The sequence below is a fragment of the Streptomyces sp. SD15 genome (assembly GCF_054462255.1).
Genome location: NZ_JBTLMO010000008.1, coordinates 113,396 through 170,484 on the forward strand (window position 1 = coordinate 113,396; position 57,089 = coordinate 170,484).

51 protein-coding genes and 2 pseudogenes (2 of these 53 running past the window's edge) are annotated in these 57,089 nt (G+C 70.4%); 37 read left to right on the forward strand and 16 right to left on the reverse strand.

What is annotated here, in order from left to right; genetic code table 11:
* The 4 genes from glgA to ACX28W_RS10740 form a co-directional block, all read left to right on the forward strand.
* Window positions 1-292, forward strand: the end of a protein-coding gene (gene glgA, locus ACX28W_RS10725; RefSeq protein WP_458998739.1) for a glycogen synthase. The gene continues 860 nt to the left of window position 1, outside the view; only the last 292 of its 1,152 coding nucleotides appear in the window; its start codon lies off the left edge, out of view; it ends in the stop codon at window positions 290-292.
* 80 nt (window positions 293-372) lie between these two features.
* Window positions 373-1,590, forward strand: a complete 1,218-nt coding sequence (gene glgC, locus ACX28W_RS10730) for a glucose-1-phosphate adenylyltransferase (protein ID WP_458998649.1) — start codon at window positions 373-375, stop codon at window positions 1,588-1,590.
* Between the two features lie 250 nt (window positions 1,591-1,840).
* The gene (locus tag ACX28W_RS10735; RefSeq protein WP_458998650.1) at window positions 1,841-3,172 is read left to right on the forward strand and encodes a wax ester/triacylglycerol synthase family O-acyltransferase; all 1,332 of its coding nucleotides are present in this window, start codon (window positions 1,841-1,843) and stop codon (window positions 3,170-3,172) included.
* A 115-nt stretch (window positions 3,173-3,287) separates the two neighbouring features.
* Window positions 3,288-4,763 carry an SDR family NAD(P)-dependent oxidoreductase gene (locus ACX28W_RS10740; protein ID WP_458998651.1) on the forward strand — a complete coding sequence of 492 codons (1,476 nt, stop codon included), beginning with the start codon at window positions 3,288-3,290 and terminating at the stop codon, window positions 4,761-4,763.
* A 420-nt stretch (window positions 4,764-5,183) separates the two neighbouring features.
* Here the strand turns inward: ACX28W_RS10740 and ACX28W_RS10745 are convergent, their stop codons facing one another.
* Window positions 5,184-5,639, reverse strand: a complete 456-nt coding sequence (locus ACX28W_RS10745; RefSeq protein WP_458998652.1) for a hypothetical protein — start codon at window positions 5,637-5,639, stop codon at window positions 5,184-5,186.
* 551 nt (window positions 5,640-6,190) lie between these two features.
* On the opposite strand from ACX28W_RS10745, the gene ACX28W_RS10750 reads away from it, so the two are divergent.
* Together ACX28W_RS10750 and ACX28W_RS10755 are read left to right on the forward strand one after the other, a co-directional pair.
* Window positions 6,191-6,364, forward strand: coding sequence for a hypothetical protein (locus ACX28W_RS10750; protein ID WP_458998653.1), 174 nt, complete (start codon window positions 6,191-6,193; stop codon window positions 6,362-6,364).
* Between the two features lie 59 nt (window positions 6,365-6,423).
* Window positions 6,424-6,906 (forward strand): GNAT family N-acetyltransferase, encoded by a 483-nt coding sequence (locus tag ACX28W_RS10755; RefSeq protein WP_458998654.1) that lies wholly within the window; start codon window positions 6,424-6,426, stop codon window positions 6,904-6,906.
* 1 nt (window position 6,907) lies between these two features.
* Here ACX28W_RS10755 and ACX28W_RS10760 read toward each other — a convergent pair whose 3' ends face one another.
* Both ACX28W_RS10760 and ACX28W_RS10765 read right to left on the reverse strand, forming a co-directional pair.
* Complete coding sequence (locus ACX28W_RS10760; RefSeq protein WP_458998655.1) at window positions 6,908-8,251, reverse strand: amidase; 1,344 nt, start codon at window positions 8,249-8,251, stop codon at window positions 6,908-6,910.
* Window positions 8,252-8,364: 113 nt separating this feature from the next.
* Complete coding sequence (locus ACX28W_RS10765) at window positions 8,365-9,372, reverse strand: LacI family DNA-binding transcriptional regulator (RefSeq protein WP_458998740.1); 1,008 nt, start codon at window positions 9,370-9,372, stop codon at window positions 8,365-8,367.
* Between the two features lie 257 nt (window positions 9,373-9,629).
* Here ACX28W_RS10765 and ACX28W_RS10770 point away from each other — a divergent pair, with 257 nt between their 5' ends.
* Genes ACX28W_RS10770 through ACX28W_RS10795 form a run of 6 tightly spaced genes read left to right on the forward strand, consistent with a single transcriptional unit; the run spans window position 9,630 to window position 19,081 of the window.
* Window positions 9,630-10,919 (forward strand): ABC transporter substrate-binding protein, encoded by a 1,290-nt coding sequence (locus ACX28W_RS10770; RefSeq protein WP_458998656.1) that lies wholly within the window; start codon window positions 9,630-9,632, stop codon window positions 10,917-10,919.
* 8 nt (window positions 10,920-10,927) lie between these two features.
* Entirely contained in the window at window positions 10,928-11,821 is an 894-nt protein-coding gene (locus ACX28W_RS10775; RefSeq protein WP_458998657.1) for a carbohydrate ABC transporter permease, read from the forward strand.
* Entirely contained in the window at window positions 11,818-12,735 is a 918-nt protein-coding gene (locus ACX28W_RS10780) for a carbohydrate ABC transporter permease (protein WP_458998658.1), read from the forward strand. Before ACX28W_RS10775 ends, ACX28W_RS10780 begins: the two co-directional genes overlap by 4 nt.
* Before the next feature lie 30 nt (window positions 12,736-12,765).
* Complete coding sequence (locus ACX28W_RS10785) at window positions 12,766-13,998, forward strand: glycoside hydrolase 5 family protein (protein ID WP_458998659.1); 1,233 nt, start codon at window positions 12,766-12,768, stop codon at window positions 13,996-13,998.
* 29 nt (window positions 13,999-14,027) lie between these two features.
* Window positions 14,028-16,034: an endo-beta-N-acetylglucosaminidase gene (locus tag ACX28W_RS10790; protein WP_458998660.1), complete on the forward strand. Its 2,007-nt coding sequence runs from the start codon at window positions 14,028-14,030 to the stop codon at window positions 16,032-16,034.
* Window positions 16,035-16,063: 29 nt separating this feature from the next.
* Window positions 16,064-19,081, forward strand: coding sequence for an alpha-mannosidase (locus ACX28W_RS10795; protein ID WP_458998661.1), 3,018 nt, complete (start codon window positions 16,064-16,066; stop codon window positions 19,079-19,081).
* A gap of 106 nt (window positions 19,082-19,187) precedes the next feature.
* Here ACX28W_RS10795 and ACX28W_RS10800 read toward each other — a convergent pair whose 3' ends face one another.
* Entirely contained in the window at window positions 19,188-19,925 is a 738-nt protein-coding gene (locus ACX28W_RS10800) for a FadR/GntR family transcriptional regulator (protein WP_458998662.1), read from the reverse strand.
* Window positions 19,926-20,118: 193 nt separating this feature from the next.
* Here ACX28W_RS10800 and ACX28W_RS10805 point away from each other — a divergent pair, with 193 nt between their 5' ends.
* The 8 genes from ACX28W_RS10805 (at window position 20,119) to ACX28W_RS10840 (ending at window position 28,046) form a co-directional block, all read left to right on the forward strand.
* Window positions 20,119-21,189 (forward strand): sugar ABC transporter substrate-binding protein, encoded by a 1,071-nt coding sequence (locus ACX28W_RS10805; protein ID WP_458998663.1) that lies wholly within the window; start codon window positions 20,119-20,121, stop codon window positions 21,187-21,189.
* Window positions 21,186-22,679: a sugar ABC transporter ATP-binding protein gene (locus tag ACX28W_RS10810; RefSeq protein WP_458998664.1), complete on the forward strand. Its 1,494-nt coding sequence runs from the start codon at window positions 21,186-21,188 to the stop codon at window positions 22,677-22,679. The genes ACX28W_RS10805 and ACX28W_RS10810 overlap by 4 nt, the downstream gene beginning before the upstream one ends.
* On the forward strand, window positions 22,672-23,706 hold the full coding sequence (locus ACX28W_RS10815) for an ABC transporter permease (protein WP_458998665.1): 1,035 nt from the start codon (window positions 22,672-22,674) through the stop codon (window positions 23,704-23,706). Before ACX28W_RS10810 ends, ACX28W_RS10815 begins: the two co-directional genes overlap by 8 nt.
* Window positions 23,707-23,793: 87 nt before the next feature.
* Window positions 23,794-25,164, forward strand: a complete 1,371-nt coding sequence (locus ACX28W_RS10820) for an L-fuconate dehydratase (RefSeq protein ID WP_458998666.1) — start codon at window positions 23,794-23,796, stop codon at window positions 25,162-25,164.
* On the forward strand, window positions 25,161-25,919 hold the full coding sequence (locus tag ACX28W_RS10825; protein ID WP_458998667.1) for an SDR family NAD(P)-dependent oxidoreductase: 759 nt from the start codon (window positions 25,161-25,163) through the stop codon (window positions 25,917-25,919). The genes ACX28W_RS10820 and ACX28W_RS10825 overlap by 4 nt, the downstream gene beginning before the upstream one ends.
* Window positions 25,916-26,902, forward strand: a complete 987-nt coding sequence (locus tag ACX28W_RS10830) for an aldo/keto reductase (protein WP_458998668.1) — start codon at window positions 25,916-25,918, stop codon at window positions 26,900-26,902. Before ACX28W_RS10825 ends, ACX28W_RS10830 begins: the two co-directional genes overlap by 4 nt.
* Entirely contained in the window at window positions 26,899-27,213 is a 315-nt protein-coding gene (locus tag ACX28W_RS10835) for an L-rhamnose mutarotase (RefSeq protein WP_458998669.1), read from the forward strand. Before ACX28W_RS10830 ends, ACX28W_RS10835 begins: the two co-directional genes overlap by 4 nt.
* Window positions 27,198-28,046: an amidohydrolase family protein gene (locus tag ACX28W_RS10840; protein ID WP_458998670.1), complete on the forward strand. Its 849-nt coding sequence runs from the start codon at window positions 27,198-27,200 to the stop codon at window positions 28,044-28,046. Before ACX28W_RS10835 ends, ACX28W_RS10840 begins: the two co-directional genes overlap by 16 nt.
* 339 nt (window positions 28,047-28,385) lie before the next feature.
* Here the strand turns inward: ACX28W_RS10840 and ACX28W_RS10845 are convergent, their stop codons facing one another.
* Window positions 28,386-29,174, reverse strand: a complete 789-nt coding sequence (locus ACX28W_RS10845) for a hypothetical protein (RefSeq protein ID WP_458998671.1) — start codon at window positions 29,172-29,174, stop codon at window positions 28,386-28,388.
* 335 nt (window positions 29,175-29,509) lie between these two features.
* Window positions 29,510-30,931: a lipase maturation factor family protein gene (locus ACX28W_RS10850; RefSeq protein ID WP_458998672.1), complete on the reverse strand. Its 1,422-nt coding sequence runs from the start codon at window positions 30,929-30,931 to the stop codon at window positions 29,510-29,512.
* A gap of 283 nt (window positions 30,932-31,214) precedes the next feature.
* Here ACX28W_RS10850 and ACX28W_RS10855 point away from each other — a divergent pair, with 283 nt between their 5' ends.
* From ACX28W_RS10855 to ACX28W_RS10865, 3 genes are all read left to right on the forward strand, one after another.
* Window positions 31,215-31,400: a DUF6777 domain-containing protein gene (locus tag ACX28W_RS10855; protein WP_458998673.1), complete on the forward strand. Its 186-nt coding sequence runs from the start codon at window positions 31,215-31,217 to the stop codon at window positions 31,398-31,400.
* A gap of 343 nt (window positions 31,401-31,743) precedes the next feature.
* The gene (locus ACX28W_RS10860; protein WP_458998674.1) at window positions 31,744-33,822 is read left to right on the forward strand and encodes a SpoIIE family protein phosphatase; all 2,079 of its coding nucleotides are present in this window, start codon (window positions 31,744-31,746) and stop codon (window positions 33,820-33,822) included.
* Between the two features lie 81 nt (window positions 33,823-33,903).
* Window positions 33,904-34,764: an Fpg/Nei family DNA glycosylase gene (locus ACX28W_RS10865; RefSeq protein ID WP_458998675.1), complete on the forward strand. Its 861-nt coding sequence runs from the start codon at window positions 33,904-33,906 to the stop codon at window positions 34,762-34,764.
* A 7-nt stretch (window positions 34,765-34,771) separates the two neighbouring features.
* Here the strand turns inward: ACX28W_RS10865 and ACX28W_RS10870 are convergent, their stop codons facing one another.
* The 3 genes from ACX28W_RS10870 to ACX28W_RS10880 form a co-directional block, all read right to left on the reverse strand.
* Window positions 34,772-35,422: a zf-HC2 domain-containing protein gene (locus tag ACX28W_RS10870; RefSeq protein ID WP_458998676.1), complete on the reverse strand. Its 651-nt coding sequence runs from the start codon at window positions 35,420-35,422 to the stop codon at window positions 34,772-34,774.
* Between the two features lie 204 nt (window positions 35,423-35,626).
* Window positions 35,627-36,142: a hypothetical protein gene (locus ACX28W_RS10875; RefSeq protein ID WP_362077356.1), complete on the reverse strand. Its 516-nt coding sequence runs from the start codon at window positions 36,140-36,142 to the stop codon at window positions 35,627-35,629.
* Window positions 36,143-36,277: 135 nt separating this feature from the next.
* Window positions 36,278-36,817 carry a sigma-70 family RNA polymerase sigma factor gene (locus ACX28W_RS10880; protein WP_362077358.1) on the reverse strand — a complete coding sequence of 180 codons (540 nt, stop codon included), beginning with the start codon at window positions 36,815-36,817 and terminating at the stop codon, window positions 36,278-36,280.
* 256 nt (window positions 36,818-37,073) lie between these two features.
* Between ACX28W_RS10880 and ACX28W_RS10885 the strand changes: the two genes are divergently transcribed.
* Window positions 37,074-38,252 (forward strand): CapA family protein, encoded by a 1,179-nt coding sequence (locus ACX28W_RS10885; protein WP_458998677.1) that lies wholly within the window; start codon window positions 37,074-37,076, stop codon window positions 38,250-38,252.
* Window positions 38,253-38,281: 29 nt separating this feature from the next.
* On the opposite strand, the gene ACX28W_RS10890 is transcribed toward ACX28W_RS10885, so the two are convergent.
* The gene (locus ACX28W_RS10890; protein WP_458998678.1) at window positions 38,282-38,746 is read right to left on the reverse strand and encodes a universal stress protein; all 465 of its coding nucleotides are present in this window, start codon (window positions 38,744-38,746) and stop codon (window positions 38,282-38,284) included.
* 127 nt (window positions 38,747-38,873) lie between these two features.
* Between ACX28W_RS10890 and ACX28W_RS10895 the strand changes: the two are divergent.
* From ACX28W_RS10895 to ACX28W_RS10905, 3 genes and pseudogenes are all read left to right on the forward strand, one after another.
* Window positions 38,874-39,314, forward strand: a pseudogene (locus tag ACX28W_RS10895) (hypothetical protein); the annotation flags it as partial.
* A gap of 70 nt (window positions 39,315-39,384) precedes the next feature.
* Window positions 39,385-39,719 (forward strand): annotated as a pseudogene (locus tag ACX28W_RS10900) (amino acid--tRNA ligase-related protein); the annotation flags it as partial.
* 81 nt (window positions 39,720-39,800) lie between these two features.
* On the forward strand, window positions 39,801-40,646 hold the full coding sequence (locus ACX28W_RS10905; RefSeq protein WP_458998679.1) for a polysaccharide deacetylase family protein: 846 nt from the start codon (window positions 39,801-39,803) through the stop codon (window positions 40,644-40,646).
* A gap of 48 nt (window positions 40,647-40,694) precedes the next feature.
* Here the strand turns inward: ACX28W_RS10905 and ACX28W_RS10910 are convergent, their stop codons facing one another.
* Window positions 40,695-41,348 carry a class F sortase gene (locus ACX28W_RS10910; RefSeq protein ID WP_458998680.1) on the reverse strand — a complete coding sequence of 218 codons (654 nt, stop codon included), beginning with the start codon at window positions 41,346-41,348 and terminating at the stop codon, window positions 40,695-40,697.
* A 332-nt stretch (window positions 41,349-41,680) separates the two neighbouring features.
* Here ACX28W_RS10910 and ACX28W_RS10915 point away from each other — a divergent pair, with 332 nt between their 5' ends.
* On the forward strand, window positions 41,681-42,172 hold the full coding sequence (locus ACX28W_RS10915) for a hypothetical protein (RefSeq protein WP_458998681.1): 492 nt from the start codon (window positions 41,681-41,683) through the stop codon (window positions 42,170-42,172).
* A gap of 90 nt (window positions 42,173-42,262) precedes the next feature.
* On the opposite strand, the gene ACX28W_RS10920 is transcribed toward ACX28W_RS10915, so the two are convergent.
* The 3 genes from ACX28W_RS10920 to ACX28W_RS10930 all read right to left on the reverse strand — a co-directional run bounded on the left by ACX28W_RS10920 (window position 42,263) and on the right by ACX28W_RS10930 (window position 43,931).
* Window positions 42,263-42,811, reverse strand: coding sequence for a hypothetical protein (locus ACX28W_RS10920; protein ID WP_458998682.1), 549 nt, complete (start codon window positions 42,809-42,811; stop codon window positions 42,263-42,265).
* Window positions 42,812-43,022: 211 nt separating this feature from the next.
* Window positions 43,023-43,787, reverse strand: a complete 765-nt coding sequence (locus tag ACX28W_RS10925; protein WP_458998683.1) for a bestrophin-like domain — start codon at window positions 43,785-43,787, stop codon at window positions 43,023-43,025.
* 15 nt (window positions 43,788-43,802) lie between these two features.
* Window positions 43,803-43,931, reverse strand: coding sequence for a hypothetical protein (locus ACX28W_RS10930; RefSeq protein ID WP_362077383.1), 129 nt, complete (start codon window positions 43,929-43,931; stop codon window positions 43,803-43,805).
* 694 nt (window positions 43,932-44,625) lie between these two features.
* Here ACX28W_RS10930 and ACX28W_RS10935 point away from each other — a divergent pair.
* The 4 genes from ACX28W_RS10935 (at window position 44,626) to ACX28W_RS10950 (ending at window position 49,955) form a co-directional block, all read left to right on the forward strand.
* Window positions 44,626-45,576 carry an SCO0930 family lipoprotein gene (locus tag ACX28W_RS10935; RefSeq protein ID WP_458998684.1) on the forward strand — a complete coding sequence of 317 codons (951 nt, stop codon included), beginning with the start codon at window positions 44,626-44,628 and terminating at the stop codon, window positions 45,574-45,576.
* Between the two features lie 521 nt (window positions 45,577-46,097).
* Window positions 46,098-46,910 carry an SAM-dependent methyltransferase gene (locus ACX28W_RS10940; protein ID WP_458998685.1) on the forward strand — a complete coding sequence of 271 codons (813 nt, stop codon included), beginning with the start codon at window positions 46,098-46,100 and terminating at the stop codon, window positions 46,908-46,910.
* Window positions 46,907-49,069 carry a putative bifunctional diguanylate cyclase/phosphodiesterase gene (locus ACX28W_RS10945; protein WP_458998686.1) on the forward strand — a complete coding sequence of 721 codons (2,163 nt, stop codon included), beginning with the start codon at window positions 46,907-46,909 and terminating at the stop codon, window positions 49,067-49,069. The genes ACX28W_RS10940 and ACX28W_RS10945 overlap by 4 nt, the downstream gene beginning before the upstream one ends.
* Before the next feature lie 106 nt (window positions 49,070-49,175).
* Complete coding sequence (locus ACX28W_RS10950) at window positions 49,176-49,955, forward strand: SDR family NAD(P)-dependent oxidoreductase (protein ID WP_458998687.1); 780 nt, start codon at window positions 49,176-49,178, stop codon at window positions 49,953-49,955.
* 94 nt (window positions 49,956-50,049) lie between these two features.
* Here ACX28W_RS10950 and ACX28W_RS10955 read toward each other — a convergent pair whose 3' ends face one another.
* Window positions 50,050-50,931, reverse strand: coding sequence for a LysR family transcriptional regulator (locus ACX28W_RS10955; protein ID WP_458998688.1), 882 nt, complete (start codon window positions 50,929-50,931; stop codon window positions 50,050-50,052).
* A 120-nt stretch (window positions 50,932-51,051) separates the two neighbouring features.
* Here ACX28W_RS10955 and ACX28W_RS10960 point away from each other — a divergent pair, with 120 nt between their 5' ends.
* From ACX28W_RS10960 to ACX28W_RS10980, 5 genes are all read left to right on the forward strand, one after another.
* The gene (locus ACX28W_RS10960) at window positions 51,052-51,723 is read left to right on the forward strand and encodes a succinate dehydrogenase (RefSeq protein ID WP_458998741.1); all 672 of its coding nucleotides are present in this window, start codon (window positions 51,052-51,054) and stop codon (window positions 51,721-51,723) included.
* A gap of 1 nt (window position 51,724) precedes the next feature.
* Window positions 51,725-53,683 (forward strand): fumarate reductase/succinate dehydrogenase flavoprotein subunit, encoded by a 1,959-nt coding sequence (locus ACX28W_RS10965; protein WP_458998689.1) that lies wholly within the window; start codon window positions 51,725-51,727, stop codon window positions 53,681-53,683.
* Window positions 53,680-54,429, forward strand: a complete 750-nt coding sequence (locus tag ACX28W_RS10970) for a succinate dehydrogenase/fumarate reductase iron-sulfur subunit (RefSeq protein ID WP_458998690.1) — start codon at window positions 53,680-53,682, stop codon at window positions 54,427-54,429. The genes ACX28W_RS10965 and ACX28W_RS10970 overlap by 4 nt, the downstream gene beginning before the upstream one ends.
* A 229-nt stretch (window positions 54,430-54,658) precedes the next feature.
* Window positions 54,659-55,429 (forward strand): GNAT family N-acetyltransferase, encoded by a 771-nt coding sequence (locus tag ACX28W_RS10975; RefSeq protein WP_458998691.1) that lies wholly within the window; start codon window positions 54,659-54,661, stop codon window positions 55,427-55,429.
* Window positions 55,429-56,259, forward strand: a complete 831-nt coding sequence (locus tag ACX28W_RS10980; RefSeq protein ID WP_458998692.1) for a lysophospholipid acyltransferase family protein — start codon at window positions 55,429-55,431, stop codon at window positions 56,257-56,259. Before ACX28W_RS10975 ends, ACX28W_RS10980 begins: the two co-directional genes overlap by 1 nt.
* Before the next feature lie 253 nt (window positions 56,260-56,512).
* Here the strand turns inward: ACX28W_RS10980 and ACX28W_RS10985 are convergent, their stop codons facing one another.
* On the reverse strand, window positions 56,513-57,089 hold the 3' portion of the coding sequence (locus ACX28W_RS10985; RefSeq protein WP_458998693.1) for an ATP-binding cassette domain-containing protein. It continues 1,763 nt past the right edge of the window; only the last 577 of its 2,340 coding nucleotides appear in the window; its start codon lies beyond the right edge, outside the window; its stop codon occupies window positions 56,513-56,515.

Here is a 57,089-nt window from a genome sequence, read left to right on the forward strand (position 1 = left end):
GCCGCTCGGCATCGTCAACCTGGAGGCGATGGCCTGCGGAACGGCCGTGGTGGCGTCCCGGGTCGGCGGGATTCCCGAGGTGGTCGACAACGGCGTGACGGGCGTCCTGGTGACGGTCGAGGGGAACTTCGAGGCCGATCTGGCGCTGGCCCTCGACTCCGTGCTCGCCGACCCCGAGAAGGCCCGGCGGATGGGCGAGGCCGGACGGGAGCGCGCGGTGCGGGAGTTCGGCTGGGACGCGGTGGCCCGCAAGACCGTGCAGCTGTACGAGGAAGTCCTCAAACCGGGGTAACCATCGGACAGGCGTAGTTCAGCGACAGGGCCGGCCCGGTGGACCGGGGGCGGCTCGACCGGGCGTAGAGGGGCGGCGGTATGCGCGGTGGACCTTCGGTGCTGGGAATCGTACTTGCGGGTGGAGAGGGCAAACGGCTCATGCCCCTCACCGCGGACCGCGCGAAACCCGCGGTCACCTTCGGCGGCACGTACCGCCTCGTCGACTTCGTGCTCTCCAACCTCGTCAATGCCGACATCCTGCGCATCTGCGTCCTGACGCAGTACAAGTCGCACTCCCTGGACCGGCATGTGACGACGACCTGGCGGATGTCGAGTCTGCTGGGCAACTACGTCACTCCGGTCCCGGCCCAGCAGCGGCTCGGACCGCGCTGGTACCTGGGTAGCGCGGACGCGATCCTGCAATCCCTCAACCTCGTGCACGACGAGCGGCCCGACTACATCGCGGTGTTCGGCGCCGACCACGTCTACCGCATGGACCCGCGGCAGATGCTGGCCCAGCACATCGAGGGCGGCGCGGGCGTGACGGTGGCCGGCATACGGGTGCCGCGCTCCGAGTCCTCGTCGTTCGGGGTCATCAGCCCCGGCACCGACGGTCAGAGCGTGCGGGGCTTCCTGGAGAAGCCCGCCGATCCGGCGGGCCTCCCGGACGACCCCGAGTGCGTCTTCGCCTCGATGGGTAACTACATCTTCACCACCAAGGCCCTGGTCGAGGCGCTCCAGCGGGACGCCGAGGACGAGGCGTCGGTGCACGACATGGGCGGTTCGATCCTGCCCATGCTGACCGACCGGGGCGAGGCGCAGCTGTACGACTTCAGCGACAACCACGTACCCGGCGAGACCACCCGCGACCAGGGGTACTGGCGCGACGTCGGAACCCTCGACGCGTACTACGACGCCCATATGGACCTCATCGCCGAGCGCCCCGCCTTCAACCTGTACAACCGCAGCTGGCCCATCTACACCCACTCCGGGCAGCTCTCGCCGGCGAGATTCAACGCCGGGGGCATCGCCGGTGAGTCGATCATCAGTGCGGGCTGCCTGATCCGGGGGCAGGTCACGAGGTCGGTGCTGTCGCCCGGCGTGGTGGTCGATCCGGGAGCCGTCGTGCAGGGCTCGGTGCTGCACGACAACGTCCACATAGGGCGGGGGGCTGTCGTGCGCGGCGCGGTCCTCGACAAGAACGTCGAGGTGCCGCCGGGCGCGACGATCGGCGTCAACCCCGGGCGCGACGCCGACCTCTACACGGTCTCGAAAGGGGGAGTGATCGCGCTGGGCAAGGGTCAACTCGTGTCGTGAACACGTACCCCGAATGCCCGCCCCCGCCCGCTCGCGTTCACTCTCGGCGCTGAGCCGTCCGGATGGGGCGCGACCGCCGCGGTCGCGCCCCCTGTCCTGAACAGGCCTCAGGTGCCCCTTGTGTCCCACCCCTTCCGGCGGGGTGTGACTTAATCTGCTGTTAACTGTGCGTAGCTTGATCGTACTTGACCGTAATCACCTCTCCGGGTTTGACTGCTTGCTCACCCGTCGTCGACGCGAGAGCAAGCCTTTGATTAACGACCTCCTCGCACCACTCGACCTGGCGTTCTGGAACATCGAGTCCGCTCAGCACCCGATGCACCTCGGCGCCATCGGTGTCTTCGAGGCGCACTCGCCCACCGCGGGCGCGCACGCCGCCGACCTGCTCGCGGCCCGCGCGGCCGGGGTGCCCGGACTGCGCATGCGGATCCGCGACGTCTGGCAGCCCCTCGCCTCCCCGCTGGCCTTCGGGAGCGCGACCCGGGAGCCCACGCCCGACTTCGAGCCGCTCGACCATGTCCGGCTGCACGCGCCGACCGCGGACTTCCACGGGGTCGCGGGACGCCTCATGGAACGCCGGCTGCAGCGCGGTCGGCCCCCGTGGGAGGCGCATGTGCTGCCCGGTGAGGACGGCACGTCGTTCGCCGTGCTCTTCAAGTTCCACCACGCGCTCGCCGACGGGCTGCGGGCGCTGATGCTCGCCGCCGCCATCATGGACCCGATGGACATGCCGGAGCCCCGCCCGCGCCCCGCGGAGCCGCCACGAGGGCTCTTCCCGGACGTCCGCAAGCTGCCGGACCTCGTCCGCGGCACCCTCTCCGATGTGGGCCGTGCCCTCGACATCGGCACCTCCGTCGCCCGTGCCACCCTGGGCGTCCGGTCCTCGCCCGCCCTGACCTCGCAGCCCACCGGCACCCGCCGTGTCGCGGGTGTGGCCCTCGACCTGGACGATGTGCACCGCGTCCGCAAGAGCGTCGGCGGCACCGTCAACGACGTCCTGATCGCCATCGTCGCGGGCGCCCTGCGCAGCTGGCTCGACGAGCGCGGCGACGGCAGCGAGGGAGTCGCGCCCCGCGCCCTGATCCCGGTCTCCAGGCGCCGCCCGCGCACCGCGCACCCCCAGGGCAACCGGCTCTCCGGCTACCTGATACTGCTCCCCGTCGACGACCCGGACCCGCTCGGCCGGCTGCGCGCCGTACGGACGGCGATGGACCGCAACAAGGACGCGGGGCCCAACCGGGGAGCGGGCGCCGTCGCTCTGCTCGCCGACCATGTGCCGCCGCTCGGCCATCGCCTCGGCGGGCCCGTCGTCGGCCAGGCGGCCCGGCTCCTCTTCGACATCCTGGTCACCAGTGTGCCGCTGCCCAGTCTGGGCCTGAAGCTCGGCGGCTGTCCGCTCACCGAGGTCTATCCGCTCGCCCCGCTGGCCCGCGGCCAGGCGCTGGCGGTCGCCGTGTCGACGTATCGCGGACGCGTCCACTACGGGCTCGTCGCCGACGCACAGGCCGTGCCCGATCTCGGCCGGCTGGCCCGCGCGGTGTCCGAGGAGGTGGAGACCCTGACCGCCGCCTGCGGCCCCTGAAAGCGCTGCTGATCATCGCGGGTTTGGCGCCTTGCCCACTTGCTCCGTAAAATTCCGCCTTCGAAAGCGAACGCGGTTCGAGCGCGGCGCGAAACCCCGAGGAACGGCAACGGCGATGACGGTGACAGACGACGGCCCGGCGGCCATGGACGAGGTGTCCTACGGGCCAGGCATCGACCCGGAGCGGCTGGCCGTCTGCCTCAGCGTGCTCGACGAACTCGAGAAGATCGACGTCGACCACCCCGACGCCATCGCCGTGCGCCGCGCCACCGCGGGCATCTATCGCACGGTCAAGCAGCGCCGCCGCCAGGAGCGCCGGGCCGCCAAGACCGCCCACGACAAGGCGGTCACCGAGGCCACCGCCACCGGCTCCGCCCAGCGCATCGACGACGAGACCGAGGGCATCCTGCCCTCGTCCGTGACCGACGCCGGCGAGATCGCCGGTATACTCCAGCGCCCGCGCTCCTGCTACACGTGCAAGACGCGGTACGTCGAGGTCGACTACTTCTACCACCAGCTCTGCCAGAACTGCGCCGCCGAGAACCGCGCCCGCCGCGACGCCCGCGCCGACCTCACCGGCAAGCGCGCGCTGCTCACCGGCGGCCGCGCCAAGATCGGCATGTACATCGCGCTCAGGCTGCTGCGCGACGGGGCCCACACCACGATCACCACGCGCTTCCCGAACGACGCGATCCGCCGTTTCAAGGCCATGCCCGACAGCGACGAGTGGATCGGCCGCCTGAAGATCGTCGGTATCGACCTGCGCGACCCCGCCCAGGTCGTCGCGCTCGCCGACTCGGTGGCCGCCGCGGGCCCGCTCGACATCCTGATCAACAACGCCGCGCAGACAGTACGACGCTCTCCCGAGGCGTACAGCGAGCTGCTCGGCGCCGAGTCCGGCCCGCTGCCCGCCGGGGAGCTGCCGCCCGCCGAGGTGATCGGCACCTTCGGCTCCGGCGCGGTGGCCGCACTCCCGGTCGCCGGGGGCGGCGCGCTGACCGCACAGGACGTCACGGACCTGGCCCTGGTGTCCGGATCGGCCTCCCTGGAGCGGATCGCGGCCGGTACGGCGATCGACGCGGGCGGTCTCGTCCCCGACCTGCACGACACCAACAGCTGGATCCAGTCCGTCGAGGAGGTCACGCCGGTCGAATTGCTCGAGGTGCAGCTCTGCAACTCGACGGCCCCCTTCATCCTGATCAGCCGCCTGCGCGCGGCGATGGCGGCGGCGCAGGCCAAGCGCACCTACATCGTGAACGTCTCCGCGATGGAGGGCGTCTTCAACCGCGGCTACAAGGGCGCCGGTCACCCGCACACCAACATGGCCAAGGCCGCCCTGAACATGCTCACGCGCACCAGCGCCCAGGAGATGTTCGAGAAGGACGGCATCCTGATGACCGCCGTCGACACCGGCTGGATCACCGACGAGCGCCCGCACCCCGACAAGATGCGGCTCGCCGACGCCGGCTTCCACGCCCCGCTCGACCTCATCGACGGCGCGGCCCGCGTGTACGACCCGATCGTGCGCGGTGAGCAGGGCGAGGACCTGTACGGCGTCTTCCTGAAGGACTACGCGTCCGGGAAGTGGTAGACGGTTCACTCAGAAGCGGGTGAACGTGCCCAGGCCGTCCTGATCCCAGGCCTGGGCGGTCACCCTCGACGCCTTCGAGCCGTCCGATCCGACCTTGAACGTCACGCCGGACGCGGGCGGCGGCCGCCTTCCGCGGTCGCTCGGTGCAGTCGGTGGGGGAGCGGCTCTGCCGTTCCTGCTGCCGGTGCACCTGGTCGACCAGTGCGAGCCAGTCGGTCGCGGGCTTGCCGGCGTCGTCCACTTTCGCCTGCGTGAGGTGCAGCGCCGCCGGAGGCGGGGTGCCCGCGGCGCGCAACAGGGAGGTCGCGGCGACTGCGATCGGCGCCGTCCTTCTGCGGTGTCCCGCCTGTCGCCGCACACCCATGCGCACCATTCAACGCGTGGCGGGGGCCTTTGTCCTCCGGAGCCGGACGACGGCCCTCAGTCGACAGCCCCCAGTCGTGAGTGCTGCGCCGCCACCAGTTCCAGTACCGTGCGCCAGTCCTCCATGACTCCGGCATCGAGGCCGACGACCTTGCCCGCGTCGCACGCCTGGCGCAGGCTGAGCACGTCGTCGGCGTAGGGAGCGTCCACCCGTCCGCCGGCGTGCAGGCGGACGAGATGGCAGACCCGCTCGCCGAGCAGCGGTCGCACCGTGTCCGCCGCCAGGTCGGCGTGCCCGGCGCGGTCTGCGGGCCGCAGTAGCTGCCCGATGCCGTGGACCAGGCCCGCCACCTGGAGTTCCTTGTCCGCGGGACGACTCCGGCGCAGTAGCGCGGCGGTCTGCAGGGCGTGGTCGTGCGGATCGACCGGGTCGCCACCGCGGCCGGGGGTGTCCCAGGCACCCCGGCAGGCGTGCAGCAGGTCCATCAGCTCCTCGACGCCGCACAGCTCCATGCGTCAGTCCTCCCGCGAGAAAAGCCGTTGCCGGGCGCCAGCAGACCATGGCCGGCTTGCGAACCGGCCAACGGGACTTGAACTGCGCATCGTGTTCAGCGGTGGTCGTGAGGGCCGGGTCCCCGCCCCTGCCCATCAACAGCGTCGGCATCACACCGAGTTCGACCAGGAGATCGGTCGAGGTGATCTCGGCGGTCGGATGCTACGCCGAACAGGTGGTATGAAGCTGGGTAAACATCAGTAAATAGGCGCAGATCAGGGCCTGATGGACGCTGATCGACTCGAGACGGTTACCTTATGTTTTCAGCCCCATCGAGCGGGTGACCGCTCATTTGGTTACTCTGTACCGGACGGGCAAGCCTGCAGGGGTTCCACCCACACCCACGGTCCGTCGAGGGACAAGCCGGTCACCACGGTCTGGTCTCACAAGAGTTACCGGCGCCACCGCGTCCCTAACTGCCCTTCGACTCAGCCCCGAGCGGATATCAGGCGACCGGCAACAGACTGGCCCTGCAAGTCCCGAGGGTGACCCGACACAAAAGGAGTGCGCGGTGACACCGGAGAAGACGAATCGCGAACAACGGTCCACGGAAGGTACGGAGCGCGCGGGCAGCCCCGAGAAGGAGCTCGGCAGCCTCGACGTGTGGGCCAGGTCCGCCCCGATCCGCCTCGCGGGCTACGAGGACGACCTCGCCGAGCCCCACATCCTGCCCAGCGTCGACTGACCGGCCGAGGCTGGACCCATCGCGAACGATGACAGCATGGGCGTGTCAGACTCACGCCCATGCTGATCAGAGAAGCCGCGGCCGACGACTGGCCGCGGATCTGGCCTTTCTGGCACCGAATCGTCGCCGCGGGCGAGACCTACACCTGGGACCCGGACACCTCCGAGGAAGCGGCCCGCGCCCTGTGGATGGCGCCGGGCAAGCGCGTGTACGTCGCCCAGGACGCCACCGGGGCGGTCGTCGGCTCCGCCTACGTCACCCCCAACTACGGCGGCCCCGCCGCCCGGATCGCCAACGCCGGATTCATGGTCGACCCGGACCACACCGGGCGCGGCGCGGGCCGCGCCCTCGCCGAGCACGTCCTCGCCGCGGCGAAGGCCGACGCCTACCGGGGCATGGTCTTCAACGCCGTCGTCGAGACCAACCCCGCCGTCACGCTGTGGACTTCGCTCGGCTTCACGATCCTGGGCACCGTGCCGGACGCGTACGAGCACGCCCGGCACGGGCGGGTGGGGCTGCACATCATGTATCGCGCCCTGTAGTTCAATCCAGCGGTGCCGTACGCCGCCACGGACGCGACTCCTCCAACTGTACCGCCAGTTCGAGAAGTTCGAGTTCGCAGCCGGGCCGTCCGACGAGCTGTACGGCGCAGGGGGCGCCGCTCGGCAGCGTTCCGAACGGCACCGACATCGCGGGCCACCCGGTGAGGTTCCAGGGCGGAGTCAGCGGCGAGTAGTTCGTGTTGGCCAGCACATTGCGCAGCCAGCCCCGCTCGTGCCAGGCCGCGGCGGCCGGACCACGCCGGGCGAGCGCCGGGGTCAGCAGCACGTCGTGCTCCGCGAAGAACGGCTCCAGACGCCTCCGCAACTGCTCGCGGCGATCCCCCTTGCGGACGCCGGCCACGAAGCGGCTGCCCACGGTGGCGTGCACGCGGGTACGCCGGGTGAGCCGGCGCAGGTCGAGGTCCTCGGCGTCCACCGCGGTGCCCGCCGTCCAGTGCGCGAGCGAGGTCGTGCCCAGCCACAGGGGGTACGGCGGGTCGGCGGGCCGCACCCGGTGGCCCGCCCCGGCCAGCAGCTCGGCCGCCTCCCGGGCCGCGGTCGCGTACGGGCGGCTCACCTTCACACCGACCAGCGGGCTGCGCACGGACACGGCCACCTTGCGGACAAGATTCCCCGACGGACGTATCGCCTCGGTGTCCGCCAGCACCGCGAACATCAGGCGCGCGTCCTCGACCGTGGTCGCCAGCGGCCCGTTCTCCGACATGCCGAACCAGTCGCCGTGACCGATCCCGGCCGGAATGGTGCCGGGGCCCGGCTTCAGGCCGATGAGGCCGCAGTTGGCGGCCGGGATGCGCAGTGAGCCCATCCCGTCGTTGCCGAGCGCGATGGGCACCATTCCGGCGGCGACCGCGGCCGCGCTGCCGCCCGAGGAGCCGCCCGCGGTGCGCAAGGTGTCCCAAGGGTTGCGGGCGATGCCGTGCACGCCGTCCGTGGTGCCGAAGACGCAGAGCTCGGGCACGTTCGTCAGGCCCACGACCACGGCACCCGCCGCGCGCAGCCGGGCCACGGTGACGTGGTCGTGGTCGGCGGGGGTGTCCGGCGTCGCGGAGGAGCCGTTGCGGTTCGACTCGCCACGCACCGAGAGGTTGTCCTTGACCGCCACGGGCACGCCCGCGAGGGGGAGTTCGGCCAGATCCGTGCGGTCGGCCAGCTGGTCGGCCTCCGCGAGGGCCGCCCCCGCCCGGAGGGTGCGGAAGGCGCCGACGCGGGCGTCGAGCAGTTCGATCCGCGCGAGGTGTTCGGCCACCACCTCGCGGGGTGTGGCCCGCTTCTCGCGTACGGCTGCGGCGATCTCGGCGGCGGTCCGGCCGGCCCAGCTGGTCACGTGTGCTCCTCGGGGGCAGGGGATTACTGGTGAGTACGAGGAGCAGCACTGTGCCCGGGTGCGGGGTGCCGCGTCGAGAGCTGCCGCCACAGCGATGAGCCTCACCCTCACCCTCAAGCCCCGCAGGGCCCCGTACTCTCCCGCTCGATCAGCCGCGGCACCGGCACCTGCACCGTCCGCGCCGGACCGCCGTCCAGCAGCGCGGTCAGTTCCTGTGCGGCCGTGCGCCCGAACTCCACGGTGTCGCGGGAGAGCGCGGACAGCCACGGCCTGACCATGCGGCACAGCGCGGAGTCCTCCCAGGCCACGACCGAGACGTCGCCCGGCACGGAGAAGCCCAGCTCCCTCGCCGCGGCGACCCCGGCGACGGCCATCACGTCGTTGTCGTAGACCAGCGCGGTCGGCGGGGTGCCGCTCTCCAGGACGCGGCGGGTGACGGCGGCGCCCGCCGCGTCCGAGTAGTCCGTCGGCACCGAACGCACCTCGGTCAGTCCCCGCCGCTCTGCCTCGGCACGCAGAGTGCGGATGCGGCGCTCGGTGTGCGCGAGCCCCGGCAGGCCGGCGATGTGCGCGATGCGGCGGTGGCCGAGCGCGTACAACTCGTCCACGACCGACGCCATCGCGCCCGCGTCGTCCGCCCAGACCGTGGACATCCCGGCGTGCCGTGCGTCCGGCACGCCGCCGATGACCACGGCGGGCAGGCCCAGCTCCTCGAGCAGGTCGGGACGCGGGTCGTCGGTCCGCGGGTCGACGACCAGGACGCCGTCCACGCGGTGCTCGGCCCACCAGCGCCGGTAGACCGCGCACTCGTCGGTCACGTCCTCCACCACCTGGAAGAGCAGACCGAGGTGACGCTCGGCCAGCACCTCCTGGACACCGGAGATCAGCTGCAGGAAGAACGAGTCCACGCCCAGCGTGTCGGCGGGGCGTGCCACGACGAGACCGACCGTGGCCGCGCCCTCGCCGGACAGGGCGCGGGCCGCCGTACTCGGCCGCCAGCCCAGCTGATCGGCGACGCGGCGCACCCGGTCGCGGGTGATCTCGGAGACCCCGGGCCGGTCGTTGAGCGCGAAGGAGACCGCGCTCTCGGAGACCCCGGCGCGCTGCGCGATGTCCTTCATCGTCGGCCGGCGCGCGGGTGACCGCTTGGCTGGCGGCACGTTGGCTCCCTAGTTTTTCGAGCTGTGCACTAAAGCGCTTGAGCAGAAGCACCCTAAAGCGCATTAGCGATGAGGTGCAAGTAGTCGCCAAGAACGCTCTGACCTGGACTAATGGTGAAGCATTTCCTTTAGTCAGTGCGAATCCATTGACTTTTCTCAAACCCGGCGGGCAAGGTCTGCCACTACCACTCGTCGACGCGCAAGGGAGTCGTGTCACCGTGCCCATACCCCGCAGAGCACTCGCCGCTGTCGCTGTCGCCGTCGTCCTGCCGCTGAGCGCCTGCGGCTCCGGGGGCGACGGCGGCGGCTCGACGGACGCCTCCGGCAAGGTCGAGGGCGACATCACCTTCCAGACCTGGAACCTGAGGGCCAACTTCACGTCGTACTTCGAGGGCGTGATCGCCGATTTCGAGAAGAAGTACCCCGGCACCCATGTGAAGTGGGTCGACCAGCCCGCCGAGGGCTACGCCGACAAGATCAGCGCGGACGCGGCCGGCGGCACCCTGCCCGACGTCGTCAACGTGTCGCCGGACCTCGTCGCCCCGCTCGCCAAGGCGGGCCTCGCGCTCGACCTCGACAAATCCGCCGCGCAGTACAAGAAGGAGTACCTCGACGGCGCCTGGGCCAGCCACCAGATACCGGGCATGACCGGGACGTACGCCTTCCCCTGGTACCTCAACACCGGCCCGCTCTTCTACAACAAGTCGCTCTTCGAGGAGGCCGGACTCGACGCCTCCGCGCCGCCGACGACGTACGACGAACTCTTCGCCGACGCCCTGGAACTGGCGCGGAAGAGTGACGGCAAGGTCGCCACGCTCGCCAACGTGCCCACCGTCGAGGACTTCGGGCGCTACGGCGTCGAGCTGATGAACGAGGAGGGTACCGCCTTCGCCTTCAACGACGCGAAGGGTGTCGAACTCCTCTCCAGGTACAAGGAGTTGTACGACGCGAAGGCGCTGGACTCGCAGGCGCTGACCGCGACCCCCGAGTCGTCCGGCAAGAAGTTCCTCACCGGGGCCGTCGCCATGAACCCGGGCAGCGCCCTGGACCTCGGCAACTTCAAGAAGCAGGCGCCGAACCTGTACAAGAACATCGGCATCACGGACCAGATCACCAGCACCGGCAAGGTGAACATGTACGTGATGGGCGTGATGGTCAACTCGCGCACCCGGCACACGCCCGCCGCGGTCGCCTTCGCGCACTACGTCACCGACGCGCAGAACCAGATGTCGTTCGCCAAGAAGGTCGCGATCTTCCCCAGCACCGCCGGCTCGCTCGACGACCCGTACTTCACCAAGGAGGACGGGACCGACGAGACGCGGGTGCGGATCGCCGCCGCCAAGTCCCTGAAGAACGCGGTCAATTACACGCCGGTCCTGTTCAGCGAGCAGATGAAGACCGCGTTGCGCAACGAGGTCGCCAAGGCGCTCCAGGGCAAGGAGAGCCCCAAGGAAGCCCTTGACAACGCTGTCAAGGCCTGCGACCGACTGCTCCAGCAGCAGGGCTGAACCGGCACATGGTGAGTTCGACCGTGACGCGCGTACGGCGTCATCTGCCCACCAGTCCCGGGCTGTTCGCAGCCCCCGGGCTGGCGATCACCGGCGTCTTCATCCTGTACCCGTTCGTCTCGACGCTGGTCAACGCCTTCACCGACCGCCGGACCCTGATCCCCGGCCACTTCGTCGGCCTGGCCAATTTCCGGGAGCTGCTGCACGACGAGATGTTCTGGATCGGCCTGCGCAACAGCACGCTGTACGTGGTCGGGGTCGTCCCCGCGTTGGTCCTGCTGCCGCTGCTGCTCGCCCTGCTGGTCCAGAAGAACATCCCCGGCATCACCTTCTTCCGGTCGGCCTTCTACACCCCGGTGGTCGCCTCCATCGTCGTGGTCGGTCTGATCTGGGTGTGGCTCCTGGACGAACGCGGCCTGGTGAACTCGCTGTTGGAGGCGATCGGCGTCGGCAAGGTCGGCTTCCTCAGCGATCAGTGGCTGCTCCTGCTGAGCGCCATGGCCGTCACGGTCTGGAAGGGCCTCGGCTACTACATGATCATTTATCTGGCCGCGCTCGCCAACGTGCCGCGCGAGCTGCATGAGGCCGCCTCGGTGGACGGCGCGGGCGCGGTGCGCCGCTTCCTCAACGTCACCGTGCCCGCCGTCCGCTCCACCATGGTGCTGGTCGGCGCACTCTCCTCGGTCGCCGCCTTCAAGGTGTTCTCCGAGGTCTATCTGATGGCCGGCCCGGACGGCGGCCCGGCGGGCGAGGACACCACCCTCGTCATGCTCGTCCAGCGCACCGGCACCGGACTCACCGGCCGCGTCGGCTACGCCTCCGCCCTCTCGGTGGTCGTCTTCGTCGTCACTGTCGCGCTGATGCTGCTCGTCCTGCGCGCCGACCGGAAGGAGGGCGCGTGAGCGTGCTGGAGAAGGAGACGCGGCCCGTCGAGCGGCGTCCGGTGGCGGATCGCAGACCCCGTCGCCGTATCACCGAAGAGCACGGCCGCACGATCCGTGTCTGGGAACTCGCCCTGCGCTACCTGCTGTTGCTCGCCGTATTCGCCCTGACCGTCGGCCCGTTCCTGTGGCAGCTGTCCACTTCACTCAAGGGCCCGACCGAGGACATCTTCAGCTCGCCGCCCAAGTTCCTGCCGGGCGAGCCGACGCTGCACAACTACCAGCGGGTCGCCGACACCATCCCCGTCTGGGACTACGCCCTCAACTCGCTCAAGGTCGCGGGCGCCAACGTCGTGACGAACTGCGTCGGTTCGGCCCTCGCGGGCTACGCCCTGGCCCGGCTGCGCTACCGCGGCCGACGCGTCGCCACCCTCGTCTTCATCCTCGCGATGCTGGTCCCCGTCGAGGGCATCATCATCGCCCAGTTCACGACCATGCGTGAGCTCGGCCTGAACAACACGCTCATCGGGGTCGTTCTGCCTGGCTGCATCGGCGCCATGAACGTCCTGCTGATGCGCAACGCCTTCCTCAACCTCCCGTACGAGATCGAGGAGGCGGCCTTCGTGGACGGGGCGAACGCCTGGCAGCGGTTCCTGCGGATCGCGCTCCCGTCGGTGAAGGGCACCGTCGCCGTCGTCGCGATCTTCGCCTTCATGGGTGCCTGGGACGACTTCCTGTGGCCGCTCATCGTGCTCAGCGATCCCTCGAAGTTCACCCTCACCATCGGCCTCAACTATCTGCACGGCACCTTCGCGAACGACGAACGGCTCGTCGCAGCGGGCACGATCATCGCCGTGGCACCGCTGATCGCCCTCTTCGCCTGTCTCCAGCGGTACTTCTTCCGCGGCGTCGGTGAGGGCGCCGTCAAGGGCTGAACTCCCGTACCCCCGTTCCAAGGACTCCGCATGCCTGCTGTCGTGCGCTTCGGCGTCAACTACACCCCGAGCGCTGGGTGGTTCCACCACTGGCTCGACTTCGACCTCGACTCCGTACGCGCCGATCTCGACTCGATTGCCGCGCTCGGCCTCGACCACATCCGGGTCTTCCCGCTGTGGCCCTACTTCCAGCCCAACCGCACCCTGATCCGCCCACGCGCCGTCGAGCAACTCGTCACGCTCGCCGACGCGGCCGCCGAACGCGGGCTCGACGTCAACGTCGACGGTCTGCAGGGGCACTTGTCGAGCTTCGACTTCCTGCCCGCGTGGACGCGGACCTGGCACCGGCGGAACATCTTCACCGATCCTGATGTGGTCGACGGGGAGGCGGAGTATCTGCGCACCCTGGCCGCCGCGCTCGCCGACCGGCCGAACTTCATCGGGATGACGATCGGCAACGAGGTCAACCAGTTCGCGGCGGGGCCGCATCCCGACCCCGACCGCATCACGCCCGAGCAGGCCTCCCGGTGGCTGACGCGGCTGCTCGCCGCCTGCGAGGAGGGTGCGCCGGGCAAGCTGCATCTCCATGCCTCCTACGACGCCGCCTGGTACCAGGACGACCAGCCGTTCATGCCCGAGCACTCGGCCCGCCTCGGCGCGGTCACCGCCGTGCACTCGTGGGTGTTCAACGGGACGGCGCAGCGCCACGGCCGTACGGGCGTCGCCACCGAGCACCATGCCGCGTATCTGATCGAGCTGTCCAAGGCGTGGGCGGATGATCCGCACCGCCCGGTCTGGCTCCAGGAGGTCGGCGCGCCGGCCCCGCTGATCCCCGCCGAGCACGCGGCCGCCTTCACCGAGGCGACCGTCGCGAACGCGCTCGACTGCCCGGATGTGTGGGGCGTGACCTGGTGGTGCTCGCACGACGTCAGCCGAGACCTCGCCGACTTTCCCGAACTGGAATACAGCCTCGGCCTGTTGACCAGCGACCGGCGGACCAAGCCGACGGGTCACGCCCTCGCGCGGATCGCCGAGGCGCGGCGTTTCAGGGCCCCTGCCCCCCGTACGACCGCCCTGGTCGTGGACACCGCGCAGCAGCGCTCCGCGTGCGCCCCCGGCGGCCCCGTCTTCGAGGCCTTCGCCCGGCTGACCGCCGACGGAGCCCGTCCCACCACCGTTCTCGCGAGCCGCGCCGACGACAAGGAACACCTCGCGGCCCGTGGCATCACCGAAGTCGTCACCCCCGAGCAGGTCACCGAGTAGCCCGTCCCCACGACGATACGGAGCACACAGTGAACCTCAGCAGACGCACCCTCCTGCTCGCGGGAGCCGCCGCGGCGCTCACCCCCGCGCTGCCCGGCCCCGCGACCGCCGCCGACCGCGACCTCCAGCCGTACGCCTCCTACTGGTACCCGGACTCGCTTCCCTCGGGTACCCCGGGCACCGGCATCACCTGGCGCAGTCTCAAGGCCTGGAACGCCGCCGCCGACACCGACCTGGCGTTCAACGCGGCGTCCGTGCCGCTCGCCGCGCGCTTCACCCCGACCCCCGCGAACACGACGGCCCGCGCCGGCCAGGCCCGCATCCAGTCCCTCGTCTCCTTCGGGCCCACGTCGAGCAACCCCTCGCAGGGCGCGGCCACCGCCGACTACTACGCCCTCACCCACTGGGCCTACCTCGACGAACTCGTCTTCTGGGGCGGCTCGTCGGGCGAGGGCCTGATCCTCGCGCCGAACGCCCCGATCGTGGACGCGGCCCACCGCCACGGCGTACCCGTCCTCGGCAACGTCTTCCTGCCCCCGGTCGCCTACGGCGGACAGCTCCAGTGGACCCGCGACCTGGTGCAGAAGGACGCGACCGGGCACTACCCGCTGGCCGCCCAACTGGTCGCGGTCGCGGCCGCGTACGGCTTCGACGGGTGGTTCGTCAACGCCGAGACCAGCGGCGGCAACACCGCGCTCGCCACCGACATGCTCGGCTTCCTGCGCGAGTTGAAGGTGCTCGGGAGGGCCCAGGGGCAGCGCGTCACCTGGTACGACTCGATGACCGTGAGCGGGTCGGTGAGCTGGCAGGGCGCGCTGAACAACCAGAACAGGCCGTTCTTCGAGGCCGCGGACTCCCTGTTCGTCGACTTCCGCTGGTCCCCGAGCGGTCTGGCCTCGTCGGCGACGACGGCTCAGCAACTCGGGCGCAGTCCCTACGAGTTGTGGGCGGGCGTCGATGTCGAAGCCAATGGCACGAGCAAGTCCGTCAATTGGGATGCCATCGTGCCGACCACCAGATCACACGTCGTCTCCGTGGGCTTCTACCGACCCGAGTGGACCCGCAACCACCTGCCCGCGAACCGCACTCCCGGTGACTTCCACGCCGCCGACGACACCTTCTGGACGGGCGCCTCCCTCGACCCCTCCAAGCCGGACACGAGCGCCGGTTGGCGGGCCCCGGCGCTCTGGGTCGCCGACCGTTCGACCGTCGGCTCCCTCCCCTTCGCGACCGTCTTCAACACCGGCCACGGACTGAAGTGGTACGAGGACGGCGAGGCCGGCTCGGACGCCGAATGGAACCACCTCGGCCTGCAGGACCGGCTGCCGTCCCGCCGCTGGGTCGTGCGGACGACCGGTCGACGCCCCTCCGTCTCCTTCGACTTCGCCGCCGCCTGGCGCGGCGGCAGCAGCCTGCTCGTCGACGGCGCCCTCGACGCGCCGACCACGCTGGACCTCTACGCGACCCGGCTGCCGCTCGGCGCCGACACGGTGGTCGAGCTGACCCACCGCACGGACGCGGGCAGCGCCTCCGTGGAGCTGGCCGTCGCCACCGCCGAGCCGAGCGGGGCAGGAGCGGCGCCCCCGTACACGTACTTCCCCGTGTCGCCCTCGGGGGACGGCTGGGGAACGTCCACCGTGCGGCTGAGCGGACTGTCGGGGACGGTGTACGCGCTGGGCGTCCGGCTGACCGCGAGCAGTGGGCCCGTGCGATGGCGGCTGGGAGCGCTCGCGGTCCGGGACGCGGTGGCGAACCCCGCGAACCCCGACGCGCCGACCGACCTGCGCGTCACCGACGCGGACGGCGGCAGCCTGCGCTTCGCGTGGCAGGGTGCCCCCAGTGACGTACGCCACTACGAGCTGTACCGGACGCTCCCCGACGGCACGCGCCGCTTCCTCGGCGGCACCTGTCAGACCGCGTTCCAAGTCGGCGGTCTCACCCCTGAGCAGGGGGAGGTCTCCGCAGGATTCGAACTGCGTGCGGTGGGGGAGCTGTTCACCGTCTCGACCGCCGCCACCACGACCCACACCTGGTAGCCAGCACTCTCACCCCACGGAGCACCCGCATGCATGACGACCGCACACTGGTCGAAGCCCGCCTCAAGCGCGTCCTCGACGAACGCATCCGACCCGCCGTGTACCCCGAGTCCGTACCCCTGGAAGTGGCGGTGTGGCACGCGCCCGGCGAGCCGGTGCCCGTCGCCGAGGGGCTCGCGGCCGCACCGGAGCCGATCGAGGTGGGCGCGCGCTGGGGTGCTCCGTGGGGCACCAGCTGGTTCCGGGTCACCGGGACCGTCCCCGAGACGTGGGCCGGCCGGACGGTCGAGGCTCTGCTGGACCTCGGCTTCGACGAGAACATGCCCGGCTTCCAGTGCGAGGGGCTGGTCTACCGGCCCGACGGCACTCCGGTGAAGGGACTCAACCCGCGCAACCAGTGGGTGCGTATCGGCGCGCCGGTCGAGGGCGGGGAGGAGGTCCGGCTGCACATCGAAGCCGCGTCCAACCCGGTGATCCTGGACTACCACCCCTTCCTGCCCACCCAGTTGGGCGACAAGGAGACCGCGGGCAATGAGCCCCAGTACACGCTCGCGCGGATGGACCTCGCCGTCCTGGACGAGACCGTGTGGGAGCTGGTGCTCGACCTGGAGGTGCTCGGCGAGCTGATGGCCGAGCTGCCGGTGGAGTCCGCGCGGCGCTGGGACATCCTGCGCGCGGTGGAGCGGGCGCTCGACGCGGTCGACCTCCAGGATGTCAACGGGACGGCAGCCGCGGCGCGTTCATGGCTGGCAGGAGTGCTCGCCGAACCCGCGGCGCCCTCCGCGCACCGAATCAGCGCCGTCGGGCACGCGCACATCGACTCCGCGTGGCTGTGGCCGCTGCGGGAGACGGTCCGCAAGGTGGCCCGGACGACCTCCAACATGACCGCGCTCATCGAGGACGAGCCCGAGTTCATCTTCGCCATGTCGCAGGCCCAGCAGTGGGCGTGGGTGAAGGAACACCGGCCCGAGGTGTGGGCCCGGGTGAAGAAGGCCGTCGCCGACGGGCGGTTCGTGCCCGCGGGCGGTATGTGGGTCGAGTCCGACACGAACATGCCGGGCTCAGAGGCGATGGCCCGTCAGTTCGTGCACGGCAAGCGGTTCTTCCTCGACGAGTTCGGTATCGAGAACGACGAGGCCTGGCTCCCCGACACCTTCGGCTTCGCCGCCGGACTCCCGCAGATCATCAAGGCGGCGGGATCCAAGTGGCTGCTCACGCAGAAGATCTCCTGGTCCCGGACCAACAAGTTCCCGCACCACACCTTCCAGTGGGAGGGCATCGACGGCACCCGAATCTTCACCCACTTCCCGCCCGTCGACACCTACAACTGCTCCATGCGGGGCGCCGAACTCGCCCACGCCGCCAAGAACTTCAAGGACAAGGGGGCCGCCCGGCACTCCCTCGCACCCACCGGCTGGGGCGACGGAGGCGGCGGCACCACCCGCGAGATGGTCGCCAAGGCGGCCCGGCTTCGTGACCTCGAGGGCTCCCCGACCGTGGTGTGGGAGACACCGACGGAGTTCTTCAAGAAGGCCGAGGCCGAGTACGCCAACGCCCCTGTGTGGGTCGGCGAGTTGTATCTCGAACTGCACCGAGCCACCCTCACCAGCCAGGCCAGGACCAAACAGGGCAACCGCCGCAGTGAGCATCTTCTGCGCGAGGCTGAACTGTGGGCGGCGACCGCGGCCGTTCGGACCGGATTCCCCTATCCGTACGAGGAGTTGGACCGCATCTGGAAGACGGTGCTGCTCCACCAGTTCCACGACATCCTGCCCGGCTCGTCCATCGCCTGGGTGCACCGGGAGGCCCGCAGGACCTACGAGCGGATCGCCGAGGAGCTGAACGGCATCATCGACGGGGCGCAGCGCGCGCTGGCCGGCGAGGGGTCCATGGAACTCGTCTTCAACTCCGCGCCGCACCGGCGCGACGCGGTCCCGGCGGGTGGGGCCCTCCCGGCAGCGGTCGAGAGCGAGGTCGCGCTCGCACCGCGTGTGAACGGCGGCTACGTCCTCGACAACGGCCTGCTGCGGGTCGAGATCGACGCCCGGGGACTCGTCGTCTCCGCGTACGACATCGACGCCGACCGCGAGACGATCGCCCCGGGGTGCGTGGCGAACCTGCTCCAGCTCCACCCCGACTTCCCGAACATGTGGGACGCCTGGGACGTCGACGCGTTCTACCGCAACACGGTCACCGACCTGGTCGACGTCGACGAGGTCGGCCTCGGCGCGGACGGCGTGTCGGTCCGGATCGTGCGATCCTTCGGCGCGTCGCGGGTCACCCAGGTGCTGTCGCTCGCGCCGGGGGAGCGGCGGCTCGGCATCGACACCGAGGTCGACTGGCACGAGACCGAGAAGTTCCTGAAGCTCGCCTTCCCGCTCGACGTGCACGCCGATCGGTACGCGTCCGAGACCCAGTTCGGGCACTTCTACCGGCCGACGCACACCAACACGTCATGGGAGGCCGCCAAGTTCGAGGCGTGCAACCACCGGTTCGTGCACATCGACGAGCCGGGCTGGGGTGTAGCGATCGTCAACGACTCGACGTACGGCCATGACGTGACGCGTACCGTTCGCGACAGCGACTCCGGCACGACCACCACCGTGCGTGTCTCGCTGCTGCGCGCCCCGCGCTTCCCGGACCCCGAGACCGACCAGGGCGTCCACCACTTCCGGCATGCGCTGGTGCCGGGGGCCGGGATCGGGGACGCGGTGCGTGAGGGGTGGCGGATCAATCTGCCGGAGCGGCGGATGAGCGGCGCGCGGGAGGTCGCGCCGCTGGTGGGTGTCGCGCAGGACGCGGTCGTGGCGACCGCCGTCAAGCTCGCCGACGACGGCAGCGGGGATGTGGTCGTACGCTTCCACGAGTCCCGAGGCGGGCGCACGAGGGCCACGCTGACGGCGGGCTTCGAGATCGGGGGAGTGACGGTGACGGACCTGCTGGAGCGGCCCCTCGCGGAAGCTGCGACACCGCGGCGCGACGGCGACCGGGTCACCCTGTCACTGCGCCCCTTCGAGCTGGTGACGCTGCGGCTGACGCGGGCGTGACCGCCGCACGGGCGGCGGACCCGGCTAGGACCTGTCCGGCCGATCACGGCGGAGGACAGCTGCGGTGCCACACCCCGCGTCTCCGGCGTGATCGGCCGGACAGGTCCTAGTGCGTGAGCTGGGTCCGCAGCCACTGTTCCACCTCGCCCACGTGCGCGGCGGCGGCCGCCCTGGCCGCCTCCGGGTCGTGGGCCACCAGCGCGCGGTGGATCGCCGCGTGCTCGCGGCGTGTGCGCGCGAAGGCGCCCTCCTCCTGGTAGCCGCGCCAGACCCGGGCGCGAAAGGTGCGCGAGGACAGGCCCTCCAGGATGGCGGCCATGGTGTCGTTGCCGGCGGCGGCCGCGATCTCGCGGTGGAAGGCCAGGTCGTGGGCGAGGATCTCCTCCGGATCGTCGGTCGCGTTCATCGCCGTGAGATGTTTCTCGACCTCGGCGAGCTGGTCGGTCGTGATCCGGGCGGCGGCCAGCGCGGTCGCCGTCGACTCCAGGATCCGGCGCACCTCCAGCAGCTCGACCAGCCGCGGGCCGCGCGAGAGATCGGCCACGACACCGAAGGTCTCCAGGAGGTCCCCGGCCTCCAGCTGGGTGACGTAGATGCCCGAGCCGTGCCGGGCCTCCAGCACGCCGAGGACCGTGAGCGCGCGGATCGCCTCGCGCATCGAGCTGCGGGACATGCCCAGCTGGGCGGCGAGATCGCGCTCGGTCGGCAGCCGCTGCCCGGGCTCCAGCCGGCCCTCGCCGATCATCGCCTTGATCCGCTCGATGGCGCGTTGCGTCACCGTGCCCTTCTGTGGGGCGGCATCCGTCCCCCCGGGCTCGGCTCCCTTGGGCAGGGTCTCGTCCACGCCACATCCTCCTGTTGCCGGTGCGCCGCAGTCTAACCACCGATGTGGTCGGACCACTATGGCCGGAAACCGTGAAAATCAGCCGCCGAAGGGTGTTGCGGACCCGAAGTGGTCTGATAAATATTCGTCCCGGCTGGAAGAGGGACCTCCGGCCGCGCGTCCTGTTCGATCTCGCTCAATGAGGAGCCGTCAGATGGCCGGCAGAACCATGCGAAACAGGCGAATCTCGTCACGTGCCGTGCGTGTGGCGGCCGCGGCCGCCTGCGCGACCCTCGTGCTCGCGGCGTGCGGCAGCACCAAGGACTCCGCCTCCTCCGGCGGAGGCGGCGGCACCGGCAAGGTCGGGGTGATCCTGCCCCTGCTGACCTCGCCGTTCTGGCAGTCCTACAACGACTACGTGCCGAAGATGGCGAAGTCCGAAGGGGTCGACGCGCTCAAGACCGTCAACTCCAACAGCGACCCGTCCCAGCAGATCACCGACATCAACAACCAGCTCAACCAGGGCGTGAAAGGCCTCGTCGTGGCCCCCCTGGACAGCGCCGCGATAGCCGCGGGGCTCGATCAGGCCGAACGCAAGGGCGTCCCCGTGGTCGCCGTCGACGTGGCGCCCGACAAGGGCAAGGTCGCCATGGTCGTGCGCGCCAACAACGTCGCGTACGGCGAGAAGGCCTGCGAGTACCTCGGCAAGCAGATCCCCTCCGGCAAGGTGGTGCAGATCATGGGCGACCTGGCCTCCGTCAACGGCCGGGACCGCTCCGAGGCCTTCCGCTCCTGCGTGCAGCAGAAATACCCGAAGCTGAAGGTTCTGGAGATCCCCGCGAAGTGGGAGTCCGACACCGCGGCCTCCAAGCTGGACACCCTGCTGAACGCCAACCCCGACATCAAGGGCATCTACATGCAGGCGGGCGGCGTCTACCTCGCGCCGACCCTGCAGACCCTCAAGTCCAAGGGCATGCTGAAGAAGACGGGCCAGGCGGGCCACATCACGATCGTCTCGAACGACGGCATCCCGCAGGAGTTCGACGCCATCCGCAAGGGTGAGATCGACGCCACCGTCTCCCAGCCGGCCGACGCGTACGCCAAGTACGGCATGTACTACATCAAAGCCGCGATGCAGGGGAAGACGTTCAAGACCGGCCCGACCGACCACGACTCCGAGATCGTCAAGCTGCCCAGCGGCATCCTGGAGGACCAGCTGCCCGCGCCGCTGGTGACCAAGGACAACGTCGACGACCCCGAGCTCTGGGGCAACACGGTCAAATGAGCACCCCACTGGTGGAGGCGCGGGGGATAGCCAAGCGGTACGGTCCCACCGTCGCCCTCCAAGACGGCCGACTCACCGTGCTGCCGGGTGAGTCCCACGCCCTCGTCGGGCGCAACGGCGCGGGCAAGTCCACCCTCGTCACCATCCTCACCGGCCTGCAGGCCCCCGACGAGGGCACGGTCCGCTTCGACGGCGAGCCCGCGCCCCCGCTCGCCGACCGCGACGCGTGGCGCCGCAAGGTGGCATGCGTCTACCAGAAGCCCACGGTCGTACCGGAGTTGACGGTCGCCGAGAACCTCTTCATCAACCGGCAGCCCGTCGGGCGCGGCGGCTTCATCAGCTGGCGCAGGCTGCGGGCCGAAGCGGCCGAGGTCCTCGAGACCTGGGACGTGCATGTCGACCCCGAGGCCCGCACCGCCGACCTCAAGGTCGAGGACCGCCAAATGGTCGAGATCGCCCGGGCCTTGAGCTTCGGCGCCCGGTTCATCGTCCTCGACGAACCGACCGCGCAGCTCGACAACCGGGAGATCGAGCGGCTCTTCACCCGGATGCGCGCGCTCCAGGAGTCCGGTGTCACCTTCCTGTTCATCTCGCACCACCTCCAGGAGGTGTACGAGGTGTGTCAGACGGTTACCGTGCTGCGCGACGCCCGCTGGATCACCACCGCGCCGGTTGCCGAACTCCCGCGCCCGGCGCTGGTGGAGGCCATGGCGGGCGAGTCGATCGCCGATCACGTGACCTCGCGTCGGTCCGTGGCGGCCGACGCGCAGGTGATGCTCGACACTCGGGGGCTCACCTCGGACGCGTACGAGGACATCGACCTGACCGTCCGCCGCGGCGAGGTCCTCGGCCTCGCCGGCTCCAGCGGCAGCGGCAAGATCGAGCTGGCCGAGTCCTTCGCCGGACTGCACACGCCGACCGCCGGAACCGCCCGACTGGGCGACGAGGAGCTTCCGTTCGGTGATGTGCAGGCCGCGCTCAAGGCGGGCGTCGGCTGCGTTCCGCGCGACCGGCACCAGCAGGGTCTCGTCGCCGGCATGACCATCGGCGACAACACCACCATGAGCGTCCTGAACCGGCTCGGCCGCTACGGCTTCATCGGCACCGCCCGCAAACGCGCCTTCGCCACCGAGCTGATCGAACGCCTCGACATCCATACCGAAGGCCCCGAGCAGCCCGTCTCGGACCTGTCCGGCGGCAACGCGCAGAAGGTCGTCATGGCCCGCGCACTCGCCTCCGACCCCCGCCTCCTCGTCCTCATCAACCCCACCGCGGGTGTCGACGTGAAGTCCAAGGAGTCACTGCTGTCCCGTATGGACAGCGCCCGCGAGGACGGCACCGCCGTACTCGTCGTCTCCGACGAACTCGACGACCTGCGCCGCTGCGACCGCGTCCTGGTCCTCTTCCACGGCCGCGTCGTCGCCGAGCACCCGGTCGGCTGGCACGACCACGAGCTGATCGCCTCCATCGAAGGAGTGGACCATGGCTGACACGAAGGCCCCGTCGGCCTCGTCACCCACCTCCGTGCGAGCCCCCGACGCGCAGGCCGCCAAGACCGTGCTGCTCCGTCGGGCCCGCGAACTCGCCCTCGTACCCGCTCTGTTGGTGCTTCTGGTACTCGGCGCGATCGTCAACGACTCGTTCCTCACCGAACGGAACCTGATCTCCATCCTCGGCGCCTCCGCGGCGCTCGCAATGGTGGTCCTCGCCGAGTCGTTGGTGCTGATCACCGGCAAGATCGACCTGTCGCTGGAGTCGGTGGTCGGCATCGCGCCCGCCGTCGGCGCCCTGCTGGTACTGCCCGCCGCGCAGTCCGGCTGGGGCACCGAGTGGTCGGCCGCGCTCGCCCTCGTCGCGGTCCTCGTCGTGGGCGGGGTCATCGGCGCCTTCAACGGCGTCCTCGTGGTGAAGTTCAAGCTCAACGCCTTCATCGTCACCCTCGCGATGCTGATCGTGCTGCGCGGTCTGCTGGTCGGTGCCACCAAGGGCAAGACGCTGTTCGGCATGCCCGACGCGTTCTTCTCCCTGGCCACATCCACCTTCCTGCGCGTCCCGCTGTCGGTGTGGCTGGCCGCGGTCTCCTTCGGCGTCGCCGGGCTGATCCTCAAGTACCACCGGGTCGGCCGCGCCCTGTACGCGATCGGCGGCAACGCGGAGGCGGCCCGCGCGGCCGGTATCCGCGTCGACCGGATGCTGCTCGGGGTGTCCGTCGTCGCGGGCGTCCTCGCCGCGGTCGGCGGGATCATGCAGACCGGTTACGTCGGCGCGATCAGTGCCAACCAGGGCAACAACATGATCTTCACGGTGATGGCGGCGGCGGTCATCGGCGGTATCAGCCTCGACGGCGGCAAGGGCACCATGTTCGGCGCCCTGACCGGCGTACTCCTCCTCGGCGTGGTGCAGAACCTGCTCACGCTCGCCCAGGTGCCGTCCTTCTGGATCCAGGCCATCTACGGCGGAATCATCCTGGTCGCCCTGATGATCGCCCGCGTGACCACCGGCCGCGCCCAGGACTGACCCCCTCCTTCGATTTCGTACGGAACCCAGGATCCACGGATCCACGGCCCCCTCCGTACGCCCCTGTCCCGGACCGAAAGGCCTCCCGTGTCCCCAACTGCCGCTCGCATCACCGCGGTCGACACCTACGACATCCGTTTCCCCACCTCGCGCGAGCTCGACGGCTCCGACGCGATGAACCCGGACCCCGACTACTCGGCAGCGTACGTCGTGCTGCGCAGCGACGCGGCCGACTGTCCCGAGGGGCACGGCTTCACCTTCACCATCGGGCGGGGCAACGATGTCCAGGTCGCCGCGATCGAGGCGCTGCGCGGGCATGTGGTCGGACGGTCCGTCCAGGAGCTGTGCGCCGACCCGGGCGCCCTTGCCCGGGACCTGATCGGGGACAGCCAGCTGCGCTGGCTCGGGCCCGAGAAGGGCGTGATGCACATGGCGATCGGCGCCGTCGTCAACGCCGTGTGGGACCTGGCCGCCAAGCGCGCCGAGAAGCCGCTGTGGCAGCTGCTCGCCGACGCCGAACCGGAGTGGCTGGTCCGCCAGGTCGACTTCCGCTACCTCACGGACGCCCTCACGCCGGAGGAGGCGCTGGACCTGCTGCGCCGCGGCCGTCAGGGCGCCGCCAAGCGCGCCGCGATCCTCCGGGAGAGAGGCTTCCCCGCCTACACCACCTCGCCCGGCTGGCTCGGCTACAGCGACGAGAAGCTCACCCGCCTCGCCGCCGAGGCCGTCGCCGACGGGTTCCGGCAGATCAAGTTGAAGGTGGGCGCCGATCTGGCGGACGACGTACGTCGCTGCCGCGTCGCCCGCTCGGCCGTCGGCCCCGACATCCGCATCGCGATCGACGCCAACCAGCGCTGGAACGTGGACGAGGCGATCGCCTGGACCAAGGCCCTCGCCGAGTTCGAGCCCTACTGGATCGAGGAGCCCACCAGCCCCGACGACGTCCTCGGCCATGCCGCCGTCCGCAAGGCCGTCGCCCCCGTCAAGGTCGCCACCGGCGAGCACGTCCAGAACCGCGTCGTCTTCAAGCAGCTCCTCCAGTCCGACGCCATCGACGTCCTGCAGATCGACGCGGCCCGTGTCGCCGGAGTCAACGAGAACCTCGCCATCCTGCTCCTCGCGGCCAAGTTCGGGGTGCCCGTCTGCCCGCACGCCGGCGGCGTCGGCCTGTGCGAACTCGTCCAGCACCTGTCGATGTTCGACTTCGTGGCGCTCTCCGGCACCACCGACGACCGGGTCATCGAATACGTCGACCATCTGCACGGCCACTTCCTCGATCCGGTGGTGATCAGGCAGGGTCACTACACGGCACCCACCGCGCCGGGATTCTCCGCGACCATGCGACCGGAGTCCATCGCGGAGTTCACCTACCCCGGCGGCACCTTCTGGGCCGCCGACCTCGCCCAACAGAAGTCCGACAACCAGACGAGCGAAAAGCAGAAGGGGGAAGTCGCGTGACCGCCGACTTCGAAGGTCTCAAGGCGCTGGTGACCGGTGGCGCCTCCGGCATCGGCCGCGCCACCGCCGAGCTGCTCGCCGCCCGCGGAGCCCAGGTCGCCGTCCTCGACCTGGACCCCTCGACGGTCGAGAAGCCCCTGCTCGGCTACCGTGCCGACGTCACCGACGACGCCTCCGTACGCCAGGCCGTGGCCGCGGCCGTCGCGGACCTCGGCGGACTCGACGTACTGATCAACAACGCGGGGATCGGCGCCCAGGGCACCGTCGAGGACAATGCCGACGACGAGTGGCACCGGGTCCTGGACGTCAACGTCGTCGGCATGGTCCGTACGGCCCGCGCCGCCCTGCCCCACCTGCGGGAGTCCGCGCACGCGGCGATCGTGAACACCTGCTCCATCGCCGCTACCGCCGGGCTGCCGCAGCGCGCCCTGTACTCCGCCACCAAGGGCGCCGTCCTCTCCCTCACCCTCGCCATGGCCGCCGACCACCTCCGCGAAGGCATCCGCGTCAACTGCGTGAACCCCGGCACCGCCGACACGCCCTGGGTCGGCCGCCTCCTCGACACCGCCCCCGACCCGGCCGCCGAACGCGCCGCGCTGGAGGCCCGTCAGCCCTCCGGCCGCCTCGTTTCGGCGGACGAGGTCGCGGGTGCCATCGCCTACTTGGCGAGCCCCCTGTCCGGCGCCACCACCGGCACTGCCCTCGCCGTGGACGGCGGCATGCAGGGGCTGCGGCTGCGCCCGGTGGGCCAGTGAGCACCCTGGGGAGAAGCGGCGTCGCGGTCAGTCCCCTGTCCTTCGGCGCCGCGGGCATCGGCAACCTGTTCACCGCGGTCAGCGACGAGCAGGCGTACGAGGCCGTGGACGCCGCCTGGTCCGGTGGCATCCGCTACTTCGACACCGCGCCGCACTACGGCATCGGCCTCTCCGAACGCCGTCTCGGCGCGGCCCTGCGCGACCGGCCCCGCGCCGAGTACACCGTGTCCACCAAGGTGGGCCGCCGCCTGGAGCCCACGGACAAGGGCGGCGACGACCTCGCCGACGGTTTCGCGGTACCCGCCACGCACCATCGCGTCTGGGACTTCAGCGCCGACGGCGTACGCCGGAGCCTGGAGGCCAGCCTCGAACGGCTCGGTCTCGACCGCGTGGACGTCGTCTACCTCCACGACCCGGACGACCACGCCGAGCAGGCCTTCCGAGAGGGATATCCCGCACTGGAGAAACTCCGCTCGGAAGGCGTGGTGGGCGCCATCGGAGCAGGCATGAACCAGGCCGAGATGCTCACCCGCTTCGTACGCGAGACAGATGTGGACGTGGTGCTCTGCGCGGGCCGCTACACGCTGCTCGACCACGGCGCGCTGGCCGAGCTGCTGCCGGCCGCCGAGGAGCGCGGCACTTCTGTCGTCATCGGCGGCGCCTTCAACTCCGGTCTGCTGGCCGACCCGCGGCCCGGAGCGACGTACAACTACGCGGCGGCGTCGGGCGAGTTGCTGGACCGGGCCCTGCGGCTCAAGACGATCGCTGAGCGGCACGGCACCACCCTGCGCGCCGCCGCGCTCGCCTTCGCCGCCGCCCACCCGGCCGTGGCCAGCGTCCTCGTCGGCGCCCGCTCGCCGTACGAAGTCGGCGACTGCGTGGAGCAGTTCGAAGCGCCGGTCCCCGCCGCGTTCTGGCGGGAGCTGCGGGAGGCGAAACTACTGCCCGAGGACGCCCCCGTACCCGTACAGGATCCGTCATGAGAGTAGCCCTGCACACAAAGGTCCGCGCAGACCGGATCGCCGAGTACGAGACCGCCCACCGAGAGGTCCCCGAAGAACTCACCGCGGCCATCCGTGCCGCCGGAGCCACCTCCTGGACGATCTGGCGCAGCGGTACCGACCTCTTCCACGTCCTGGAGTGCGAGGACTACGGCCGCATGCTCGCCGAACTGGAGAAACTGCCGGTCAACATCGGCTGGCAGGCACGCATGGCCGAACTCCTCGACGTCGTGCACGACTACTCCGACGAGGGCGCGGCTGCCGGGCTTCCCGTCGTATGGGAGTTGCCGTGAGGGTGGACGCGCACCACCACGTGTGGGACCTCTCCGTTCGTGACCAGGACTGGATCGCCGGGCCCGAACTTCAGCCACTGAGGCGGAACTTCGGCGTGACGGACCTCGAACCGGAGGCGCGGGCCGCCGGGGTCGACCGCACCGTCCTCGTACAGACGATCACCGTGCCCGAGGAGACCCCGGAGTTCCTCGCCCTCGCGGAGCGGAGCGAGCTGATCGCGGGGGTGGTGGGCTGGACCGACCTGACACGGCCGGACATCGCCGACGAGCTCGCCCGGCTGCGGGAGCTGCCGGGCGGCCGGTACCTCAAGGGCATCCGGCATCAGGTCCAGGGCGAGCCCGACCCCCAGTGGCTACTGCGTCCGGACGTACGGCGCGGGCTCGCGGCCGTCGCGGCGGCAGGCCTCGTCTACGACCTGGTCGTGCTGCCGCACCAGCTGCCCGCGTGCGTTCGGGCAGCGGCGGATCACCCTGAACTCACCTTCGTCCTGGATCACTTGGGGAAGCCGCCGATCGCCACGGGGGTACTGGAGCCGTGGGCGACGGGCGTGAGGGAGCTGGCCGCGCTTCCCCACACGGTGTGCAAACTGTCCGGCATGGTCACCGAGGCGGATCTCGCGAAGGGGACGGTCGACGAGCTGCGCCCGTACGCGGACACCGTCCTGGAGGCCTTCGGGCCCGGCCGCCTGATGTTCGGCTCCGACTGGCCGGTGTGCACCTTGGCGGCCTCGTACGCCCAAGTGCTCGACACGGCACAGGAGTTGCTCGGTGGGCTGGGTGCGGGAGAGAGTGCCGAGGTCTTCGGCGGCACCGCGACCCGCGTCTACCTTTGATCTTGGCCGGCGCGCCGCCGTTCACGGCGGGGGTGAAGACCACCTCGGAGCTGCTCTGACAGTGAGCACGGGCTCCAGCTCTTGGGGTACTCCCTTTCTTTACTTGTCGACTTGATCCGTCAAGCTCACGACGGCGCAGGCCAGCACCCGTCTTCGAGGGCGCTGGCCTGCAAGACGACGGACGGCTCGTTGAGCACTCGGAGGCGCTGATCACGTGGGCGGCCATCACTCCGGCGCCGACCGACGGCTGACCACCCCTACTCTTCCCCCGAGTCGCCGACGCGGGGCTCCACCGCCGCGACCACGGCCGGGGCGACGCCACCCTGCCGGGTGCCTCGCTCAGTTGGCGCGGCGAGTTTTGACTCCGTCGGCCTCGAAGTCGTAGATGGTCTTGTTGATCCGCAGGCCGTCGACAGCGCCGATCCAGATGTAGTCGCGGCCCTTGCCTACCGCGGCGGTGTAGATGGTCGGCCGCGCGCCGCCGTCGTTGAGCGCGGTTTTCAACTGCGGGAAGGTGCACTTGGTGGTCTGGTTGCAGCCGGTCACGACCCCCGCGTTGCCCGTGAGGAACCACAGGCCGGTCTCGGTGGCATCCAGGTAGGAACTCCAGCCGTCCGTCACCGGGGAGGGGTCCGGCACCCACACCGCAGAGGAGTAGGTGGTGGCCGCAGCCGCGGTGAGCTTCGGATTGATCTCGAACCTGATGTTCGGCAAGTTCCCCGGGCCGCCATAGGAGATGTTCTCGCCGGTCTGGAAGACGTGGAAACCGACCTGGTTCAGTCCCAGTACCGGGTCGCCGTAGAAGTCGACCTCGTTGCCGAAGTCGACCTTCTCGCTGGGCGGGGTGAGGGAGGTGGAGCTGTCCGCTACCTCGATTCCGAGGCTGCCCCGTCCGTAGGGCGGCCTCGCGGAGGAGCCCTTTACGTCGTACGAGCCGAACGGGCCGTTCCTCAAGGCGGCGACGGGAGAGCCGATTGTGTTGCGGGTGATGACGCCCCAGTGATCCGAGCTTCCCTGGATTCCGTCGGTGACGGCGGATGCCGATCCCGGGACGGCTGAGGCAGCGATCGCGACCAGCGCTGTGACCCCAAGCGTCACTTTCCGCTTCACACCAAAGCGAGCCTTCACGCTCACTCCTTTCGTGGTTGATACAAGGGCAGGACGGGCGCCCGAGCCGGGCCCTGCGTAGCGCACGCCACGGTAAGGACTCTCATTGGCGGAACTGGCCACGACGCACCTGTGACGCATGGCGATTAATCCCCATGGTGGAGCAAACAATTGACCTGTTCATGTCCATTGACCCGCTTGCCCGCCAACCAGTCGGCCCGGCCGCCGGCGGCTGGGCTGATCGCCGGCCCTTCGCCGGTGTCTCGCGGCCTCACCAGGGGCCGGAGGTCGGCATCGACGTGGGCGTCACCGTGCCCATCGCCCAGGAATCTCCCGGCTTTGGTCAGGAGAGCACTTCAACGGCTCTGATCCACCCATTCCAGCCGCATCGGCGGCAGGAAGTCCCGTACATACGTGCGGTGCCAGCACGCGCCCGTCTCGCGAAGCTCCCGCCAGGTCGTATAGCGATAGCGGTAGAGGCGGGCGCGGACGTACCGGGGTGGCGCGTCCGCCGGGAACGGGGAGCGGCGCAGCAGCCGTAGCGTGTCGCGGTCGTTCTCCAGGAGCCGTTCGACCAGACCGGTGAACCACGAAGCGGCGTACGCGGGGGAGAGCGCCGCGAACCACATCAGCCAGTCGAGCCGCAGATGGTAGGGCGCGAACTGGCGCGGCCAGTAGCGGGTGGCGCCGGGCTTGCCCTTGAACTCGTACTCCCGCCAGTCCGAGTCCTCGCGCGGCATGGCGTCCGTCGTGCCCTCGACGATCACCTCGTGACGGATCCGGCTGACGCTGCCGAACGCGCCGTAGGTGTTGACCAGGTGGAGCGGGTCGAAGGAGCGGTTCATGACCTGGCGCCGGGAGACGAGATTGCGGGCGGGGCGGTAGCTGAGCACGACCAGGCCGGTGGCGACGGCGAGCACCACGATCTCGTACCAGAGGGGCGGTCCGGACACCCGCGGGGGAGTGGTGGGGAACGCGACCGCCGACAGGGCCAGCACGATCGTCGTCCAGTTCAGCCAGGAGAAATTGCCGGACAGGACCAGCCAGAGCTGGGTGAGGATCATCAGCGAGGCGGCGGCCGTCGCGATCGGCTGCGGGGTGAACAGCAGGATGGGGACGACGAGTTGGGTGACGTGGTTGGCGGCCACCTCGACCCGGTGAAAAGGCTTCGGGAGATGGTGGAAGAACCAGCTCAGCGGGCCCGGCATCGGCTGTGTCTCGTGGTGGTAGTCCAGGCAGGTCAGCTTCCGCCAGCAGGCATCGCCGCGCATCTTGATCAGCCCGGCGCCGAACTCCACCCGGAAGAGCACCCAACGCAGCAGGAAGAGGACCACGATCGGGGGAGCGACCTCGTCATTGCCCAGGAAGACGGCGAGGAAGCCGACCTCCAGGAGCAGGGACTCCCAGCCGAACGCATACCAGGTCTGGCCGACATTGACGATGGAGAGGTACATCGCCCAGGGCACAACCCACAGCAACATGGCACCCCAGAGCGGTAGTTGTTGATCCAGGCCCGCGATCAACGCCACCGACACCGCACAGCCCGTCCAGCACCACGCCGCGAAGAAGCGGTCCGAATAGCGCAGCTGGAACACGCTCGGCGCGTTGCGGAACGGCACCCGTGCCACGAAATGGGGCACCGGCAGCATCCCGCGCTCCCCGATCAGCGCGCGGAACTGGAGCGCCGCGCCCAGGAACGCGGCGAGATACACGACGGCCAGCACCCGCTGGAAGACCAGCCGGCTCAGCCAGTACTCGGGGGCGATGAACCACTCCACGACAAGGCGCTCCTCTCCCTCCCATTGTGACGCTGGGTGACCGTCTCGGCTTGCGTAAGCCAACTGGGCGACGCAGACAATAGCGGACGAAACACCCGGAGGGTGAACGGGGGGAACGCGGGAGAACGCGGTGCGCATACCCACCCGAACCATCGTCACGACCTGCGCTGGAGCTCTATCCCCAGCCGGTCGGGGTCCAGGGGCCGGACCTTTCACCGACTCCACGGCCACCCCGACCGTCACTCGAAGGCCGTACACGGCGCCCACGGACAGTGCCTCCGCCGTGCAGGAGGTGCGTTCCCTCTCGGGTTCCACGCCCGGCCTCCACGGAGGCACCCGTTCCGTCGGCGGCTGCGACGCCGAGAAGGGGATCGGCCTGCTCGCCGCCGACCGGAGCAAGGCGCGCGCCTTCGCGCGGGCCGCGGGCATCTCCCAGGCCTCCGTCTCGTCGTGGCCCCTGCGCGTTTAGGGCCTGTCCGGCGGATCATGCCGCAGACGCGGGGCGTGGCACGCCCGCCCCCAAGCTCTCGGCTTCGCTCGAGCAGGGAGGTACCCCCTCCGGCGTTGTCGTCGGTTGCCGACTCCCCCAAGTTCTCGGCTTCGCTCGAACAGGGGGACCCCCATCGCGTCGACGCCCTCCTCCGCCTTGCAGCTGCACGCAACAGGCCCCGCTCACCGGCGATTATCAGGCGCCGTTGCTTCCCTGCGACCTGATCCGCCGGACAGGCCCTAGCCCCCGCACGGCCGGAGAGAAAGCCCCTGCACGCCGGGGAGAAGTCGAATAATCGGGCAAATCCTGGCAAGGTGGCCCCATGGTTGATCGGGGAGCGAGCGCCCTGTCACTCCCGGACGACTGGCCCGCCCACCCGGATCCGATCCTGGCGCTCAACCGCATGGGCAGTTTCGACTGGGACCTGGACACCGGTCTGATGCAGATGGACGCCCAGGCCCACGAGGTCTTCGACCTGCGCCCCGACGAATACGACGGCCGCCCCGGGACGCTGCTGTCCATGCGGGTGCCCCCGACCGAGGCCGGCCGCATCGACACCCTGGTCTCCCAGGCACTCAAGGACGGCAGCGAGAACTATGGCGCCTACTTCCGCATCCGCTGCCGGGACGGATCGTCACGCTGGACGCACACCCAGGGCTACATCCGCCGCGACGAGACGGGCCGCCCGCGCCGGATCATCGGCATCGTCCGCGACGCCACCCAGGAGCTGAGCGAGAGCGCGGCGCGCCGCGAGCAGGCCGCCCAGGACGAGGCCCGGCGTCAGCAGACGAACGTCGTGCAGGTCACCACGGCGGCGCTCGCACACGCCCGCACCGTCCAGGACGTCATCGACGTCCTCAAGGACTCCCACGGCCTCACCCACCTCGGGGCGACGAGCCTGGTCATGGGCCTGGTGGAGGCCGGACGCATCCGGCTGGTCGCCGAGGGGCCCGAGGGCAGCTTCGTGGCCGGCACCATGGTCACCCGTATCGACGAGCAGTACCCGATGAGCGAGGTCGTACGCACCCTCGCGCCGCGCTTCATCGAGTCCCCGGAGGACTTCGCCGAGTCGTACCCGCTGCTGTGGCCGAACATCACCGACCTGGAGATCACCTCGGCGGCCTATCTGCCGCTCATCGCGCAGGCCCGCCCCATCGGCGCGATGGGCCTGCTCTACAACGACCGGCGCGGTTTCTCCGCGGAGGACCGCAACGTCCTCGTCGCGCTCGGCAGCAGCATCGCACAGAGCCTGCAGCGGGCCATGTTCTACGAGCAGGAGAAAGACCTCGCGCAGGGCCTCCAGCAGGCCATGCTGCCGCGCTCCATCCCCAGCGTGCCCGGCGCCGACATCGCTGTCCGCTACCGCTCCGCCTCCCTGGGCCGGGACATCGGCGGCGACTGGTACGACCTGATCCCGCTGCCCGGCGGGCGCGTCGGTGCCGTCATCGGCGACGTGCAGGGCCACGACACCCACGCCGCCGCCGTCATGGGCCAGCTGCGCATCGTGCTGCGCGCCTACGCCACCGAGGGCCACACCCCCGCCACCGTGATGGCCCGCGCCTCGGTCTTCCTGCACGAGCTGGACACCGAACGCTTCGCGACCTGCCTGTACGCGGAGTCCGACCTGTCCACCGGTGTCGTCCAGCTGGTGCGGGCCGGCCATATCGATCCGCTGATCCGCCAGACCGACGGCAGCTGCCGCAGGCTGCCCGTCGAAGGGGGGCTGCCGCTGGGCCTGTCCGCCGAGTTCGGGCGCCTCGAATACCCGGTCGACACGTTCGAGTTGGACCCCGGCCAGACCCTGCTGTTGTGCACCGACGGCCTTGTCGAGGAGCCCGGCGCCGACCTCGACGAGGGCATGCACACCCTGATGGAGCTGATCCGCTCGGGCCCGGATGACGTGCGCGATCTCGCCGACCTGCTCATCGACGTCGCCGAGGAACGCGGTGGCGACGACGATGTCGCCCTGCTGCTCCTGCGCCGTCGCGGCGCCGGCCCGCAACAGTCCGGCGGGCGGCTCCAGCAGCATGTCGCGCCCGGCGACCCCGAGGCGCTCATCGAGGCCCGGCACATGATCCGCGCCGCCGTCCGCGCCTGGGGCGCCCAGGAGCGCACCGACGAGATCGAGCTGGTCGCCGACGAGCTGATCACCAACGCCCTCATACACACCGAGGGCGCCGCGATCGTCACCCTGCGGGTCCTCACCGGCCCCGACCGCAGGCTGCGCGCCGAGGTGGAGGACTGCTCCAGCGCCCTGCCGCGCCGTCGTGAGGCCGGCGAGTCCGGGGTCTCGGGGCGCGGCCTGCTGCTGGTCGACCGGCTCACCGACGTCTGGGGCGTGGAGGCCCGTGGCGGCGGCAAGTGCGTGTGGTGCGAGTTCGTCGTCCGGGAACGGGACTGACCACCGGCGCGCCTGGGGTGTGTGCCGGGGATGCGCGACGTTCCGGGTGGTGTTGTCGGAGCCGGGTGGCACCCTGGAGCCATGCCGGAACTGCCGGAGGTCGAAGCGCTCAAGGACTTCCTGGCCGACCATCTCGTCGGCCGCGAGGTCGTGCGCGTGCTGCCCGTTGCCATCAGCGTCCTGAAGACGTACGACCCACCCGTCACCGCCTTCGAGGGCCGTGAGGTCACCGCCGTGCACCGGCACGGCAAGTTCCTCGACATCGAGGCCGACGGCCTGCACTTCGTGACGCATCTGGCCCGCGCGGGCTGGCTGCACTGGAAGGACACGCTGCCCGACGGTCCGCCCCGCCCCGGCAAGGGCCCGCTCGCGCTGCGTGTCGCCCTGGAGACCGGAGAAGGCTTCGACCTCACCGAGGCCGGCACCCAGAAGAGACTCGCGGTGTACGTCGTACGGGACCTGGCAGAGATCCCCGGCATCGCCCGACTCGGCCCCGACCCGCTCGCCGCCGACTTCGACGAGGCGCGGTTCACGAAGCTCCTGGAGGGTGAGCGGCGTCAGCTGAAGGGCGCGCTGCGCGACCAGAGCCTGATCGCGGGTGTGGGGAACGCGTACAGCGACGAGATCCTGCACGCCGCCAAGATGTCCCCCTTCAAGCTCGCCGCCTCGCTGACCCCCGAGGAGACGAGCCGCCTGTACGAGGCGCTGCGCGCCACCCTCGCCGAGGCGGTGGAGCGCTCCCACGGGCTGGCCGCCGGGCGTCTCAAGGCGGAGAAGAAGAGTGGTCTGCGGGTGCACGGCAGGACGGGCGAGCCGTGCCCGGTCTGTGGCGACACCATTCGCGAGGTCTCCTTCAGTGACTCCTCGCTGCAGTACTGCCCGACCTGCCAGACGGGCGGGAAGCCGCTGGCGGACCGCCGGATGTCCAGGCTGCTCAAATAGCGCCCGGTCACCGGGATTCGACCGTCACCAGGTGCTCGCCGTCCGTTGTGCGCACCTCGAACCGGCTGATCTCCTCGGAGTGGAGCGCGGCGCCGCCCTGCATCGTGGTGGCCGCGCCGTCGTGCACGGGCCCCATCCAGCTCGTCACCGTCTCCTCCGAGCCGTCCTTGCCGACGGCGACGAGCTGACAGGGGCGCGAGCCCCCGGCGTCCTTGACCTTGACGTCGACCTCGCTGCCCCAGACCCGGTCCTGGGTGGTGATCTGGGCCCACACACCGGTGTCCGCGTCTGTCGCGGCGACCTGGGTCGACGGGTCGCCGTTCGCCGTCACGATCGCGATCGCGGGCCCGCCCGCCGCGAACACCACGGCGGCGGCCACTGCGTACAGCCAGCGCCTGCGCCCGGCCCGATGCCGCGCCGCCACCTCGCTGAGCAGCCGGTCCAGCAGCCGGGGCCCGGGGGCGGCGAAGGGGTGCACGGAGCGCGGGGTGGCTCGCCTGTACAGCATCAGCTGTCGCGCGGCGGGGCGGAACTCACTCACGTGCGCCGCGCACTGGGGGCACTCCATGAGGTGATCCTCGAAGCGGAATGCCTCCGCCTCGTCCAGCACGCCGAGCGCGTAGGCGCCGACGTCTCGATGCCGTTCCAGGGACCTCATACCGAATACCGAATCCTCGTGGCGATGGTGCGGGGTGGGAGTGGTGTTGCTGTTGCCCACCCGTACGCACCGGAGCCACGAATCACTCAAGACCCGTACCGAATCGAGACCAAGACGTTCGGAGCGAGAGGGCCCGCGGATTGGTGCGAGCTCAGAAAAAAAGTTGCTCGGAAAACTTGTTCGGAGAGTGACCGGTCGTGGCGGTCAGAAGAGATGGATCGCCAGATGCCCCAGTGGCAGCCCCAGTTGCCAGGCCGGTGTCCACACCTTCGGACCGTCGTCCTCGCCCGGGACCGGGCCGCCACCGGGTACGGCGTCCAGGTCGGGGGCGAGCAGTTCGGTCTCCTCCAGCCAGCGCCAGGCCGCCGTCGCCAGCTCCAGGTCCGGGGCGGGGCCGCCGGACTCGACCGCCTCGGCCGCGAGGCGGGCCATGTGCTCGCGCACCCAGTCCTGCCACGGCTGGTCGTACGCCGTCAACGAAAGCCAGGTCTCCAGCTGGGTGACGACCCGGATGCCCGAGAGCTCGCCTTCCGTGTCGGAGAGGAAGATGGTCAGCGCCAGGGCGTCGCGCCCGGCGCGGAACTCGAAGGACGTGGGCGGCATCAGGTCGCCGGTCCGCAGCAGCTCGTCGGCGATGTACTCGGCGTACAACCACGCCATGGGGACCGTGAGTTCCCCACCGCCGGCGCCGTCCGTGCTCTCTTGACCTCTGTGCAGCATCCCTTCCGCCTTCCTCCGGTTTGCGTGCGCGTCGCCCGACCCGGGCCCCAACCCGGAAAACGGATGAGGACAGCTGATTGCTCAACCATGGTCCTCAGCAAGGCGCTTTACGGAGGCTTGACCCGGCCTTGGGTTTCACCGCAGGTCGGCCGCGTAACCCGGAAGAACCCGGCGCAGGGCGCGCAGCGCGTAGTACGCGCGCGACTTCACGGTACCGGGCGGAATTCCGAGCGCCGCGGCGGCCTCCGCCACACTCGCCCCCTGGAAGTACACCTGCACCAGGACTTCACGGTGCTCGGGAGTGAGTGTCTTCACAGCCTCCCGCACATCGAGCGTCGCCGCCGACCTTTCGGCGTGATCCGCACAGACTCGCGCACTCTCCAGCACAGCGTCCCCGACCTCCGGCGGACGCGCCTGGCGGGCCCGCCTCGCGTCGATCGCGAGCCGCCGTCCGACGGTGAGCAGCCAGGGACGTACGGAGTCGAAGTCGTCGGCGCGCAGCGCCTCGGGATGCTGCCAGGCGCGTACGAACGTCTCCTGTACCAGGTCCTCGGCGCGCTGTCGGTCACCGTCGCAGAGGCGTAGGAGCAGGGCGAAGAGGGGCCGGCCGTGCTCGCGCTGCAGCGCGGCCAGCTCGTGCTCGGCGGTCGTCTTGGTGGTGGTTCCGGCCGTCATGGCCTGTATGCCAGCGGGTGCCGCTCCGCTCGGACAGGGCCGCGACACGGGTCTGCGGTGGGCGGTCGATGCCGTCGGTGAACGGCGCGGCGAACGGTTCAGCGGGCTTCGCCCGAGGTGCCCTCGTATCGCCCCAACGGGCTTGTCCACGAGCGCCGGACGGGCGAGAGACGTGCGTTGCTCCTTGACTCCGGCTCTCCCACGTACGTGGATTCATATGACTTCGTACTTAAATATGACTGTATCGGGGTTCGGCATGATCACACGTAGACGACAGATCACTCTGGCTCTCACGGCCGTGCTCGTAGCCGCCGCGGGCTGCCAGGCCGCTCAGAAGCAGTCGGCGCCGCCTGGCAACAGCGGGCCGCCACCGGCGCCGTCCTCCGTCGCGCGCGGCTTCACCCTCGTCGCCTCCGGAGATGTACTGCCGCACGCTTCGGTCATCGCGCGGGCGAACTCCGACGCGGGCGGCGTGGGGTACGACTTCCGGCCGATGTTCGAAGCCGCGAAGCCTCTGGTCGGCGGCGCCGATCTGGCGATCTGTCACATGGAGACCGTGTACGGCGCCGCCGGCGCCGGCGCCGCCCAATCCGGCTTCCCGGCCCCGACCTTCAAGTCCCCGCCGCAGGTGGCCGACGGGCTCGCCGCGACCGGCTACGACGCCTGCTCCACCGCCTCGAACCACGCCCTGGACGACGGCGCCGCCGGTATCCAGCGCACTCTGGACGCACTCGACCGCGCGGGCGTACGGCACGCGGGAACGGCACGCACCGCGGGCGAGGCGGGCACGGTCACCCTCATGCGCGCGGGCCCCGCCACGGTCGCCCAGCTCGCTTACACGTACGGGACGAACGGCTTGCCGATGCCCGTGGGCGCGCCCTGGGCCGTCAATCTCATCGACCGCGACCGGATCCTCGCGGATGCCCGGGCCGCCCGGAAGGCGGGCGCCGATGTGGTCGTCGTATCCCTGCACTGGGGCACCGAATGGCAGGACGAGCCCGATATGCAGCAAGTGACCCTGAGCAGGGAACTCACCGCCTCCCACACGGACGGGCGGCCCGACATCGACCTGATCCTCGGCACGCACGCCCGTGTTCCGCAGGCGTACGAGAAGGTCAACGGCACCTGGGTCGTCTACGGGATGGGTGACCAGATCGCGGGCGAGATGTTCAACTACCAAGGCGTCCGGGACTCGCGGGGCAACGAGAGCACCCTCGCCCGGTTCACCTTCGCCCCTCCCACCGGCAAGGGCGCCCGCTGGGAGGTCACGAAGGCGGAGTTCGTGCCGCAGTTTTTCGACATCGACGCCGGGCGCGTGGTCAACCTCAACGCCGCCCTGGCGTCGGGGGCCGACGTCGGCGGCGTACGTGACCGGATCCGGGACGTCGTGCTCAGCCGCGGCGCGGCCCAGGACGGGCTGATGATGGGACAGTGACCCCACCGGCCCGTACTACGTACGACGCACTACGGGACGACCGTGACCGGCCAGCGCCCCGCCTTCACCAGCCGGACCGCCACCGACCCGATGATCCGGTGCCCCGCCTGCTCGGAGGCACCGACCACCACGGCGTCCGCCTTGAGCTCGTCCGCCGCCGTCACCAGGCCGTTGTAGGGGTCGCCACGGAAGGTGTGGAACTCCCAGCGCATCGAGAATATGTCTTTGGACCGCTCGGCGTACTCCCGGATCTGCGCGATGAGGTCCTCGGCGATCCGATCGGTCGTCTCGGCGACCGGTACCCCGAGCGCCGCCCCCGCGGCCATGATGGGCTGGACGTAGACGAGGGCGAGCAGCGCGCGCTGCCGCCTGGCCAGCCCCGCGGCGTAGGCCGCGGCCCGCAGGGACGAGTCGGAGCCGTCGACGCCCGCGACGATGACCTTGGGACCGTCCGTGCCACGTTCGAACCGCTGCGCGGGTTGCTGTTCCGTCACAGGGCCGAGGCTATCGGAATCCGCAGGTCCGGGAGCCGCGCGGGTTCGAACCGGGTGCAGCCCCCGCTGCCCCCGTGACCGCTCGACGGGCGGGTCCGTCCGGCTCTTCCTACAGTCGAAGCCATGAGTGCCCCCGTGCAGGCCCGCGCACCGAAGAACACGAAGGACACGAAGGGCCCGATACGGCCGTCCCGAGGCGGCCTCCTCGGCAAGGTCCCCCAATGCTTCGTCGCGGTCTTGTTCGGCGCCCTCGCCCTGCTCTGCGCCCTGCTGGCGTTCTTCGCACCCCCTGCGCCGCCTGCTGCGCCCCGTCGTGGACTTCCTCGACCTGCTGACCGTCGCGGTCAGCGCCAACCTCGCGTACGCCGGCTTCCTCTTCCTCCTCGCCGCCGCGACCGCGGCCCGCACGAAGGTCGCCTGGTGGCTGGTCGTCGTCCACCTCGGGCTGCTCGTCCTGTTCGACATCGTCGGCCTGGCGATGGGCCTGTACGCCCAGTCGCTGCCGTCCTTCGTCGTCTGCGGGCTCGCCCTGATACTCCTGATCGTGGCCCGCCGCGAGCCTCCTCGCTGCGCAAGCTCTGGAGCAAGGGCCACCCGAGAGCCGGCTCAACCGCGGTCACCTCGAGGTCGAGACCCCGGATTTCCCGACCGGCATCTCCCCGCTCACCCGACAGCACCGCACCGACCCGCGCCTCGCCGAACGCTGGGACCTCGTCGCCTTCGGCACCGAAAGGGGCACCATCTACTCCGAGTTGACCGACCCGGTGGAGCAGCGGCGACGGCTCGCCGCGCAGTCACTGCCGGCCGCCGGGGGCGACCCCGAGGCGATGGAGCTCGACGAAGACTTCCTCGACGCGCTGGAGTACGCGATGCCGCCCACCGGGGGTCTCGGTATCGGGGTCGGATTGTCATGTTCCTGACAGAGCTGACGATCCGCGAGACGCTGCCGTTCCCGCTGGTGCGCCGTCGCTGAGCTGGTCTCATCGGGTGCTTTGCTGAGGCCGTGGCGGTGTTGCTCAGTCGTGTCACCCCGCACATGGGTGACTGATGAATCATGCAAAACGATCAGCTGCTCACACGGCGCCGGGCGTTGATCGCCGGCGCGGCCGTCCTGGGGGCGGCCGGGGTGGCGGGCACGGCACGCGTCCTCACCGCCGAGCCGGCCGCGAGCCCGGCGCGAAACGCCCCTGCGGTCGCGGGCCCGCAGGCTCGCCGGGCCCTCAAGCCCTCCGCCTACCGCCTCGCGCCGATGACGGGATACGGCCCGCCGCGCAGCGCACCCGCGCGGCCCGTGGTCCGCCACGAGCCGATTCTGCGTATGTCCGGGCGTGGCCGCAGCATGGTGCTGACCTTCGACGACGGCCCCGACCCGCGCTACACCCCGGACATCCTGCGCACCCTGCGCGAGCACGATGTGCGCGCGATGTTCTTCGTGTGCGGGGAGATGGCCGTCGACAACAAGGACCTGCTGAGCGAGATGGCCGACGAGGGGCACATCGTCGGCAACCACACCTGGAGCCACCCGCTGCTGATCCAGCTCTCGCGCTCCGAGGTCCGCTCCGAGCTGGAGCGCACCAGTGACGTCATCGAGGACGCCTACGGCGAACCGCCCGTCTGGTTCCGCGCGCCCTACGGCGCGTGGAGCCGCGCGACCTTCCAGATCGGCGCCGACCTGGGTATGGAACCGCTGGCCTGGACGCTCGACACCCTCGACTGGACCAGCCCGGGCACGCGCACCATCATCGACCGGGTGGAGAACGGCGCCGGACCGGGCGTCGTGGTGCTCTCGCACGACGCGGGCGGCGAACGCTCGCAGAGCGTAAGGGCCTTGCGCGACTATCTGCCCCAACTACTCGATTCCGGCTATCACATCACTGTGCCGCGACGGCGCTACGCCTGAAGCCTCCCGAAGGGGTGACGGGCTTTCGCTCGCCCGGCCGAGGAACACTCAGTGAACCTCGACCAGGCGGGCGAACACGACGACGTTTCCGTCGTAACCATTCTGTTTGGAGAAACCACCCCCGCAGGTGATGACCCGCAATTCCGGGGCGCCCTTGCTGCCGTATACGCGATCACCGGGGAAGTTGTTCTTCTCGAAGACCTCGATGCCGTAGATCTCGAATGCCGCGATCTTCCCGTCCTTTCGCTGCACCTCGACCCGGTTTCCCTTTTTGAGGGCGCCGAGTCCGTAGAAGACGGCGGGACCGCGCAGGTTGTCCACATGGCCCACGACCACGGCTGTGCCCTTTTCACCGGGCGAGACCGCGCCGGTGAACCAGCCCGCGAGATTCGGGTCGTCGGGCGGCGGCGCGTCGACCCACCCGGCCGTGTCCAAACCCACCGGCACGACCGGCGCGTCGACCTGGATCGCCGGGATCCGGACCCGGTCGACGACGGAGTGCGGCAGCGCGCTCGAGAAGGTGGTTCCGGGGGTCCGGCTGTCCGCAGCCGCCGCCGACGCGGGCTGCGGAGGGCCCACGTCGAACTCACCGGAACCATTCCGAATGAGGGCGAGGCCGGTCAGGAGAACAAGCGCTATCACACCCCACGGGGCACGCTTCCTCTGCCGCTCCTCCTCTTCGGCCAGTTCGGACGAAGACATTCGCCATCCCCTCTCGACGCGGCCGTCGCCGCGTCCGTCGCGCATACGAGAACGCTAAGTGCCGCCTGCCCGGACGGCGACGGGGCACGGGCGAACGGGTGGCCCCGTGCAGCCGTGGTGCGCCATCCGAGTTGCCGAGCACAGGAATTTTCTGACGGTCCGTGACCTGCGACAATATCCGATTGTATGGAATTCTCTCGGCGTGTCTTCTCACCAGGACGGACCATTCTCGAAATGCGGCTCTGTGCACGGCATCTGAGGGTCTGTCTGGGAGGCGCTTTCTCGCCGATCGACCGGGGACGGTTCCCGGGGCGTCTTCCGCGGAGGATCACATGCGTACAACTCGTGCCCTGGCGGTCTCTGCCGCCGCGGTCGCCGCGGTGGGGCTCGCCGCGCCCGCGGCCACGGCCTGGAACGAACCGAGCAATATCGTCGCCATGCCCAGCGTCATTGCGCAAGGCGGGCAGCTGACCGTCACCGTGGACGGGGACGCGTGCCAATACCAAGGCAGCGCGGTCTCGTCACCGGTCTTCCGCACCACCTCGCTGCGCCGGGTCAGCGGCAACACGTCCACCGCGACGGTCACCATCGACCGGAACGCGCGGGCGGGGACGTACGACATCGCGGTCCGCTGCGGCGGAAACCGGGCGTTCACCCGCTCCCGGGCCTTCACCGTCATCGGCGGCGTCCGTGGCGGTCTCGGCGGCAGCAGTTCCCCCCGGGCGACGCCCACCGACATGGCGATCGGCGGCGGGCTCGTGGGCGCGGCTCTCCTCGGCGGCGGGGCGTTCTGGGTGCGCCGCAGGTCCGAGCGGCGGACCTGACCGGGCGTGCCCTTCAGGCGCGCACCTGACAGCACTTCGCCCCCGGACCCTGCCGGGCGGGTCCGGGGCGAAGGGCGGTGCGCCGCGCCGTCAGGAGTCGTCGTCGTCGGTGCGGCGGCGCGACAGGTACCACGCGGCACCCACGGAAGCGCCGATGAGTGCGGCCCCCAGACCGATCTCCTTCAGGTCGAAATCGCCGACGCTGCCCCCGGCTCCGGCCCTGACGCCCTGTTGCACGGGCACGGGCACCTGGGTCGGCTCGCTGTCCTGGCGGCCGGTGGCGAGGGTGAGATCGGTGTGCCCGCTCTCGTCGCCGCACCGGAACGTCACCTCGTACACGGCACCGGGCTTGGCGTCACGGTCGACCGTGGCCGCTGCGGACGACTGCCCCCTGGGGATGGTGACCGCGTCGAAGACTTCCGAGGAGACCCTGGCGGCGGAGTCGCAGTCCTCCACGTTCAGACGGACCTGGCCGCCCGCCACGATGGTCGACGGCTGCACGTCGAAGCCGAACGAGGTGATGTTGCTGTCGCCGCTGCCGCTGTCCCTGTCACCGTTTTCGGCGAAGGCGGCGGATACGGAGAAGATCAGGGCGGTCACGCCCAGCAGTGCGGCCGAAGCGACGCGTATCGCGCGCATGGTGAGCCTCCGGTCCCCGAGGAGCCTTGCTGCGCCTCGATGACCGGAACGCTAGGAGAGGCGGGGCGGGGGCGCGATCGCAGTAGCGCGAATGGGGCAACCGTGTGGGCCGTACGGGGGACGGCGTGCATGCAGTCGGGGGACGGACGCGGCGTGGCGTCCGTCCCCCGGATGAGGTGAGTCCTGCTGAGGAATCGTTACGGAGAGCCCGTCACCCCGGAAGGTGCGGGAACAGCTCCTTGAACGGTTCGGCGGAGGCTGTGATCCCCCGGCTGTAGGGCGCGTCGAAGTCCCAGATCAGGAAGAGCAGAAAGGCGATCAGGGCCGAGAAGAGCCCCGCGAGGATCAGCTCCCGCTTGGTGCGCCGGATCTGCAGCGCGAAGACCATCCCGATCGTGACCACCGCGCCGGTGATCAACCCGAACCACACCACGCCCGGCATGGTCGCCCCGGTCGAGCCGGCGCGGGAGGCACGCGCCGCGTCGGCCACGGTCACCTGGTCGACGAGCGGCTGGTAGGCCTGGGCCTCGAAGTCCGTCCGGGGCTCGTAGTCGGTGACGTCCTGGCGGATCCGGTCGAAGAGCCGGCCGCCCTCGGCGGTCACCTTGCCGTGGTCCGCCATGGCCTTCCACTCGGTGCTGACGACGTGGCCGACATACGTGTTGACGTCACCGCGGATGCGATCTCGCACGTCCGGCGGGTAGACGCGGACCCGCTCCGAGATCTCGTGCAGGGCCTGGGCCTCGGTCTGCACATGGTCCTGGGCCACACCGCGCGCCTCCCACACACCCGCGATGGCCAGGCCCAGGACGATGGCGTACACCACGCCGATCATCATGGTCATGTACTCGATCACGTCCGGGGTCTCGGACGGATCCTCGTCATCGGGAGCCGTGCGATGGCGTACGAGGGTCACGACGAGGACGACGAGCATCGCGGCGATCATCGCGAGGACGAGAACAAGCCATTCCGACAAGGATGCCTCCAGGAGTCAGCGCGGACGCAGCGCCGCGACGGCGAGCAGCGCGGGCACGGTGACGAGCAGGGTGAGCGAGACCAGGGGCGGCCCGCTGCGGGGAGAGTGCTTGCGTGCCGTCGGGCGGTACGCGGGATAACTCACCGGGGTCGGCGACGGCTTGGGACGCGCCTTGTGCGTGGGAGAGGGTTTTGGCGTAGGCGTAGGCGTAGGCGCAGGCGTCGGAGTGGCCGCCGGCCGCGGCGCCGCAGCGGGGGGCCGTGGGGTCGGTGAGGCGGGAGGAGGAGGCGGTGGCGGCTGGGGAGCGGGAGGCGGCGGTTTCGGACTGGGCTTGGGCGGGGGCGCTGGGGGCGGTGGTGGCGGCTTCGGAGTGGCCGACGGGCTCGGAGGCGGCGTCGGGGTGGGCGAAGGCGTGGGCGGCGACGGCGTCGGGGTGGTGCAGAAGCCGCCACCGGCGATCGCCACCGCGTCCGTACCGTCCGGGCCGACCGAGGCGTACGCGCAGGAGTCGGCGACAGCCGTCGAGGTCGGCGCTCCGCCGAGGAGCCAGGCCAGCGTCAGCAGCGCCAGTACCCGTATGACGAGGGCGGATTGGGTCCGCTGTGGTCCATGCACGACGAAGATCATGGGCCGTGCCGCGCCCAGGCACGCCGGAGTGGCGCGGTATTGCCCCGAACGAGGGATTGCGGGTCCGGGTGGTTTGACGGTCGTGTCACAGGGTTCGGAAAGATTTTTGTGCGCCGGTTGAACAGATCGGCCACTCCCGCCCGTACCTAGGGCCATGCGACGCGGCGCGGTAGGGCGCTGCAACATCTATGCGAATAGTGGGAGTTACCCAATGAAGAACTCCTGGCGGAGCGCCTCACTCGTAGCGTCAGCTGCGGCCGTGCTCGTGCTCACGACGGCGTGCGGTCAGGAACAGGGCACCACCCAGTCGACCGGCAGCCAGAACGTGGGCGCCGCGGCGGCTGCCAACGGTTATGGCCAGGGCACCAGTAGCAGCACCACGGCGCCGAACGACGCCGGCGCGGCTCAGCAGGGCGCCGTCACCGAGGCGGAGTCCGCGGGGCAGCTCGCCGTCGCGGAGAGTGCGGCGCTCGGCAAGGTTCTCACCGACAGTGCCGGATTCACCCTGTACCGCTTCGAGAAGGACACGGCGGAGCCGCCCAAGTCGAACTGTGACGGCGACTGCGCGACGGCCTGGCCGCCGGTTCCCGCCGACGGTGTCACAGCCGCCACCGGCGTGGACAAGGCTCTGCTCGGCGAGGTCACCCGCGCGGACGGCACCAAGCAGCTGACCATCGGCGGCTGGCCGATGTACCGGTACGCCAAGGACACGAAGGCCGGTGACACCAACGGTCAGGGCGTGGGCGGGACTTGGTATGCCTCCGCTCCCGACGGCAAGAAGGCGACCCTGGCGGACCTGCCGGGCCTGTCGACCCGTAATGACGCGAAGCTCGGTGAGATCGTCGTCGACAAGAACGGCATGACGGTCTACCGCTTCATGAAGGACGAGGCCTGGCCCGTCCCGGTGTCCAACTGCGTCGGCGCCTGCCTGGAGAAGTGGCCCGTCATCGCCCCCGTGGCCGCGAACGACACCAAGGGCGTCCAGAAGAAGGGCCTCATGAGCTTCACGAGGTCGGACGGCGCCAAGCAGATGACCGTCAACTGCTCGCCGATCTACACCTTCGCCGGTGACAAGGCTCCCGGTGACACCAACGGTCAGGGCGTGGGCGGCACGTGGTACGCCGTCGCGCCCGACGGAAAGGCGGTCGGCGCGCCGGAGTAGTGGATCACCTCCCCAGGGTTGATCGCATCCATCGCCCGGACAGTCGGAACGCGGAAGGGAGTGGACCAGAGCAGGCAAGTGTGCCGGACGAACCAAGCAGCGCGCGTGACCCAGGTCCGCCCCCTCCGCACCGCACGGAGGGGGCGGACCGCTTGGCGTGCGTGGGCCGCTTGGCGTGGGTGGACCGCTCGGCGTGCGGGGACCACCCGGTGTGCGCGGGTGCAAAAGACTTGTGACGCCACGGAAGCGCGCGCTTCCGATACCGTCGCGACGCTTTGTAACTCCCGTGAGCTTTTTGAAATGCTTCGGGTCGATTTCGTGGTGACGGCGGACGGCGTGTTCGAAGGACCTGTAGAGGGTGCCCATTCGGCACATGTCCGAGGCAGTGACAGTGAACGGACGGTCAATTTCCGTTTTAGCTCGCTCCCTTGGCGGGCGATCAGTAGCCTCAGCTCGAACACCGGATCGCCCGTACCTGTCCTGCACCGTCCTACGCCGTCGACTACGCCTTGGAGAGATAGATGGAGCGTCCCGCCTGGGCCCCTCGGAGCATTGACATCTCAGTGCCGAGCGTGTCCCGTATCTATGACTACTACCTGGGCGGTTCGCACAACTTCGAGGTCGACCGGGAGGCTGCTCGCAAGGCGATGGAGTTCGTGCCGGGACTGCCCAAGATCATGCAGGCGAACAGGGCTTTCATGCGCCGCGCCGTGCGCTTCGCGGCCGACGAGGGCATCACGCAGTTCCTCGACATCGGCTCCGGCATCCCGACCTTCGGCAACGTCCACGAGATCGCCCAGGCGGCCAGGCCGGGCGCGCACGTCGTGTACGTCGACCACGACCCGGTGGCCGTCGCGCACAGCCAGGCCGTCCTGCGGGACAACGACGACGCTGACGTCGTCGCCGCTGATCTGCTCAAGCCCCGGGAGATCCTGGCGAGCCTCGAGGTTCAGCGACTGATCGACCTGAACCGGCCGGTCGCCCTCCTCCTCGTTGCCATACTGCACTTCGTGGAGGACGCGGACGACCCGTACGGTGCGGTGGCCGAGCTGCGCGACGCGCTCGCGCCGGGCAGCCTGCTCGTCGTCACGCATGCCTCGTACGAGGGAATTCCGCTCCCCGCGGAGCGGGTCGAGGGCACGGTCGACGTGTACAAGGACATCCGCAACCCGCTGATCATGCGCTCGCGCGACGAGATCGCGCGGTTCTTCGAGGGGTACGACATGGTGGAACCCGGACTGGTGCCGATGCCGATCTGGCGGCCCGACACGGCACCCGAGGACGAGGATCCGTATTCCTTCTCCGGGTTCGGCGGCGTGGGGCGCACGGCGTGACCGCCGAACCGGCCGGGCCGGACGGGCCGGAGGACAGACTGCGCAGGTTCGCGACGATCTGGAGCCGGGCGGTCTTCCCGGTCACCTCGACGTCGCTGACCCGGCCCCAGCTCGAGGAGCAACTACTGCCGCTGGCCCGACGGTTGTGCGACGCGCTGCGGGCCAGGACCTTCGACGCGGCCGAGGGCCAGGCGGTCGGGGCCGCGCTCGTCGCCGCGCACTGCACCGACCCGGAGGCGCTCAGTCGCACCCTCGACTGCGTCGACGCCTATCTGGTGCTCTACTGCGGCGAGGACGTTCCTCAGGAGACCCAGGAGACCCAGGAGGCCCTGCGGACCCGCTCGGCGCGCCTGCAGCACGCCTTGGCCGCCGGGTTCGCGCGGGCGCTGCGGGAGCGGACGCTCGCCGAGCAGGAGGCCATCTCCCAGGCGGCGTTGAACGCGCGCAGCACGGTGGCCGAGGCGCTGCACGCGAGCGAGGCCCGCTTCCGAGCTGTGTTCGAGGGCGCGGCCATAGGTATCGGCATCGCCGACCTCGAAGGCAACATACTGCAGGTGAACGGAGCCTTACTGCGTATGTTCGGCGGCTCCGAGCAAGGGGTGCGCGGCCGCAAGGTCCCGGAGTGGACGCACCCAGAGGACGGGCCCCAAATCTGGCGGCTCTACGAGGAGTTGGTGCGGGGCGAGCGCGAGCACTACCACGTCGAGAAAGCCTTCTACCGGCCCGACGGTACCTCCCTGTGGACCAACCTGACGGTGTCCTTGCTGCGTGACGCGGACGGCGAGCCGCAGTACCAGCTCGCGCTCATGGAGGACACCACCGAGCGGCGGCTGCTCAATCTGCGGCTGCGCTACGAGGCCACACACGACGCGCTCACCGGACTGCCCAACCGGACCCTGTTCTTCGAACGCCTGGAAAAGGCGTTGGCCGTGGGTGGGGCCCAGCGCTTCGGGCTGTGCTACCTCGACCTCGACGGCTTCAAGACCATCAACGACAGCCTCGGGCACGCGGCCGGCGACCGGCTGCTCGTCGAGGTCGCCGACCGACTGCAGTCCTGTGCGACCGCCCCCGGCGAGATGGTCGCCCGGCTCGGCGGCGACGAGTTCGTGGCCCTCACCACCGGCCCCGACACCGAGCGCGAGGTCGACGAACTCGCCGGGCGCATCATGAACGCCCTGGTCACCCCGATCAGCATCGACGGACGTGAGCTGACCGTGCGCGGCAGCATCGGCATCGTCGAGGGACCGGCGGGCGAGCGCGGCCCCGCGGAGGTGCTGCGCAGCGCCGACATCACGATGTACCGGGCCAAGTCCGCCGGCGGCAACCGCTTCGAGCTCGCCGACCCCGAGGCCGACGCCCGCGCCATCACCCGGCACGGACTCACCACCGCGCTTCCCGCTGCCCTCGACCGGGGCGAGTTCTTCATCGAGTACCAGCCGCTCGTGCACCTCGGCGACGGCAGTGTGCGCGGCGCGGAGGCGCTGGTGCGCTGGCTGCACCCGCAGCACGGCGTGCTCGGCCCCGACCAGTTCATCCCGCTCGCCGAGCACACCGGACTGATCGTCCCGCTCGGCCGCTGGGTCCTGGAGCAGTCGGTCCGCCAGGCCCGCGAGTGGCAGGAGCGACACGAGGCGGCGGGCTCCCTGCGGATCAACGTCAACCTTTCCCCGTGCCAGCTCACCCATCCGGGGCTGGTCCAGGACACGGTCGACATCCTGGAGCGCGAAGGACTCGACGCCGACGCGCTGTGCCTGGAGGTCACCGAGTCCGCGCTGATCGGGGCCGACGACGACCTCCTCAAGCCGCTGCGCCGACTGGCCGAGATGGGCGTGGACATCGCCCTCGACGACTTCGGCACCGGCTACTCCAACCTCGCCAATCTGCGCCGCCTGCCCGTGAGCATCCTCAAGCTGGACCGCTCCTTCACCCAGGGCATGCAGCAGTTCCCGGCGGACCCCGTCGACCTCAAGATCGTCGAGGGGATCGTCACGCTCGCCCACAGCCTCGACCTCGCAGTCACGGTCGAGGGCGTGGAAACGGGCGCCCAGGCCGAGCAGCTGCGGATACTGGGCTGCGACACGGCCCAGGGCTGGTACTACGCCCGCCCGGGCCCACCGGAGCGGCTGCACGAGCTGGCGCTGGTGGACGCGACGGGCTGAGCCTTCGCGCGCGGCGTGGTCTCCTGGAACGGGGAGGCCACGCCGCGGCCCTGTCCGGGGGGCACCGGGTGCTGCGACACCCGATCCGGACAAGGAGTTGAGCAGGATGAGCGCGGACCTTCAGGGCAGAACCGCAGTGGTGACCGGTGCCAGCAAGGGCATCGGACTGGCCGTGACCCAGAAGCTCGCCGGGGCCGGTGCGACGGTGGTCGCCGGGTCCCGCACCACGTCGCCCGGCCTGGACGCGCTGGTCAAGCAAGGCACCGTGACCTGGGTGCCGGTGGACCTCGCCGAAGCCGGTGCCGCTGAACGCCTCGTGGCGGCGGCCGACGGACGGATCGACGTCCTGGTCAACAACGTCGGCTCGGCCCCCGCCCGCATCGGCGGCTTTTTGTCGGTGACCGACGAGGACTGGCAGCGCACCGTCGATCTGAACCTGCTGACGGCCGTACGGGTGACCCGGGCCGCCCTGCCGCTGATGCCGGCGGAAGGCCGGGCTTCCATAGTGACGATCGCCTCGGTCAACGCCACCCTGCCCGACCCCCTGGTGATCGACTACAGCGCGAGCAAGGCCGCACTGGTCGCCTTCTCCAAGGCGCTGTCGAAGGAGGTCGGCCCCCAAGGCATCCGGGTCAACACCGTCAGCCCCGGCCCGGTGGAGACCGAGCTGTGGCTGGGCGGCGACGGAGTGGCCGCGACCGTGTCGGCCGCCGCCGGGATCACCCCCGACGACGTGGTCGCGCAGGCCGCCCGCGCCGCCGTCACCGGCCGCTTCTCGCAGCCGGGCGAGGTCGCCGACCTGGTCCTCTTCCTCGCCGGCGACCTCGCCCGCAACATCACCGGCAGCGACCTGGTCATCGACGGAGGCTTCATTCCCACCTGGTGACGTCGGCGACGGGGCCTGTCGGCACAGCCGCATCCCCGGGTGAACCGCACGCCGGTCGACGCAGCAGCCGCATCCACAGGGACCCGCACGCAGGTCAGCGCTCCAGCAGCATCCGCTGCAACTCCCTGGCCGCCCGAGGCGGAGCCACATCGCTGCGGTGGGCCAGCGCGATCGTGCGGTGCAGGCCGGGCGGGGCCAGCGGGGTCACCCGCAGCCCCCGCCCGGACCGGGTCGCGACCATGCGCGGTACGACGGCCACGCCGAGCCCCGCCCGGACGAAGCCCAGTACGGCGTCCAACTCGCCGCCCTCGACGGCGAAGTCCGGCTCGAAGCCCTCGGCGCGGCAGGCGGCGACGGTCAGTTCGCGCAGGTCGTAGCCGTGCCGGAACATGACCATGCGTTCGCCCTCCAGATCGCCGATGCGTACCGCACGGCCCCGCCCCGGTGTGGGCGCCTCCCACGACGACACCACCACCAGGTCCTCGCGCAGCAGCTCCACCGTGGTCAGCGCGGGGGAGGGGGTGGGAAGCGGGAACACCACCAGGGCGAGGTCGAGGGCGCCGCGCGCGAGTTCCCGTACGAGATCGTGCGAGCCGCCCTCCTCGATCAGCAGCCGGATGCCGGGATAGCGGTCGTGAAAGGTGCGCAGCACGTCCGGCAGCAGGCCGGTGCACAGGCTCGGGGTCGCGCCCAGCCGGACCCGGCCGCTGCGCAGCTGGGCCAGCTCCTGCACCTCGTGCCGGGCCGTGTCCGCGTCGGCCAGGATGCGTCGGGCCAGCGGCAGCAGCGCCTCGCCCGCGTCCGTCAGCGTGATGTTTCCGCGCGCCCGCAGGAACAGATCCGCCCCCAACTCCCGCTCCAGCGCCTTGATCTGCTGGGACAGGGACGGCTGGGCGACATGGACCAGATCGGCGGCCCGGGTGAAGTGCCGGGTCTCGGCGACCGCCACGAAGTACTGGAGCTGGTGGAACTGCACCCGAGCCACGATAGGCCATCACTATGGAAACGAGCCATTCCATGTCTTGGACCGATCGGCCTTGCCGGGTCTAGCGTCTTCGACATGGCTCTGGCAACGCGGACGGACCGACGACCGTCCATGACGCGCTCCGTGTGGGACAGCTCCGTCGGGAAGAAGACCGTGATGGCCGTGAGCGGCCTGATCATGCTGCTGTACCTGGTCGTCCACATGTTCGGCAACCTGAAGATCTTCTTCGGCTCCGGCGATTTCAACCACTACGCGCACTGGCTGCGCACCCTAGGTGAGCCCTTCCTGCACTACGAGTGGGCGCTGTGGATCGTCCGCGTGCTCCTCGTCGTCGCCGTGGTGGCCCACGCGACCGCCGCCTACCAACTGAGCCGCCGCGACATCAGGGCACGCCCCAGCAAGTACGTCCACAAGAAGCCGCGATCCAGTTACGCGACGCGCACCATGCGCTGGGGCGGGATCATCCTCGCCCTGTTCATCGTCTGGCACATCCTCGACCTGACGACCGGCACCGTGCACCCGGGCGGCTTCCAGTCCGGACACCCGTACCAGAACGTCGTCGACACCTTCTCCACCTGGTACGGCAATGTCATCTACATCGTCGCGATGCTCGCGCTCGGCCTGCACATCCGGCACGGCTTCTGGAGCGCGGCACACACCCTCGGCGCCGGCAGCCGCACCCGCGACCGCGCCCTCAAGACCGTCGCCAACGTTCTCGCGTTGGTGCTGACGGTGGGCTTCATCTCCGTACCTGTCGGTGTCATGACCGGATTGGTGAGCTGACATGACCGTAGCCTCCGAATACGCTGAGTACGCGACCGGTGCGCCGGTCGTCGACAGCAAGGCCCCCGAGGGCCCGATCAACGAGCGCTGGGACACCCGCCGCTTCGAGGCCAAGCTGGTCAACCCCGCCAACCGCCGCAAGCACACGGTGATCGTCGTCGGTACCGGCCTCGCGGGCGGCTCCGCCGGCGCCACGCTCGCCGAACAGGGCTACCACGTCGTCCAGTTCTGCTACCAGGACTCGCCCCGCCGCGCCCACTCGATCGCCGCCCAGGGCGGCATCAACGCGGCGAAGAACTACCGCAACGACGGCGACTCGATCCACCGGCTCTTCTACGACACCGTCAAGGGCGGGGACTTCAGGGCCCGGGAGTCGAACGTCCACCGGCTCGCCCAGATTTCGGTGGAGATCATCGATCAGTGCGTGGCGCAGGGCGTCCCCTTCGCCCGCGAGTACGGCGGCCTCCTCGACACCCGCTCCTTCGGCGGCGTCCAGGTCTCCCGGACCTTCTACGCCCGTGGCCAGACGGGCCAGCAGCTCCTCCTCGGGGCGTACCAGGCGCTGTCCCGGCAGATTGCCGCGGGCAACATCGAGATGCATCCGCGCACCGAGATGCTCGACCTGATCGTGGTCGACGGACGGGCGCGGGGGATCGTGGCCCGCGATCTGATCACCGGTCGTATCGACACGTACTTCGCGGACGCCGTCGTCCTGGCCAGCGGTGGCTACGGCAACGTCTTCTACCTGTCGACGAACGCCATGAACTCCAACGCCACCGCCATCTGGCGGGCGCACCGGCGCGGCGCCTACTTCGCCAACCCCTGCTTCACCCAGATCCACCCCACCTGCATCCCGCGCACCGGCGACCACCAGTCCAAGCTGACGCTGATGAGTGAGTCGCTGCGCAACGACGGCCGCATCTGGGTCCCGAAGGCCAAGGGCGACACCCGCCCGGCGAACGAGATTCCCGAGGACGAGCGCGACTACTACCTGGAGCGCATCTACCCGTCCTTCGGCAACCTCGTGCCCCGCGACATCGCCTCCCGGGCCGCCAAGAACGTCTGCGACGAGGGCCGCGGCGTCGGCCCCGGCGGCCAGGGCGTCTACCTCGACTTCGCCGACGCCATCCGGCGCATGGGCAAGGCGAAGGTCGAGGAGAAGTACGGCAACCTTTTCGACATGTACGCCCGGATCACCGCCGAGGACCCGTACACCGTGCCGATGCGGATCTACCCCGCCGTGCACTACACGATGGGCGGACTGTGGGTCGACTACGACCTGCAGACCTCCATCCCCGGTCTGTTCGCGATCGGCGAGGCCAACTTCTCCGACCACGGCGCGAACCGGCTGGGCGCCTCGGCCCTGATGCAGGGCCTGGCCGACGGCTACTTCGTGCTGCCGTCCACCATCAACGACTACCTCGCTCGCAATCCGCACCACGAGCAGGTCACCGACGAACACCCCGCAGTCCAAGAGGTGTTGGCCGAGACCGAGGACCGGATGCGGCTGCTGCTGGCCGTCGACGGCGACCGCACGCCCGACTCCTTCCACCGCGAAGTCGGCGAACTCATGTGGGAGTTCTGCGGCATGGCCCGCACGGAGACCGGGCTGCGCAAGGCGCTCGAGCGCATCCCGCAGATCCGCGAGGAGTTCTGGCGGCGGATCAAAGTCCCGGGCACCGGCGAGGAGTTCAACCAGTCCCTGGAGAAGGCCAACCGCATCGTCGACTACCTGGAGCTCGCCGAGCTGATGTGCCTCGACGCGTTGCACCGGGCCGAGTCCTGCGGCGGGCACTTCCGCGAGGAGTCCCAGACCCCGGACGGCGAAGCGGCGCGCAACGACGAGGAGTTCTCGTACGGAGCGGCCTGGGAGTTCACCGAAACCGGCGCCGCGCCCGTCCTGCACAAGGAAGACCTGGTCTTCGAGTACGTCCACCCCACTCAGCGGAGCTACGCATGAAGCTCACCCTGCGCGTCTGGCGCCAGCGAAACGCCGACGCCGACGGAGCGATGTCCACCTACGAGGTGGACGGCATCTCGGCCGACATGTCCTTCCTGGAGATGCTCGACACCCTCAACGAGGAGCTCATCCTCAAGGGCGAGGACCCCGTCGCCTTCGACCACGACTGCCGCGAGGGCATCTGCGGCGCCTGCTCGCTCGTCATCAACGGCGACGCCCACGGCCCCGAGCGCACCACGACCTGCCAGCTGCACATGCGGTCCTTCCAGGACGGCGACACGATCGACATCGAACCGTGGCGTGCCTCCGCGTTCCCGGTGGTCAAGGACCTCGTCGTGGACCGGTCGGCCTTCGACCGGATCATCCAGGCCGGTGGCTACATCACCGCCCCGACGGGCGCCGCACCCGAGGCCCACGCCACGCCCGTGCCGAAACCGGACGCCGACTTCGCCTTCGAGCACGCCGAATGCATCGGCTGCGGCGCCTGCGTGGCGGCCTGCCCGAACGGCGCGGCGATGCTGTTCACCTCCGCCAAGATCAACCACCTCAACGTCCTGCCCCAGGGCGCGCCCGAGCGCGAGACCCGGGTGCTCGACATGGTGGCGCGGATGGACGAGGAGGGCTTCGGCGGCTGCACCCTCACCGGGGAGTGCGCCACCGCCTGCCCGAAGGGCATTCCGCTGTTCTCCATCACCAGCATGAACAAGGAGTGGCTGCGCGCGAGCCGCAAGTCGGGCAGGCGTTAGCCGTACGTCGTTCGCCGGCAAAGTGCGGACGGGCGGGACCGGGGGTGGTGCTCAGCCCCGGTCCCGTCTCGCGCTTACGGGCACCCCTGGCATTCAGCATCCCCACATCCCGTCTCCTGGCGCACGTCACGCGCAGGCCAATCGGCATCGGAAGAACAGGAGCGCGCAGACCGCACCGAGCCGGTCTGCCGACGCTGAGCCGAACCAGGCCCGTGACCAGGAGAGTGCCATGACCGGCGTTTCCACCCTCGACAGCCCCCCGCAGCCCGTGGCCCCCACCCGCTACATCGTCACCCTCGCCCGCTCCGAGGCCGACGTCCGGGCCGCGCAGCGGCTGCGTCACGACGTCTTCGCCGGGGAGATGGGCGCCCTGCTGACCTCCCCGCAACCGGGCCTCGACATCGACGCCTTCGACGCGTACTGCGACCACCTGCTGGTCCGGGACACGCTGACCGACCAGGTCGTCGGCACCTACCGGCTGCTGCCGCCGGAGCGGGCCGCGATCGCCGGGCGGCTGTACTCGGAGAGCGAGTTCGACCTCGGCCCACTCGACGCGATCCGCCCGGGACTCGTCGAGGTCGGCCGCTCCTGCGTGCACCCCGACCACCGCGACGGCGCGGTCATCGGCCTCATCTGGGCCGGGATAGCCCGCTACATGGTCGACGGCGGCCACGAATGGCTCGCGGGCTGCTGCTCGATCCCGCTCGCCGACGGCGGCGCCCTCGCCGCGGGCGCCTGGGACCGGGTCCAGGCCAAGCACCTGGCGCCCGAGGAGTACCGGGTACGGCCGCTGCTGCCCTGGAACCCGGACGGGGTCGCCCGCTCCGCACGCACCGAACTGCCCCCACTGCTGCGCGGCTACCTCCGCCTCGGCGCCTGGGTCTGCGCCCAGCCCGCGCACGACCCGGACTTCGGGGTCGCCGACCTGTACGTGCTGCTGTCGATGCGCCGGGTCAACCCGCGCTATCTGCGGCACTTCCTCTCGCTCGTACCGGCCTGATGAGCGTCTGGCTGCCCAGCGCGCCCTGCACCCCGAGGGCGTGTGTGGAAGCGGCGGGGTCCGTGACCGCCGTACCGCGGGCCGTGCTGCGCCTCACGGCGGTCCTCGTCCTGCTCCTCGTCGGGGTCGTGCTCTGCCCGATCGGCGGACGGATTCCGGCCAGGGCGGTCAGGGTGTGGTCGCGGACCGTCGTCCGGGCCGCGGGCGTCCGGGTCCACATCAGAGGTACCGCCACACCCACGGGCGGGCTGCTGATCGTCGCCAACCACATCTCCTGGCTGGACATCCCGCTCCTCGCCGCCGTCCGGCCGGCCCGGATGCTGGCGAAGTACGAGATACGGCAGTGGCCGGTGGCGGGCCCGCTGGCCGCGCGCGGCGGTGTCCTGTTCATCGAGCGCGACCGGCTGCGCGCCCTGCCGGGCACGGTCGCCAGGATCGCCGACTTGTTGCGCGGCGGCGCCGCGGTGGTGGCCTTCCCGGAGGGCAGCACCTGGTGCGGCCGGGAGCAGGGCCACTTCCGGCGGGCCGTTTTCCAGGCCGCGCTCGACGCGGGAGTGCCGGTCCAGCCGGTGCGCCTGCACTACCGGCTCGCCGGGGGAGCGGCGAGCACCGCGCCCGCCTTCGTCGGGAACGACTCGCTGCTCGCCTCGCTGTGGCGGGTGACCTCGGCGCGGGGGCTGGTGGCGGAGGTCGAGGTGCGGCCCGCGCTCGCGCCAGGCAGCCATCCCGACCGGCGGAGCCTGGCCCGCGCGGCGGAATCCGGCCCGTGCGGCGCAAGGGGGGTGCACTCGCCGACGGCAGCACGCGCGGCGGTCCCCGCACACCTCTGACACCCCCGCGCGGACATCCCGCCCAGGTCCTGTCGTCACCTTCCCGTCGTCCGCCCGGAGGGCGGGCCTCGCGCCCGCCGCGGAGCGGCTGATGTTTGCCGTAGGTGCGTGCTCTCGGCGTGCCGGGCGCAGACCCTCGTACTGGTTGTACGTGGGTCTGCGCCCGGTGCGGCGGGTGGGGGTCCCCCCTGCTCGAAGAGCTTGGGGGAGCGTGCATGGCGTCGCGAGGCAGGCGGGAATGTGACGACAGGCCCTAGGGGGCCGGAGCGAGCGCGCGGGCGAGATAGGGCGCCGTCGTGCTCCCTTCCGTCCGCGCCACCTCGGCCGCGGGCCCCGCGGCCACGATCCGCCCGCCCGCGTCCCCACCGCCCGGACCCAGGTCGATCACCCAGTCCGCGCCCGCCACCACCGTCATGTCGTGCTCGACGACCACGACGGTGTGACCCGCGTCGACCAGGCCGTGCAACTGACGCATCAGCACCTCGACATCGGCGGGGTGCAGGCCGGTCGTCGGCTCGTCGAGGAGATAGAGCGTGTGGCCGCGGCGGGCGCGCTGCAACTCACTGGCCAGCTTGACGCGCTGCGCCTCGCCGCCCGACAACTCCGTGGCGGGCTGGCCGAGTCGCAGATACCCGAGGCCCACGTCGAGGAGCGTGCCGAGGCTGCGGGCGACGGCCGGGTGGTCGTCGAAGAACTCCGCCGCGGTCTCCACCGTCATGTCCAGCACCTGCGCGATATTCCGTCCGCGGTACGTCACGTCGAGCGTCTCCGGGTTGTAGCGCGCCCCACCGCAGTCCGGACACGGCGCGTACGTGCTCGGCAGGAACAGC

Excerpts from the sequence above, each read along its gene's own strand:
- ACX28W_RS10860 (WP_458998674.1), top strand. The coding sequence starts at position 31,744 with ATGGTTGATCGGGGAGCGAGCGCCCTGTCACTCCCGGACGACTGGCCC.
- ACX28W_RS10840 (WP_458998670.1), top strand. The coding sequence starts at position 27,198 with ATGGGAGTTGCCGTGAGGGTGGACGCGCACCACCACGTGTGGGACCTC.
- ACX28W_RS10905 (WP_458998679.1), top strand. The coding sequence starts at position 39,801 with ATGCAAAACGATCAGCTGCTCACACGGCGCCGGGCGTTGATCGCCGGC.
- ACX28W_RS10755 (WP_458998654.1), top strand. The coding sequence starts at position 6,424 with ATGCTGATCAGAGAAGCCGCGGCCGACGACTGGCCGCGGATCTGGCCT.
- ACX28W_RS10745 (WP_458998652.1), bottom strand. The coding sequence starts at position 5,639 with ATGGAGCTGTGCGGCGTCGAGGAGCTGATGGACCTGCTGCACGCCTGC.
- ACX28W_RS10870 (WP_458998676.1), bottom strand. The coding sequence starts at position 35,422 with ATGAGGTCCCTGGAACGGCATCGAGACGTCGGCGCCTACGCGCTCGGC.
- ACX28W_RS10805 (WP_458998663.1), top strand. The coding sequence starts at position 20,119 with ATGGCCGGCAGAACCATGCGAAACAGGCGAATCTCGTCACGTGCCGTG.
- ACX28W_RS10835 (WP_458998669.1), top strand. The coding sequence starts at position 26,899 with ATGAGAGTAGCCCTGCACACAAAGGTCCGCGCAGACCGGATCGCCGAG.
- ACX28W_RS10875 (WP_362077356.1), bottom strand. The coding sequence starts at position 36,142 with ATGCTGCACAGAGGTCAAGAGAGCACGGACGGCGCCGGCGGTGGGGAA.
- ACX28W_RS10970 (WP_458998690.1), top strand. The coding sequence starts at position 53,680 with ATGAAGCTCACCCTGCGCGTCTGGCGCCAGCGAAACGCCGACGCCGAC.
- ACX28W_RS10915 (WP_458998681.1), top strand. The coding sequence starts at position 41,681 with ATGCGTACAACTCGTGCCCTGGCGGTCTCTGCCGCCGCGGTCGCCGCG.
- ACX28W_RS10795 (WP_458998661.1), top strand. The coding sequence starts at position 16,064 with ATGCATGACGACCGCACACTGGTCGAAGCCCGCCTCAAGCGCGTCCTC.
- ACX28W_RS10810 (WP_458998664.1), top strand. The coding sequence starts at position 21,186 with ATGAGCACCCCACTGGTGGAGGCGCGGGGGATAGCCAAGCGGTACGGT.
- ACX28W_RS10935 (WP_458998684.1), top strand. The coding sequence starts at position 44,626 with ATGAAGAACTCCTGGCGGAGCGCCTCACTCGTAGCGTCAGCTGCGGCC.
- ACX28W_RS10740 (WP_458998651.1), top strand. The coding sequence starts at position 3,288 with ATGACGGTGACAGACGACGGCCCGGCGGCCATGGACGAGGTGTCCTAC.
- ACX28W_RS10865 (WP_458998675.1), top strand. The coding sequence starts at position 33,904 with ATGCCGGAACTGCCGGAGGTCGAAGCGCTCAAGGACTTCCTGGCCGAC.
- glgC (WP_458998649.1), top strand. The coding sequence starts at position 373 with ATGCGCGGTGGACCTTCGGTGCTGGGAATCGTACTTGCGGGTGGAGAG.
- ACX28W_RS10910 (WP_458998680.1), bottom strand. The coding sequence starts at position 41,348 with ATGTCTTCGTCCGAACTGGCCGAAGAGGAGGAGCGGCAGAGGAAGCGT.
- ACX28W_RS10975 (WP_458998691.1), top strand. The coding sequence starts at position 54,659 with ATGACCGGCGTTTCCACCCTCGACAGCCCCCCGCAGCCCGTGGCCCCC.
- ACX28W_RS10960 (WP_458998741.1), top strand. The coding sequence starts at position 51,052 with ATGACGCGCTCCGTGTGGGACAGCTCCGTCGGGAAGAAGACCGTGATG.
- ACX28W_RS10785 (WP_458998659.1), top strand. The coding sequence starts at position 12,766 with ATGCCTGCTGTCGTGCGCTTCGGCGTCAACTACACCCCGAGCGCTGGG.
- ACX28W_RS10920 (WP_458998682.1), bottom strand. The coding sequence starts at position 42,811 with ATGCGCGCGATACGCGTCGCTTCGGCCGCACTGCTGGGCGTGACCGCC.
- ACX28W_RS10880 (WP_362077358.1), bottom strand. The coding sequence starts at position 36,817 with ATGACGGCCGGAACCACCACCAAGACGACCGCCGAGCACGAGCTGGCC.
- ACX28W_RS10965 (WP_458998689.1), top strand. The coding sequence starts at position 51,725 with ATGACCGTAGCCTCCGAATACGCTGAGTACGCGACCGGTGCGCCGGTC.
- ACX28W_RS10815 (WP_458998665.1), top strand. The coding sequence starts at position 22,672 with ATGGCTGACACGAAGGCCCCGTCGGCCTCGTCACCCACCTCCGTGCGA.
- ACX28W_RS10980 (WP_458998692.1), top strand. The coding sequence starts at position 55,429 with ATGAGCGTCTGGCTGCCCAGCGCGCCCTGCACCCCGAGGGCGTGTGTG.
- ACX28W_RS10885 (WP_458998677.1), top strand. The coding sequence starts at position 37,074 with ATGATCACACGTAGACGACAGATCACTCTGGCTCTCACGGCCGTGCTC.
- ACX28W_RS10950 (WP_458998687.1), top strand. The coding sequence starts at position 49,176 with ATGAGCGCGGACCTTCAGGGCAGAACCGCAGTGGTGACCGGTGCCAGC.
- ACX28W_RS10940 (WP_458998685.1), top strand. The coding sequence starts at position 46,098 with ATGGAGCGTCCCGCCTGGGCCCCTCGGAGCATTGACATCTCAGTGCCG.
- ACX28W_RS10775 (WP_458998657.1), top strand. The coding sequence starts at position 10,928 with ATGGTGAGTTCGACCGTGACGCGCGTACGGCGTCATCTGCCCACCAGT.
- ACX28W_RS10765 (WP_458998740.1), bottom strand. The coding sequence starts at position 9,372 with ATGAAGGACATCGCGCAGCGCGCCGGGGTCTCCGAGAGCGCGGTCTCC.